The sequence below is a fragment of the Iodobacter violaceini genome (genome assembly GCF_011601265.1).
GTDB lineage: Bacteria > Pseudomonadota > Gammaproteobacteria > Burkholderiales > Chitinibacteraceae > Iodobacter > Iodobacter violaceini.
Genome location: NZ_JAAOLX010000008.1, coordinates 1 through 57,671, shown reverse-complemented (window position 1 = coordinate 57,671; position 57,671 = coordinate 1). Strand labels below are relative to the sequence as shown.

The window sequence follows — 57,671 nt, the reverse complement described above, 5'->3', positions numbered from 1 at the left end:
GTTGCAGTGTGCCACTGCTGAACACGGCGCCACTGACGGTGCTGATCGTACCTGTCATGCCATCGGTGTAGCTGAGCGTGCCGGTGCTGGCCTCGCTCCGTGCGGGCGTGCTGCTGCCGATGGTGTAAGCGCCATATTGATCGGTACGCAGATTGTTTAAACGGGTGCTCAGGGTGTTCCCGGCATTGGGGCCAATCTGATAAGACATGATGGAGGATGAGCCATCGAACAACTTTTGACCGTTAAATTCGGTGTCCCGGGCGATGCGGTCCAGCTCCTCAAGCAGCTGAGTCACTTCCGCATTCATCGCCCGCCGGTCCGATGCCGAGTTGCTGGCATTGGCCGATTGCACCGCCAATTCTCGTATGCGCTGCAAAATATCGATCTGCTGGGTGAGCGCGCCTTCGCCAGTTTGCGCCATCGAAATCGCATCGCTGGCATTTTGCCTTGCCTGCGTTAAGCCCCGGATTTTGGCGCTCATTCTTTCAGTGATTAACAGCCCTGCCGGATCATCTTTGGCGCTATTGATACGCAAGCCGGATGATAAGCGCTGAAGAGAGGTATTCAGCGCCGTCTGTGTTTTTTCCAGATTGCGCTGCACCATCAGCGCGGCCACATTGGTGTTGATAATTAGCAAGGCTAATCCTGAGCTTTTGGCTAAGCTTGCCTCAGGACTGGTGTATCGGTATTCAATCTGAAAGCTTTAGGCTGTCTGTCTGTTATCTTAAGCAGGCGCCTGGCAGCAGATCTTGCGGGGGGCCAGCAGGGCCGCAACCGTTGCATTGCCAGGAAGCTGCATTTGAAAAAGCCGCAGTAAATACTGACGATATTCAGCCACGTCTTCGATGTGGTGCAGCGTGCGGTGGCCATTTTTACTTTGAATAACGCAATCATTCGAAATGGTATTGCGTCCCTCAGCCGTTGCGATTGAGCAAACCGATTTTTGCGTAAAATGTGAAGCAGGGGAGGTTTGCTGATAAATGCACATTTCTGCAAAATCGGTAATGTCATATGCATTTAATGTGAATTGGTATTGCGGCTTATATTCATGATTACTTTTTTTCTGCATCACGGTATAGGTCTGATCGTTTTGCATGATTTGGTAAGCCGCATGATCATTTTTTTGCGGATGAATAAGCAGAGGCGTTTGAAATGAATCGCCAAAACCAACATCGGCAATATATTGCTGCTGATCCAGGGTAATCAGCAGAAGCAGATGATCGAATGCGGGCCCATAGCTTTTGCCATTAAAGACCTGGGCCGAAATCAGCTGAGTGCTAAAGCCAAGCGATGAAAGCAGGGCAAGAAACAGATAATTCAGCTCATAACAAAATCCGCCCCGCTTTTTTAATATGATTTTATCAAACAGGGCGGGAAGGCTTAAATCAATAGCAATACCCAGGTGAATATCCAGATTTTCAAAAGGAATATGCCGCATATGGGCTTGATGCAGGGCGGTGAGCGTGGGCAGGCCGGCGGCCGTGCTGCCGGAATAATTGATTCGTTCCAGATAAAGCCTGATTTCCTGATCGTTTAGCATTCGCTGTCCTCGGATGGGGTCTCTTTGCAGGGGGCGCGCTTTGGAGCGGATCAACCCGTATAAGCCAATATTCAGGCGGCACAAGGATTGTGCGGGCATTCCGTCAAACTGGCTGACTGCCCGGCCAGTCTATAAGTTCCCTTAAGTTGCAGTGCCAGGGTAAAACTGTGGCTTATGCCAGGCCGCGCTATGCGCAGCACCCACATCCGGGCTTTGATATGGAGTTTGAACAAGAGGCATCATCAGTCAAATACAGTGTAAGTGTACGCCCACCGGATTACAGTGTAAGTGTACGCCCACCGGATGACAGTCTGCTTAAAACCTGGCTTAATCAGGGGGACCTTTTTGCACTGCAGCAACATAAGTGTTTTCCACCGCCGTAAGTCGGGCAAAAAAGTCTGATAATGCAATGACTCACTACGGAGACTCCCATGCTTACGCCACCGATGATTATGCCTTTTTTCCCTCCGCATCGTATTTTGATGGGGCCGGGGCCTTCTGATATTTATCCTTCTGTGCTGGCGGCATTGTCCAAACCCACCGTGGGCCATTTAGACCCGCTGTTTGTGGGCATGATGGATGAGATTAAAACGCTGCTGCAATACGCATTTCAGACCCAAAACTCAGTCACTATGGCGGTTTCAGCGCCAGGCTCTGCCGGGATGGAAGCGTGTTTTGTGAATCTGGTTGAGCCGGGTGAAACCGTCATCGTTTGCCGCAACGGTGTATTTGGCGAGCGTATGCGCCAAAATGTCGAGCGTCTGGGTGCAATTGCCGTGCTGGTCGATAACGCCTGGGGCGAGCCGGTGAATCCAAATCAAGTTGAAGACGCACTTAAAGCGCATCCTGAAGCTAAATTCCTCGCCTTTGTGCATGCAGAAACTTCGACTGGTGCTTTGTCTGATGCCAAAACACTCTGTGCGCTGGCTAAAAAATACGATTGCCTGAGTATTGTGGATGCGGTGACTTCCCTGGGCGGTGTTGAGCTGCGTGTGGACGACTGGGGCATTGATGCTGTGTATTCAGGCAGCCAGAAGTGTTTATCCTGCGTGCCTGGCCTCTCGCCGTTGTCTTTTTCTGATTCGGCCGTGGCTAAATTAAAAGCGCGCAAAACACCGGTGCAAAGCTGGTTTTTAGATCAAAGCCTGGTGATGGGCTATTGGGGCGATGCAGCAGGTGGCGCAAAGCGCAGCTATCACCACACCGCGCCGGTGAATACACTGTATGCCTTGCATGAATCTTTGCGCTTGCTGGCCAATGAAGGCTTAGAAAAAGCATGGCAGCGCCATCGTGATATGCATCAGCTGCTGCGCTATGGGCTGGAATCTTTGGGGCTGAAGTTTGTGGTGGATGAAGCATTCCGCCTGCCTCAGCTCAATACCGTGCATATTCCTGCAGGCATTGATGACGCGGCGGTGCGCAAGGTGCTGCTGGAAGATTACAACCTTGAAATTGGCGCAGGCTTAGGTGCGCTGGCCGGTAAAGCATGGCGGTTTGGCCTGATGGGCTACGGCGCACGACGCGAAAATGTTGCCGTGTGTGTACATGCTTTGGCGACAGTGCTGCGCTAAGTCTTTTATGATTGGCGGGTGCAGGCGGGTTTTACTCCGCCAGCCAGAACGATGCCGACCCTAGATAGGGTCGGCATCGTTTTTCTTACTAAGCTTTTGGCGCTTCTGGCACCGCTTCAGATTCTGAATGCTTAGCATGCCAGTGCTTAGCCACATTCAGCCCCATAGCCATGGGGTTAAATACCGGATCTTGCTTAAGGCTGAGCTGTTGCTCGTAGTCTTTTAGTGTGGCCAGTGCCGGTTTTTGCAGCGCTAAAATGGCAATGATATTCAGCCAGGCCATTAGCCCAACCCCCATATCGCCCAAGCCCCATGCCAGCTCTGCTGTTCGGATGCAGCCGTAAAACGATACGGCGAGAATGGCTATTTTTAAAACAAAAAATAGTCCGGCAGAAGGGATTTTGCGCGCTAAAAAGGCGATATTGGTTTCGGCAATATAGTAGTAAGCCAAAATTGTGGTAAAAGCGAAAAAGAACAGGGCAATGCCGACAAACATGGAGCCAAAGCCGGGCAGGGCTTGTTCTACCGCAGCCTGAGTAAAATCGCTTCCTGCCGTCATGCCTGCCAGGCCTGTGAAAACAGCCTGCCCATCGGGAGCCACCACATTATATTTACCGGTAATTAAAATCATAAAGGCCGTGGCAGAGCAGACAAAAAGCGTATCGATATATACCGAAAACGCTTGCACCAAACCCTGTTGGGCGGGGTGTTTAACTTCTGCTGCAGCGGCTGCATGCGGCCCGGTGCCCTGGCCCGCTTCATTTGAATAAATACCGCGTTTTACTCCCCATTGAATCGCCAGCCCCAGCATGGCCCCCATTCCCGCTTCAGTGCCAAAAGCAGAGCGGACAATCAGCATAAAAACATCAGGTAATTGCTGAATATTAAGCAGAATCACCACAAAGGCAATCAGGATATAGCCCAGCGCCATAAAGGGCACCACCACTTGCGCTACATTGGCGATGCGTTTTACACCACCAAAAATAATCATGCCCAGTAACAGCACAACGATGGCGCCGGTTACGGATGGGCTAAGCCCAAAAGCCGTTTTTAAGCCTGCAGCAATTCCATTGGCCTGCACGCCAGGCATCAGTACCCCGCAGGCCATGACGGTGACACAGGCAAACAGCATGGAATACCATTTCCAGCCCAGTCCTTTTTCAATATAAAAAGCGGGGCCGCCCCGGTACTGGCCTTCGTGTTTTTCGTGATAAATCTGCCCGAGTACTGATTCGATATAAGCCGTGCTTGCGCCTAAGAACGCCACCACCCACATCCAGAAAATAGCGCCCGGCCCGCCAAAAGAGATAGCAGTGGCGACGCCTGCAATATTACCTGTGCCTACCCGGCCGGAAAGCGATAAAGACAGCGCCTGAAACGATGAAACACCGGCCGCAGAGGCTTTGCCTTTGAACATCAGCCGAATCATTTCGCGGATATGGCGAACTTGCATAAAGCGGGTGCGAATCGAAAAATACAGCCCCACGCCCAGGCACAAATAGATCAGGGCAGAGCTCCAGATCCAGCTGTTTATCGCATTCACCCATTCTTGCATGGTGTTCTCTCCTGACGCATTTGAAATGCGAAATAGGTCAAAGGGAGGACCATTGTTAAGCACAAAGTAACACTTTGATTACTGGGGCTTCCACCTAGGTAGTCAGCCATGCGTAATGCATATGTCAAACGAATAGGAAAAGTGGTTATTTCGTTAGTTCTTTAAATAATAATGATTCCCATTACTAATTTGAGTTTTGCGTGCTAGTCTCCGCACAGCTCATGGCGGGTTTTCCTTCTTGCTGCCAGGGCGTAGTCATGACCTTTTTTTCAAGCGACTTCGTATTTCAATACATGGGAGTGGTGTCTTATGGGGCAAAGAATAGTCAGAGTTGCAAAGAAGTTATCGGCAGATTTAATTGATGAACTGATTCATGATGATATTGCTGCCGTTCTTATCGAAGGGTATTACCCCACGCATTTATGCAATTTACTCAGTCATAATATATTGCACAGCCAGGATATAGATCCTTATACCCATGAAGTAATTGAAGAGGAAAAACTGCTGCAAAAGTATTTTGGTGTTGATCGTATCGGGATTCCGTTTAACAGCACTTACAATGCTGCTGATCCTGAAACCATCCATGAATACTATCGTAATGCCAGTGTGCAAATTGAACGGTTACGCGGGTATTGTGAGCATTTCTTATCGCCCATTGATAAATTGCGGCTGGAATTAGATGAGTTGTTTATTCCGGGGGCAACCGTTGCTCATTTTGAGCATAAAAAAATGCTGGCCGGTATTGTGCGCATCAGCAGGGCAGAGCAATCTTATTTAAGCGCATCAGAGCCGCATTTTGATGCACTACCCCCTGAATATGCCCAATTAGATGCCCAGCTTGCCGCCAATATTTATTTAAAAGTGCCGGATGCAGGTGGTGAATTGGAAATATGGGATATTCCTGCACTGCCTCCTTTGACCCAAGCCCCGGAGCAATGGCGGGCCCAATTACCTGATCCGGTAAAAATAAAACCCAATCTGGGTGATCTGATTATTTTTAATTGCCGTAAACCGCATGCCATTGGTGCGTTTTTGGGTGAAGACAGAATCACGACGCAAATGTTTATCGGCTATCAGCAGGAAAAATCACTCTTGCTTTGGAATTAGGGGCGACATGATGCAACAAGACTTTAAACAGGCGCTGGCCGGGGTCAGTGAATGGATGAATGCATATCAGCAGAATGTTGCTGATTATCCGGTTGTGGCCGCATTAAAAGGCGGCGAGATTTTGCAGCAGATTCCTGATTTTGCTCCCAAAGAAGCTGAGCATTTCTCTGAGATTTTTGCTGATTTCAAAAAAATCATTGTGCCAGGTATCAGCCATTGGCAGCATCCGCAATTTCTTGGGTATTTTCCTTCCAATACCAGCCCGCCTTCGGTATTGGCCGAAATGCTGGTGGCCAGCCTGGGGGTGCAGTGCATGAGCTGGCTGACCTCACCAGCCGCTACAGAGTTAGAAATCAGAATGATGGAATGGCTGCGTGATTTATGGGGCTTGCCTGAGGCGTTTTCGGGGGTGATTCAGGATTCCGCATCCAGCTCTACCCTGGTCGCACTTTTGGTGGCAAGAGAGCGGGCCACGCAGTTTTCCATTAACCAAGCAGGTGCAGCCGGGCATAAATTAAGCGCCTATTGCTCGTCTGAAGCGCATACCTCAATTGAGAAGGCGATCAAAATTGCCGGTATCGGCCAGCAAAATTTAAGAAAAATCCCTGTAGACGAGCAGCAATCCATACGGATTGATCTCTTGCAACAAGCTATTGCTGAGGATATCGAGCAAGGCTTTACGCCATTTTTTATGGTGGGGGCCTTGGGGACAACAGGCAGTACGGCCGTTGATGATCTGGCGGCGATGGCTAAAATCGCTAAGGCGCAGCAGATCTGGTTTCATATCGATGCCGCCTATGCCGGATCGGCGCTGATGTTGCCCGAGGTGCGGCAATTGGCTGCGGGTTATACCGAGGCCGACAGCATGGTGGTAAATCCGCATAAATGGCTGCTTTGCAATTTTGACTGCTCAGCGTTTTTTATCCGCGATAAAGAAAGCCTGCTGAAAACATTTACGCTGGGCCTGATCCCTGAATATCTGAAATCTCCCAACAGCACCGGTCAGACTAACTTTATGAATTGGGGCGTGGGCCTTGGGCGGCGATTCAGGGCTTTAAAACTTTGGTTTGTGCTGCGCTGGTACGGCACAAATGGTTTAAGGGATTTAATTACGCATCATATTGATTTAAGCGCCAGGCTGGAGCAGTGGGTAAGGCAAGAGCCTCATTTTGAAGTGCTTGCTCAGCGGCATTTTAATTTGCTCTGCTTTCGCTTAAAAGCCAGTGATGAGATCAATATGGAGCTGCTGCGCCGCATCAATGCCAGTGGCAAAGTGTTTATGACGCATACCAAAATCAACGATCAGCTGGCGCTGAGAATGGTGATTGGCCAAACTGAAGTCAATGAGCGGCATGTGCGGGAGGCCTGGCAGCTGATTAAAAACCTGGCAAAAGATTTAATATAAATAAGAAAAGGGGCTTTGAGTAAAACAAAGCCCCTTTTTATTGCTTTTTTGCTTCTTGCATCATGCGCTGATACTCGCCGCTCAGTTTTAATTTTTTAAGACCTTTATTAAATTTATCGGCAATTTCTGCGCCATTGGGTATTTTTTTAGAGATTAATAAATACACAGGTTCTTCGGCAAAGTTTTTGGGGAAGAAAGTGATTTTGTCCGCATCTTTAGGGGAGAGCGTGGTGGAAATAAGGTATTGTCCCAGTATTTTATCTGCAGTAAATAAATCAATTCGTCTGGCAATTAATTTCTTGATATTGATTTCATCGCTGGGGGCTTCATCGCATATAAATTGCTGTTTTTTTCTGGCTGTATCAAAGGCGGCACCATAGCTGTAGCCAATGCTTACGCCTACTTTGTAATTGTTTAAATTACTAAAATTCAGTTGCGTTATTTTTTTATCTTTTAAATGAAAAAAACCATACTGGACCACATCAACCGGATCGCTCAAAATAAAAAGCTGGCTGCGCTCTGGTGTTTTAACCCAATAAGGGGTGAGGTCTGCCTCGCCCTTTTTTACCATATCGTATGATCTTTTCCATGGGTAATAGGCGACAGATACCGTTACATTTTCCTGCCTGAATGCTTCTTTGATAATCTTGCTGATAAATCCTTCATCCTGCAGAGATTCGGACAGATAGGGCTGAAACTCGCCACTGGCGATACGAACACGCATCTCAGCGGATTGTGCGCTGGCAGCAGAGATTATGAAGAGAAAAATGGTGAGAAAATAACGCAAGGCCCGCCCCCTTTTGAATCAATATAGCAGTAATTTATGGTGGCATTGGTGTGTTTAAGTACCCTGCAGTGTGTAAACAGGCGATTGCTGATTGTTTATTGACAGAGTCATGCTGGTCTTTGCTCTGAGAAAACGCTGATGATCTGTACGGAAAAGGAAATAGTGGCAGGTCATTTTAAATGGTAAATGAATGCGTATTTCAATTAAGAAATGGTGATTTTTATTTAGCCATCTGTTTTTTAGTATTTTTAAAGCAATAGTCAGGAGTTGTTGACCGGGGTTTGATCCGGATCAGCTGCGGGGCCTGAAGTATGGCACTTTGCATCTTTGCGAAGAGAGGGGCGCGTCCATGATGGCTTTTTTGAGGCGTTTGTCATTTTTATCTTTACCGGCGATATATTTACGCTCAATATAGAACGATCGTTCTGCTTTGGTGTTGACCATGTCGGATTTTTATACTTCTCAGGGTGTCAGCTTGCCAGCAGCAAGCTGCATGCCTGTTTACCTGCCTTATAGCAGCACTCCGATTCCTGCTGGTTTTCCCAGCCCTGCAGAGGGATATCTGGAAGAGTACCTCAGCCTTGATCAGCATCTTATTCAGGATAAGGAGTCAACCGTTTTGCTGCGCTGTAAGGGCGATTCGATGATCGGTGCGCATATTTGTGCGGGAGACTGGCTGATTGTGGACCGGGGCCGACAGGCCGTATCGGGTGATATTGTTGTTGCCGCTCTGGATGGTGAATTCACTTTGAAAAGGCTTATCTTGCGCGGGCAGCAGGTAATCTTACAGCCGGAAAATCCCGGGTATCAGCCCATTTTTGTGCGGCCAGAGCAGGAGCTTTCGCTGTTTGGGGTGCTCACAGGTCTTGCGAGGCGTGTGTAATGCAGCGGCAAATTGCGCTTGTGGATTGCAATAATTTTTATGCGTCTTGCGAGCGGGTATTCCGGCCCGCTTTAAATCACAGGCCCATTGTGGTGCTGTCAAATAACGATGGCTGCGTGGTGGCCCGCAGCAATGAAAGCAAGGCATTGGGTATCCCTATGGGGGTGCCCTTGTTTCAGATCAGGGATGTAATTGCACAGCATGGCGTCGTGGTGCTTTCCAGTAATTACGCTTTATATGGCGATTTAAGCCGCCGGGTGATGTCTATCCTTGGGCGTTACTCTCCCCTGCAAGAAATCTATTCTATCGATGAAAGCTTTCTGGATTTAACGGGCTTTAGCAGAGTGACGGCGTATTGTCTTACGCTAAAAAAGGACATTAAGCAGCGCACGGGCATTCCAGTTTGTGTGGGGATAGCACCCAGTAAAACGCTGGCAAAGCTGTGCAATATGCTGGCAAAGAAAATGCAGCCCTGGGTTGAAAATGGGGTGTTTAATTTTTACGAGACCGAGCCTCAGGTCTGGGATGCTATTTTGCAAAAGCTGCCTGTGGGGGAGGTGTGGGGGATAGGGTACCGGCTTGCCCGCAAATTAGAATTTGATGGCATCACTACGGTTTACGATTTAAAAAAGGCGTCCCCCTCATTGCTGCGCCGCCGTCATGGCGTTTTAGTGGGGCAAACCATTGCTGAGCTCAATGGCGAAGTCTGTTTAGAGCTGGAAGATCTTCCGGCGGCAAGGCAGCATATTTTGGTCAGCCGTTCATTTGGTCGTAAAACATGTTTATTCAGCGAGGTGCAGGCCGCACTGGCACTGCATATTTCCGCTGCGGCCACTAAGCTCAGGCAACAGCAGTCTCTGGCCAGCCAGCTTACTTTATTTGTACGCAGCCAGCCTTCTGATTACAGCCAGCCTCCCGTACAGCGCTCTGTTGTGTTGCCTTTAAGTGCGCCGACAGATGACACCCTGCTCTTGCAAAAAGCAGCACTGGCAGGCTTGAAAACATTATTTACGGAGGGCGCCCTTTATCAAAAAGCAGGCGTTATGCTGGCGGGCCTTGCGGGGCAGCAACAGCCGGACTTGTTTGCTGACAGCCCCCTCCCTCAGCGGGCGAAGCTGATGGCAGCTTTGGATTTAATCAATCAACATTTTGGCAGGCATACCCTGCGCAGTGCCGCCGAGCTGATGAGCCACGCCAGCAACATGAATCAGCAGTGGCGCTCACCGCGTTATACCACCTGCTGGAATGAGTTACTGGAAGTTTGAAAGCTAAAGAAGAGAAGAATGTTGTTCCTGCAATCCGGCATTCGTACAAATTCCTTACATTTTGGTAACGTTGGGGGTAGGCTTAAAGCAGGCCCTGTGGTTTTACAAAATGCGATGGGCAGCTTGAAACAACACTTTTTTCATGGCCTCTGTAGGTGATTTTGTTTTGAATAATCATTTGTCTTTAAAAGTGGCTACTTACAATATTCATAAGGGGCTGTCGCTGTTTAATCAGCGGCTGGTTGTGCATGATGTTCGTGAGGCCTTGCAGGCTTTGTCGCCTGATTTGATTTTTTTGCAGGAAGTGCAAGGCGCGCACAGTCAGCGGATACAGCGTTTTTCTAACTGGCCTGTTGCGCCGCAGCATGAGTATTTGGCGGGTGATTTACATGTGGCTTATGGCTTAAATGCCCGTTATAAGCTGGGGCACCATGGCAATGCGCTGTTATCCCGGTTTCCTATTTTGCGCTGGCATAATCAGGATTTAACCCTGCATCGTTTTGAGCAGCGTGGCGTCTTGCATTGCGAGCTGGATGTGCCGGGCTGGCATCAGCCACTGCACGCGCTTTGTGTGCATCTTAATTTGCGGGCAATGGACAGGCGTAAACAAGTCAGAATGCTGATTGAACGGGTAATCAGTGATGTGCCTGAAGATGCGCCTCTTGTGCTGGCTGGCGACTTTAATGACTGGCGCGGCGAGGCCACCCTGCAGTTTGCCCGTGAGCTTGGCCTGATCGAGGCCTTTAATGCCTTGCATGGCACTTCTGCTAAAAGCTTTCCGGCCAGCTTACCCATCCTGTCTCTGGATCGGGTGTATTTACGGGGGTTTACGGTGCAAGTGGCCAATGTGCTGGGCGGAGTGCCCTGGTCTAATTTGTCGGATCATGCGCCGCTCTATACCGTATTACACCGTAATGAGGGTGGGCCTGGGGCGGCGGCTATTGAACTGTAAGTGATCCGCCGGGTCTGATTTATGGTTTGTTGTGTGGCTTTTGAACTGTGTGAAAAAAATGCGGCTAAATCCAGAATAAAAATCAAACCCCGTACTGCGAAGCATCTTGCGTTGCTTTGGTGCTGTACTGACAGTCTGATTCACGCTGGTTGTGCCGGGGTCTTGGGCGTTGCAATGGCGTGCGCTCTATCGCTGAATAATGAGAAACGCAAACGTTGTGTCAACGGCAGATGAGGCTGACTTATGTATGTGGCTGGAAATCGCTTTAAATTACTTTATAACGGGCAGGATTATTTTCCCGCGCTGATTGATGCGATTAATCTGGCACAACAAGAAGTTTTTTTAGAAAGCTATTTGTTCGAGGCCGATGAAGTAGGAACGGCGGTGATGGAGGCTTTAATCGCTGCAGCCTTGCGCGGTGTGCGGGTTAATTTACAGATTGATGGCTTTGGAGCCGGGCATTTGCCTTTGTCATGGCGGGAGAAGCTGGCGGAATCGGGCGTGAGGGTTTTGTTTTTCAGGCCGGAAGTAAAAATACTCTCGCCCGACAGGCAACGTTTACGCCGTTTGCACCGAAAGCTGGCCGTTATTGACGGTAATGTAGCGTTTATTGGCGGAATTAATATTTTGTCTGATTTTGAGCAAGGGCAGCCAGAATTAGCACCGCGCTATGATTATGCGGTACGCATGGTTGGCCCGCTGGTGGCTCAGGTGCATGAATCGGTGGATCATCTGTGGCGGCATACCGCATGGGTGCAGCTTAAACAAAACTGGGCAAAAACAAGTGTGACCAGACCCTCAGACAGGGCTCTTGGGCGCGCCCGTGGCTTGTTTTTATACAGGGATAATTTGCGCCACCGGCGTGATATAGAGCGTGAATATCTGCGCGCTATTTTGCGTGCCAAAAGCGAAATCATCCTCGCTAACGCATATTTCCTGCCCGGATATCGCTTGCGTCATGCGCTGATTCATGCGGCTAAGCGCGGTGTAAATGTTGTGCTGCTGGTGCAGGGCAGGGTAGATCACGCTTTGCTGCACTATGCCAGCCGGGGTTTTTATCAGCAGTTTTTAAGTGCGGGCATCGAAATCTACGAATACCAAAAAGGCTTTATGCATGCCAAAGTGGCGGCGATTGATGGCGTTTGGGCGACGGTAGGCTCAAGCAATATTGATCCTTTCAGCCTGCTTCTGGCACGGGAAGCCAATGTTTTTGTGCGTGAGAAGCAATTTGCCGGCGAGCTGCGTGCCGATCTGATGCGTGCATTGCAAGAGGACGCAGTACAAATTAAAAAAAGCGATGTTGAGCGGGATCGCTGGGTTTACCGGGTTTTACCCTGGCTTTGCCATGCTGTGGTGCGCCTGATGATGGGGGTGAGCGGCTATGGCGGACGCCGCTATCTGGAATAGCCCCGATGCTTACTCTGGCAGTGCCTGATAGTCTTTTGCGCTGATATTGATTTTTTTATGCAGCACGCGCTGTATTCCGCCCATATTCATATCACTGACTGAAAAATACAATTTGCTGCGCCCGCGCGCCTGAATCGGCATCGTTTGGCTGTGAACAGAGACGCCTGCAAAATCCAGATTGCCAGAATCAACAGACAGCGCCGGCTGGCCCTCTATGCGGCTGTTGGTGGCGGTAATCTGCGAGCGGTTGCTGATCACCGCCGCATCCGGGCTGCTGATCTGCACATTATCCAGCCACACGCTGGAATCGCTGATCAGCAAAGAGCGGGCGCTGAGATTATGCAAGTACACCTGTTTGCAGCCGTTCAGCTCAATACGGTCATAAGCACCGGTTAAGCGCTGATGATTACTTTTATTGCAAAGATGATTCCGGCTGCTGATGCTGGCTGCAGGCCAGGTGGTCTTTTCCGGAACAGGCGTCGTGAGCGCGTTGTTCAGGCGCTCGGCAAATTCATCCGGGCGCTCTGCCATAGGGACATGGCCTGTGTTGTCAAACAGGCTTAATCGGGCAACAGGCATGCGGCCGGCCAGTAAATAAGCGGTTCTGAGCGGCGCAACAGGATCGTTCATTCCCCAGAAAATATCGGTTGGGGTTTGGGTATGGCTGATTGCCTCTGTGAAATCTTCGTCCAGCAGGGAAAGCGCTGCATTAAAAGTGTGCATATTTTTAAAAAGATGCTCCCTGACCGGGGCGTTATGCAGCAGGCTGCCAGGATCGGGCAATACATCGTCTGCTGTTTCAATCAGGCTGGAGCGTAAGCGGTTTACTTTGCGTGTGGCAAAATTAATGAGCATATTGGGTAAATTGCTTTCTGCCCGCTCAAAATTAAGTTTGCTTAAATAATCTAAATAAACCGTTTTTTGCAAAATACCTGCTGCATCAATCAGTACCAGATGGCTGACTTTTTCCGGGTGATTATAGGTATAGCGTAAGCTGATTGCCGCGCCTAAAGAATGTCCAATTAAAATGACGCGCTGATCAGCTGTGTATTGCTGAATTAAAGCATCAATCAGCTGGCCATAATGGGCGGGCGAAAGCCGCTCCACATTATTGCCCGATAAACCAAATCCTGGCAGATCAAAAGCCACCACATGATAATGACGGGCTAGCCGGGGGATTTGAGTCAGCCAGTCCCGGCTGGCCTGGTTTCCAAGGCCATGCACCAGCACAATGCTTTGGTTCTGCGGGTTTCCGGCTTGCATGACAAAGACTTTGCCGTTAAAAAATGGCGCATCCTGCAAATGGTAACGCCATTCAGGCGGGTAATCTGCCGGTGCCGGAATATCCAGCGGCGTACCAGAAAGAAAGGCTGTTTCTGCATATAAAGGGTTGCTGATCAATAAAGTCAGTACAAGGCAGGCAGCGAATTTCAGCATGGAGTCAGAGAGGTGTATATAGCTTGAGGTTGAAGCAAAAACAAGCGGTGGCTGAGGTCAGCCACCGCTTGTTTTTATTTGAAATTTTTATTTGAAAGTATTGAGGTCTGCTGATTCAGTTTCTGCAAATTCTGGTTTTAACAAGGCCACATCCCGTACATTTTTTTGCACGGCAACCGACGCAAACAGGCTCAGCAAATACGACATTGCATAAAAGCCTTTTTCGCTGGAGGTGAGCGTTGCATTCCATAACCCTGCAGCAAGCAATAGCAGGGCGGCACCAATAGAAACCCAGCAAAGCCCGAAATAAAGCCCGGTGACAGGGATATCTTCTAAGCGGTCGCGTACCGATTTTTGTAATGAAATAGCGGCAAACAAGCCATATAACAGCAGGGTGAAATAATAGCCTTTTTCATTGAGTGCCATAGTGGCATTCCAGAGGCCGATTGAATACGTCAGCGTTCCGATAAATAGGGCGAGCCATGATGCACCAATAAAGGCACCTGACGGGCCACTGTGTTTTGCTTTCATATTTGTCCTTTGCTTACTTTAAATGACCAAGCCATTCTGAATGCTCATCATCAAAATAAAGCGGGATTGGGGTTTTTATCTATGATTTTAAAAATATAAATACGCAAATCACATTACTAAATTGATTGCTGTCAGAAAAAGTCAGCTGAAGATTAAATTAATCGCTGAGCAATAGCAAGTAAAATGGAATTAAAAAGCTGAGCGGAGGCGGGTAAAAGCCGCGCGATTAATTATTCACAGGGCGACCTGGCTTTTGTTGGGTCAGGGATAAAGCTTAGGGGGGAATCTTTCAGTAGTGCATGGGGCTTGTACACACAGATTACAAAGAAACAGATTGATCAGATGGGCTGCTGTAATGGTATTGCTGCATGGCGATCCGTGTATTGACTAATAAAAAGTTTAATTCAGAAATTTGATCTGCTTTACATTGTCCATGGGTATTTTCAATATCAGCAAGCTGTGCGGCAATCGATTCAGCACCAATTTGTAATGCAATCCCTTTGCCTGTATGCGCAATAAGACGGTTATGCTGAAGATTATTTTCTGTAAGCTCATGCAATAGCTCTTCAATACGGATCAGGCCTTTTTGACAAAGCGTTGAAAAACGCTCTGTGCTGAAATCAAGCAGTGAGCGGGCAGCCGGGTTAAATAACTGTAATGGGCGGGCTGTGGGGCTGGTGGGCTGGGCCTGCTCATTTAAATGGTGGTAAACCCTGAAAATTGAATTTACTAAATCGCGGGCCTGAAATGGTTTGCTCAGCCATGCTTTTAATCCAACCCGCTGCATTTCTTCTTCACTGGGGGGTAAACCTGCGCTCACCATTAAAGTGGGTAAGAAAAACCCATTGTCCTGCATTAAAGCGATGGTTTGTAAGCCATCAGGCTCCGGCATATTTCTGTCTATAATCAGAGCATTAATCAGCGGATTTCTGTGCAGTAAATCCAGAGCAATCGAGCCGTTTTCTGCTTCAATAATATGCGCCCCGGCATCACACAGAATATAACGCATTAATTCACGATTAATCGCCTGATCTTCTACCAGCAAAATATGTAAATGTGATAAATCAGCTTTGTTAAATTCCGGCATTGCCGGTGTGTTTTTTCCTTGCTTCACCTGTACGGTGACGGTGAATTCACTGCCAGCACCACGGCTGCTGATAAAGGATAAATCACCGCCCATATGGCGGGCGTATTCTTTGCTCAGAACTAATCCTAAACCTGTGCCTCCTTTCTTTAAACCACTTTGGGTTTGAACAAAAGGCTTAAAAATAAGATCCGATTCGCTTTTATCAATGCCCATTCCCTGATCTTTAACCACCGCTTTTAAATGAAAAGGCCCGTCGTTTACTTGTTCAATAGAAATAAACACACTGACTTTTCCTGAATCTGAAAACTTAATGGCATTGCTAAGCAGATTCAGCAAGATCTGTCGCCATTTCCCACCGTCAAAATATAAACACTCCGGAATAGGATCTGCGGTTTCGATTGATAGTATTAGTCCTTTTTTTTGTGCTAATGGTTGAAATATGGCTTCAATTTCTACGATTAAAGCGCGCAGGCTCAGATTTTCTTCGTTATAGGAGATATGGCCTGCCTCGACTTTACTCATATCCAGAACATTGCCCAACAGGCTTTGTAAATGGCGGCTGGAATGAATGATGTGATCCAGGTATTTGCTTTCTGATTCGGGCAATACATCTGCGTTTTTGATCAGCTCGGTGTAGCCCAGAATAGTGGTAAGAGGGGTACGCATTTCATGGCTGATGCTGGCTAAAAATAAACTTTTTGTCTCGCTGGCCGCCAGCGCTTTTTGCTCTGCATCTTTTAATTGCGCCAGATTTTTTTCATTACGCCAGATGGTTTTTAAAGCGAGCAGGGCAAAACCAAGCATCAGACAAAACAGCAGGGTATTCAGCAGTACTCTGGATTGAATCATTGAAGAAAATTTATTCTTATTATTTTCTAACAGCTCATTATTTCTTTCATCTAAGGCGCTCACTACTTTTCTTAAGTGTGGGGCTGTTTTATTCATTGAAAATTGCAGTGCATTAATATTTATTTTTTCTTCTTTGTTAAATATGGTTTTGTATTTTTCAACCCACTCTACCAAAGGAGGGAGGTTTTCCTGAAATAGCCTGTTGTTTTCAGATAAGCTTGCGTATGTACCGTTGTGATATTTTTCGATGCGTTCAGCAAAAATATGAAATTGTAATTTTATATTCTGTAAATGAGATGCATCCGGCAGCTCTTCGTAATCCTGAATGGCTTTTTCAATAAAGCTGAATTCTTTGTTGGCTGACCGTATTTCTTTTAATGTTTTACGTTGCGCAGGGGAGTTAAATTCTGTGACTAATAATTGTGCCTGACGCTCAAAATTCAGGATAAGCAAAAAAACAGCAAATAAGATAATGGCAATACAGGCGCAAGATGTACGAAATTTAAGGTTGTTCAACGTCATGCCCCAGCATACTGACAAGCCCTCATCGTAAATGCTTTTTTGAATGCTGACAGCATTGTCGTGGCAAAGACAAAAATCTGTTGCATATGCGTTGTATTTTAATAAGGTTCATTGATGCTGTGTGTAAGTGTTGCGTTTGTAAGGCGGCAACTCAGCACTTTTTCAATGACTGGCTTTATCGCTTCTCTGCCCGTTATATTTCTTGCAGCAATTGTTTTTCTCCCCTAAGCGCCTTAGGGTTATCTTGTATATAACTTACACGAATTAATTGATCTTTGTTAAGGATTCGATAAATAAAGAGGACTAAAATTTTGGCATACGGTTGAAACAGATTGTTTCAGGAGTAATCAATATTCAGAAAATACCCAAAATGATGTGCAAAAAAAGATTGAAAGAATGAGATGGCCGGCAATGCCTTTGAAATCATAATGATAATGAGCGTTGGGTAAAAGCAGAAGCCGGGTTTCCTGATGGATAGGAGGTGCCTCGTGTTTTCAGAAAAGTTTGAACTGGTGGTTTCACTGGTGGTGATTGTGGTTTGGATGGTGATTACCTGCCATCTGTTTTTCCCTCTCGCCTTACCTGCATCCGCCTCAGCTGCGGTTCAGCTGATATCCGGGTCGGGCTTTTAAGCCCGTTTGCCTTGCATAAAAAAAGCCAGCATCAGCTGGCTTTTTTTATTGTTAAATTGCCGGGGCACGGCTCAGGCAGGTTTGATAGCGGCCATCTACGCGCTTGGCAAACCATTCTGTGGTGAGTTTTCTGGTGATTTTAGGGCTGTGCAAATCAATTTGCGGCATAACTTCGCGGCTTGGGTTGCCTGCTAAGTTAAATACCCGCTGGTAAAGTGCGGTCTGGCTGAATCCTGTGACTTTTTCTAATAAAAGATCACGGCGAATTTCTTCATTACTCAGATTTAAGCGTCTGCCCAGCTTTTGCAAAGCTTTTTCTGTGCCACTGCTCTGGCTCATGGCATAGCCTCTTTCATAGCGCAGTAAATCACCATCCAGATCCATTGAATCCCCTGCTAATTTATTCACCGCGGCCTGAAAAGCGGCATTGCGGCTGGCGTAGCGGCCGGCATTAAAATCGGCAAAGCGATAAATCATTTTGCTGTAAGGCGCCGGGTACTGCAGCAGAATGGCGGTGCCAAAATACACGCCGCCCTTGCGGGTAAATACTTCGTTTCTGACGCTGCTGCGGCGTGCATAGGGGTAGGGCCAGGCGCGCACATGGCCTTCGGCAAACTCTACGCTGACTTGCATAGGGCCGCCCGTGCGGATGGGATTACTCATATTAAAAGGCAGATTCAGGCGTTTTGCGTCGCTGGCCAGATCTTCAAACACAGCGTTCATTTGCGCTTCGGTTTGCAGCTTATCGATGCGTTCTTTATAGCTGCGCCCGTCGGGGGAGCTTTTTAGCAGGGCGGTTTGCACGGCGATTAAAGGAATGTGGTACTTGCCCGCTTTTTCTTCAACCTGCTTCCAGACGATTTTGCCCAGCCCCGGCACCGTCGGATCGCCTTGCCAGCTGGATTCCTGCTCAATCACCGCCATAACGGCGCAAAAATATTCCGGGGTATAAGGAATTTTCAGCGCGGTAAAGGCATCCACTAAGTCGTTTTTCCAGCCATTACGCTCGCTGATTTTAGCGGGGAGCAATTTGGCAACCAGCGTTTGGGCTTCAAGCGTGCTGATCTGTTTAACCACCGGTACAGGCGGGGCAACAATCACAGGGGGCGGGGCCACAGGAGCTGGCGCGGGGGGCGGTGCTGTTATTGGCGCTGAGGCAACCGGCTCGCTGACGGGGGCGGGGGTGATGACGGGCGCAGGGCTAATGGGCGCGCTGGCACAAGCTGCAAGCAGGGTGCAAAGCAAGACGGGGGAGAGTTTACGGGGCAGCACGGTTGAGGCCAATTCATACAAAAGGGCGAGCTTAGGACAAAAGCCCTTCGCCCGCCAATATTTTTAGCCTTCAGGATAAAATTTTTTGCTGATGCGATCGCAGTAAGCGATCAGATTGGGCTTGCTGAGCGCATATTCGTGCGCAGCAGAATCAAAAAGCGGGCAAAGTGCGCTGCGCATAAAGGCATAAACCGTTGCATCGGCTGCGCACAGTGTGTCGCCCATTAAATAAGTTTTATCGGCCAGAAAATCAGCCAGCGCATCCAGGTCTTTTTTTGCCAGCTGAATAATATCGGTTTCTTTATGCAGTGCAATGCCCTGAATGCGTAATTTGGTATTCATTTTCCGCCGTACTTTCCAGATGACAAAGCCACGGATCAAAGCTGGAATACGTTTGAAAATTTTCCTGGGGCCCTTATTAAAGTTGGCATCAATGGCCCAGCGGTCTCTGAGCGAGATATAGTAAAGATGCTCTTCCAGCATTTTTTCAAATGCCCATGCAATACCGCGTTCGGCCGGGCTGAGTGCAGCATCAAAGTTAATCTGCTGGCTTTGTTCCAGGTAAAAACGAATCAGCGTGGAATCATCAATAACCCTGTCTTCTGTTTGCAGATAGGGCATCTTTCCTTTTGGGGCTTTGGCATAGCCCCCGGTCTGGCACCGGTAATCGCAGCCCGCCATTTTGAGCAGCAGCTCCGTTTTTGTTACGAAGGGGCTCATATCAGGCAAGCCAAAAGCCGGGCCAAAGGTGTAAAGAGTCATCATCACGTCAGCACCAATCAAAAGATGGGAAAGCTATTTTGCCAGTGTTCTGATGACAATTGTCAACTTCACTCTGTTTGCTGCTTCCCTTTGCTGATCAGCGCCAGGAGCTTTTCCTGCAGATGATCCGGCTCACGCTTGCCATCATGGAACATAATCACCGGGCTGAAGATAGGGGCTTCGCCAATGGAGAGCTGGGCAACGTTATCCGGGCTGATGGTGTAACGGCCCAGTGTCTGGGCCAGAGGCCAATCCAGATCAGGGAAGACCACATAGGCCAGCTCGGAGCACACAATGCGCTCGTGCGTCATCACATCAAAATTAAAATCGTATTCTTTACCCAGCTGTTGCACCGCTGTGAGTGCGGCAGCGCGCTGGTAATCTTTATCGGTGTGGCGCTGATCGCGCAGCACAAGCAGATCATCAATATTCATAAAGTGATCAAGGGTGCTCAGGGTGACACCCGAACGCAGCGCTTCAACAATCCGCTTGCCCTGGCGTACCTGCTCCTGCCACTGGCCGGGAATCAGATCCCATGCGCCGATTTCTTTCAGCTCGGCCTCGCTGCCCAGCCACAGCGCCATATGGCCGTAATGGCCGGGAATCATTTTATCGGTCAGGCGGAAAGGGGTTTTCTCAAGCAGGATATCAAGTGGCTTCATTTCTGCTTCAAGCTGAGATAAGGCGTTTTTATCCAGGCTGCGCAGCTTGCCGCTGCGGGTTTGTACCAGCCCCACCATCTGGCCAAAGCCAAGGCTTAAGCCAAAGCTGAGCGTATTCATCGCTACTTTTTTTTGCTGGTTAAAGTCTTCCAGCATAAAGCCGGTAATTTGCAGCGGGTTGATCCAGGCGGTTTTGCGCTGATTAACATACCAGATGGTGCTTTGGCTGAGCGTATACAGATATTGCTCGGTGGCATTGGGGGTAAGGCCGCTTTCGCGCTGGATTTTAAAATACTGGTCGACTAAATCACTGGCAAGGCGCAATTGAGCATGCACATCGCCAGAGCGGTACTGGTGGATCAACTGATCAATCTGTACGGTGTTTCTGACATCGTAATTCAGCAAATAGCGGATTTCAGAATTCTGCGCATAGGGCTCAATGGCAATCTGGTAGCTGTCCATCAGCACCAGTGCGGCCGCCAGCCCGCGTTCGATATCCAGCAGGGTGTTTTTGCCCACTTCATCATAGGGATTCAGCGAGGGGGCCCATCTGCGCGCGGTATTGCAAAGCTCGGGCAGGCCTGCGGTACTTGGCCTCTGAATATTCAGGCGTATTGGCGAGGTGAGCGAAAAGCAGGGTGCCACGCGCTCTACCTCGGGCATTAAAAGTGCGCGTGCAGCCAGATAGCGTTGAATAATGCTGCGCAATTGCTCGCTTTGCTGGCGGTTTAATTTAGGCGTGTCGCTGCTGCTGATGATCTGGTGCAGCTCGGCAAAGCGATAAGCCTCAGAGCGGATGCTGATCAGCTCGTTGATATGGCTTTGAAAATCCTGCAGGTTGCTGGCCGCATGGGCAGGCAGGCTCAGCAACATCGAGACCAGCAGCGGCTGAAACCAGCGGGTGGCGCGTTGGGTGAAAGATTCAGACAGGAGAGTGCGCGGTTTCATATTTTCTCGATTGCAAAATAAACAGGCAGGCAATGCTGGCAAAAAGGTGCTTAAGCGTATGGCCGGAAAGAATCTGGTGCAGCGCATTAAATAAAACCTGATCTTGCAGCTCGGTGATTTTGGCTAAAATATAGCAAAGGCTTGCAAAAAGCATCAGCCAGAAAGCAGGGCGCCTGCCGCTGATTTGCCATTGCCACAAAGGCAGCAGAATCAAGGGCAAAGCCTGCAGCAATAAATAGGGGCGCAAATCTTGTGTGAATACCCAGTGCCCCACAGAACCCACCGCCCAGAAGGCCAGCGGCACAGCAAACCACTGGCTTTTCAGCTGGCCGTGTAATTGGCTGGCCAGCGCAGCTAAAAAGCCTGCGCAAGCCAGTGCAATCGGTAATCGATCCCAAATCAGCCGCGTGTCATCCGGGGCAAGGTGATACCAGGCCGAGCCCAGCGCGGTAAGAATCAGGCTGAAAAATCCTAAAAGCCAGCCTGCACGGCTGATGCCCCTTTGAGGCCAGCTGAGCTTTAATCCCCATATCCCAATGATGGCAAAGCCGAGGTTAGACAGCACATCTGATAAATTTGGCAGGCCAAAGCCAGCGCGCTGATCCGCAAAATCATGGTAATGCGCATGCTGAGCAATGGGGCCATGCCAGAGCATCAGCAGTGCCAGCAGGGCGATGATGCATAAAGCAGGCTTAAAACGGGCCAGCGTTGTATGGGTTTGATACTGCATTGAATTTATGACCTGGGGCATTTGATTTGAGGGCGCCATTGGTAGTTGTTCTGGACTTTTTCTAAGGTAACGGTCGTGGTTTTAGATAACGGATTGTTTATGGTGCAACGATGGCGGGCCTGAAGTTGATTGTTATCGCTCCAGCGAGGCTCAATGTATTCGGCCGTAATGGAATGATTGTTTTCAGCGACAGACAAACCATTCCAAAGCACTTTTCCCTCTGCATTAAAGATTTTCCACTCTTCCCCATCAAAACCACTGGGCTGTTGGATGGAAAAATATAAAGATAAATCATTCGTAACACGCACGCTCTTGCCTGCTGCAATGATTTTTCCTGTGCGCTCATTTAGCAGCTCGCCAGAAAACATGCCCTCATCCTCTACCAAGATCAGATGCTGCCGGGTTTGTGCATTGTAAGTACAGTAATGCCATGCCCGGCCGGAAAGCGGCTCATCAAAAGGGGGCTTATCTTTAAATAAATGCTTTCCTGCCTGCCAGTTAACTTGCAGGGTATGTGGTTTGATTCTTTTTGCTCCGCTTGGGGCCAGGGCTAAGACGCGCGGGTTTTGAGAATCGTCCTGATCGCAAGAGATTTCAATGTCTTTGGCCATCACCGGGCCGGATAGAATACACATTAAAATCACTGTGAATTTGAACGGATGCTTCATTTTTGCCAGTCCGATATAAAGTTAGGGAGGCTTAGTCTGCAATGGCTTTTATCCAGACCCCGTCTGCATGTGCCGTGTTCATGCTACTTGCCCGGCAGATAGCCTTTAAGGCTATGGATAAACAAAACTGCCCACCAGCGTTAAGTCTCCTGTTTTACGCATAGGCACATTAAACAGCTGTTGTTTCTCATGCAGGGTATTTTCGTTGTTGATGATGGAAAGCTGGGCGATGGTCATGGCGGGTTTTTCGCTGTAGCCGCCGTAGTAATTCACATACACCAGATAGCGGCCCTTGGGCGGGCTGGGGTTGGCGTAGATTTCCGGGCCATAGCCGGAGGTGACGTCCACATCAAGCGCACCGCCATTTTTGCTGACGCGGTTGCCATAATAAGTGTGCTCGCCATCCGGGCTGATGACGTGTAAATCCAAGTCGGTGCTGTTGGTATTCCATGACAGCACCACGCGCAATTTGGTTTGCGGGCGGTCTTTATTGCTATCAAAAAACTGTGTGGCCGCGCGCTCTTTACCATCCGGGCTTTGAATTTCTACACTGTTTGCGCCTCGGCCAAAAGAATAGGGGCGGGAGAAACTGCCATCCGCATCAACGCGCAGCGGCATCGGTACGCCGTTGACGATTAATCGATAAGGCGGATTGTCTTCCCCTTTGGGAGGCTCCTTAGGCGTTTTGCCAATATGCCCGCGAATCAGGGCCATCTTGCCCTGGTTTTCAGGCGTATTCACCAGCGTGGCCGGATACTGTACGTTTTGCGTATAACGCTCAGGCTTACCCGTTGTATTGCGCCAGCCGCCAGCAGGGGCGTCGATTTGCAAACCTGCGGCAGCGGCAAAGGGGCTCAAAAGACAGAGAAACAGGGCTAAAGGCTTCATGGTATGGGTCCGGATAGTGCGTATTAGGGCGGAAATGATGGTCTGTCATCAGGGCTAAGGCATACAAGCAAAACCTAAATCTTTAAACCCACGCCTTGAGCCACGGAGGGCACAGAGAGCACGGAGTTTCACGGAGAAAACCAATCCCAATAAACACGTCATCCCCAGGTGAATCTATTGGAGATCCAGCAATGCCTCTGGATTCCCGGCATATACACACGGGAATGACGCCGTTTTGTTTCAAGATAGTGCGCTGCACTTGGGCCGTAGGATGACAAGACTTTGCTTTTCTCCGTGTAACTCCGTGTCCTCCTTTTCCTCCGTGGTTAAAGATTTGGGTTGTGTAGTCCAGTCCAGTCACTGCACTCCCACCAGGCGTCTTGCCATGGCTTCGATAAACACCTCGTCGTGGCCGCGCGGGTGGTGGCTGAAGGCGAGGTGCAGGTATTCGTGGGCGAGGGTGATTTCATCATTTTCGCCGGCAAGGCCGTGGATATAAATCCGTTTTAGCTGGTGATCTGCAAAGGGAAGGCCACTTTTTAACTGGCAAACGGTATAGCCCGATGGCGGGGCATAGCCGGTTTCCAGTGCCAGTGTGCTATGCCAGCCACGCGCCAGTTGGCCCAGCTTTTGCTGGATTTCTGGTAATGGCTGGCAGGGTGTGCTGGCTGTGGCGTGGTTGCTGGCGAGCAGTAGCATGAAAAGACAAATCCCCCTCAGTCCCCCTTTTTCAAAGGGGGAGGCGTAGTGCTTACTGCCGCCGTTTTGCGCTGAGCAAACATCTCCCTTGTGCGCTGCATAGCTCGCTTCCTCCTTTTGAAAAAAAGGTGGGGGCGCTGACCAAAATACAAAAAAAGAGCTTTTTAGTGCCTTCGGCACGTTGATTTTGGAGCGGTTAGCCACCGCGGGGCCTTCCTTTCTTGCTTCGCCAGGAAACGAAGCCAAAGAAGGCGACCCCACGAAACACGAAAGCCCCTGCGCTGCGGACAATCGGGTCGGCGGCGGGCGGGATTGGCTCGTGCCTCGCTCCCTGGCCGAAACCCCGCCCCGCTTGTTCCTCGCTCCGGCGTGTTTCAAGGGGGCTTTAAAAAGCCCTTTGCAAAGAGCGGGGTTGGTGTGCTTTTCGTTGTTTGCTAATGAAAAAATAATTTGGTTCGCGTCTATGGGGGCCAGGAGGTATTTCGTGCGCTTAGCGAATTTCCACAACACGGGCTGCTCCTTCTTCTATGGCGGCTTCGTCTGGCTGATACATTCTGAAGTAGCGTGCTGCGGGCAGGGTAAAGCGGCCTGCCTGGGTGAAGCGGATAATTTGCCGCTGCACGACTTTGCCATCCAGGACCGCCACAGGCTGGGCGTAGCCTAAGGCGCGCTGCTGCATGGGCTGGACGGCGAGGGTATTTTGCTCGTTTCCTTCGGCATCCTCATATTTATCCTGGCCCGGCAGATTGTCGATATTTAAGCCCCAGTGCTGCTCTTCAACCATCGCGCCCGGTGGCAGCGCCGCTTCAATCAGACCGTAACGATAGGTTTTTTTCGATTGCAGAACGATTTCATCAATATACAGCTTGTCGGTCGCCAGCTTGCTGGTCCACGGCACGGGTTTGGCGGTAAAGCCTGCTTCTCCTTTAGGCTCTAATACATAAAGCTGACGGGTAATGCTCACTGGCAGGGCACTTGCTGCCTTGCTGGCACTATCGTATTTCAGCGTGGCGTTGAGCAGTGCCGGTGCTTTAGTCACCTGAACCGGCAATGTTTCTATGGCTTTGCCGCTTAAACGCCACTCAATGCCGCCGCTGCTGCCCGCGTTTTTGCGCCATGCACCCTGCGGCGCAAGGGGGCTGGCCTTGGCGGTTTTCCACTCATCTTGCAACCACAGCAGGGCGAGGGAGCGTTCTAGTGTTGGCGTGTTCTGGCTGAGTGTGGCCAGCAGCTGTGCGGTGTCAGCTGGCTCGCCGCTGCTCCATGCTGCCAGTGCCTGCAGCCATGGCTCATTGGATTTTTTAAGGCTGAGCGTTGCTGCCTTGGCCGATGCTTTGATGGCGTCCGGCAGCGCAAGCTTATGCTGGCTGGCCAGCTTGCTGACCAGCACCAGCGCGGCTTGTTGGCCTTGCGCCGAATCGGGCGCGTTCATGATATTGGCCTTGGCCGTATTGGCCGAAGGGCTGGTTTTTGCCAGCTGATCAACAAGACCGGAAAGCTGGGTGCGAATTGCCTCGCCCGTGTCGGCAGCCATCCATAAAGTCAGCGCCTGATGCAGCGGCGGCATGGATTTCACTTGATTGGCATACAGCGTTTGGAAGGTTTTGCTGTTGGCCAGCCTTGGGCTTAAACCCAGCGCACGGCTGGCTTGCGATTCGGCAAGGCGTGCATAGCTGGTCAGCATCGGGTCGCCTGCGGTGCTGTCGCCCCACCAGCTAAAGACTGCGCCGCTGCCGCTCATTTTAAGTAAACGTAAACGTGCGTTTTCGATGCGCTGGCGCAAGGCCGCACGCATAGGCGCGGGTGCGTCGCTGAGCTTTTGGTAAGCAAGGCTTAAGGGCAGCAGGCGGCTGGCGGTTTGCTCTGCGCAGCCATAGGGGTAGTCAATCAAATCATCGATTACGCTGCGAAATGCTGCGTCGCCACTGTCTAAAAGCTGCAGGCGCACGGCTTGTGCATCGGCAGGCAGGCTGATGTCGGCCTTACCCTCTTTAAGCTGAATGCTCTGGCTGATCGTGTGCATTTCTTGCGCCGCTTGCAGGCTAAGATCCGTAATCAGCCGGTCGATCAGCTTGCCGCCCTGTTTTAATTCGATGATCAGCTGGCCATTTTGCAGCGGGCCAGTCTCCAGTGGAATATAACTGGTGCCCTTGCTAAGGTTAAGCGTTTGCTCTTTTTGCACGCTGTTCCCTGCGCGCATCACCAATTGATACTGGGCTTTTTCGGCCTGCTGAGTCACGGCGATTTGCAAGCCGGGTGTGTCGCCCTCGCGGAAGGTTTTAGCTGCTGCCCATTGCACATAGGCGGCTTTATTTGAGTTGATATAGTGGGTTTTTTGCCCGACTACACCGTCGTTATCAATCGCTCTGGCCGTAATACGCCAGCGGCTGAGCGCGTCGGGCATGCGGAACTGGATTTTAAGCTTGCCATTGGCGTCGGTTTTCAGCGCGCCATTCCAGTAGGCGGTATCCATATTGTCGCGCCGCGGGCGAACCAGCATTTTTTGCGAGCGCGAGCTATAGCGCATTTCGTCCTCACCCCCAGCGCGCGGCGACCATGCCATATCGTAGCCATAGAAATTTAAGCTGGCGCTGGTGCGCACCGCATTGCGGCGGGCGTGGTAGAAAAAGTCATAAATATCTGGGGTGATTTCAGGCTGCAGCAAGTAAATCATTTCATCGACCACACCAAGGCTAAGCTGGGCTGCTGCGCCTTTGCCTGCCACGCTGCTGTTTAGCTCCAGCGTCACCATCTCGCCGGGTTGATATTCCTTTTTATCGCTCTTAATGGCGATGTCGATTTTGGGCTGGATCACCGCCAGGCCACGGTTCTGGAAGGTATGGCTGCCGTGCTTGATATACAGCACCGAGAAAGTCATATTCGGGCGATAGTCTTTAACAATAGGCAGGCTGATTTTCCATTGACGGGCGTTGATTTTATTCAGCTTAAGCCAATCGCCGCCTTGAGCCAGCGTGGCTTTTTCCTGCACGTTTTCCAGCTCTAAGGTGAGCAGGGCATCGTTTACATCTTCAGGGAAACTCAGCACCCCTTCGGCGGTTTCGCCCACCGCATAGTTTTCGCGATCAAAAAGCAGCGAGATCGAGCCAGGCGCCACATTCAGCCCCTTGCCGCTGACAATAAAGCTGCTTTGCCCAAGCGATTTACCTGCAGCATCCAGCAAATTAATCTGGTAATTACCGGCCTGCTTAAACTGAATATCAAACTGCTGGGCATTGCCCGTGAGTGCACCGCTTTGTGTGCTGCGATCTTCCAGGCGCTGAGCATGCCAGCTGGCGGGTTTATTCTGTCCCGGCCAATCGCTGATCAGCTTAAAGCGGGCGGTTTCATTAGGTGCAGAAAACTGCTTGTCCGGCACGATGCGGTAGCGGCTGGCGGCGCTGTCGATCAGCACTTCGCGGCTGGCCGTTACAGGGTAAGCGCCAGACTGGCTGCCGATCACACGCAAGACATAGCGGCTGGGGTCTGTCGCGGCAGGCAGGCTAAAGCGGGCATTGCCGCTGGCATCCAGCTTGAGCGTGTCTTGTTTTACTTTAAGGGGGAATAAGCCTTGATATTGAACTTCGGCATTTACCATGGATACCCGCTGGCTGCGCAGCACCAGCTCTACGCTGGCACCCGCCACAGGGCGGCCATCGGGATAGCGCATGCTGACTTTGCCGCTGACTTCTTCGCCGGTTTTAAGCGCGGCCTTGTCTATGTCAATGCTGATATCGTAATGCGGCTTGGTGTATTCAGATACGCGAAACGGCGCGGCATAGGGCGTGTTCTGATAAACCAGCCTCAGCTCATAGCCACCTGCCACGGCATTATCAGGCAGGGTAAAGCGGCTGATTGCGCCATCACTGCTGATTTTGATTTCCTGACGCGATAATTCGGTGCCCGCAGGATCGCGCAGCATCAGTTGCACGGTTTCAGATTTAAGCCGGCTGCTTTCGCGGGCGCTTTCAAACTGGCGGCCAGCCAGCGATACATTCACTTCATCGCCAGGGCGGTAGAGCGGCCGGTCGGTGACGATATACAGCTTGCTGTTGTTTACCTCGGCAGGGTAGTAGAAATTCTCTGAAATCATTGCGCCGCCCTTGCTGTCTGTGCCGTAAACATAGCTTTGCTCGGGTGCGGTTTTTTTAAAGACGGTGATGCCTTCTTTATCGGTGTCGCCCGATTTTAAAGTGCCATTGCCGTCGCTCCATACCAGCTCGCTGTCGGCTACGGCTGCGCCGCTTTGTTTATGCGCCGTCCATGCCAGCATTTGCTCGCTGGATACCTTGGTAACCAGCGCGGTATCAGAGACAAACAGCAGGGTGGCTGCACGGTAGCTGCCCAGATAGCCTTCGATAATATATAAGCCCGGAGCCAGCTTGCCCAAAGGCACGCGAACATTGCCAGGCGTGACGCCGCGCTCGCTGCTGCTGCCTTCTAAACGGCCGGCTTTATTCGCGGCTTCTGGTTTGGCCAGATGCAGCGGATAGCGAAACTCGTTCACCAGCTCAAAACCTTTAAGCGGCTGATACTGTCGCACTGCGGTATAGCGGGTGGTGGTGGGCGGCGGGGTTTTGAGTGCAGGTGCAGCTTGGGTGACGGCGCCACGGGCAGGCGCAGAAAACACCCGCTGCCATGCTTTACGAGAGCGGGCATACCATTGGTCCCACAGATAGCGCAGTGCATTGGCCGCGCCTTCACCCTGATAGTTGCCCTTCAAATCGAGCTTATGCGGATCTTTTTGTTGCTTCAGAAAATCCAGCGGCTTAGGCACGCGATAAACCAGAATATCGACACCGCCATAGCTTTGCGCATCGTAAGTGGATGCTTCCAGCCGCACAGTGGCTTCGTCTGTGCTGGCAAAGCCAGAATCAGACAATAAATAAAACGTATTGCCGCGTACGGCGTAATCGGCAGCAAAGCCGGGGGCACTCAACAGGCTGCAGATTAAGAGGCAAAGGGCAAGAAAGCCAGGCGATAGATGCCGATAAAATTGGGATTGTCGTTGCGTGGCTGCCATCGCGTGTCTTTCCATTGCATTAATTGATCGATTCTTACGGCTCTTAAACCCGAGTCTTTTGGGTGGACCGTACCGGTGTGGTAGGCAATATAACGACCAGTCCAGACCATCACATGCTGATCGTCACCCTGGTCAAAAAAAAGTAAATCACCTGCCTCTGCCTGATTAATATCTTTGCCTATCAGGCGGGCATTGTTTTGCACCAGCCCGAAGGCGGGTACATAGGCGGCACGTTTGCCGTCAGATTGCTTCCAGTTGTGCCGTAAGGCATCGCGGCTGGCCGGACTTAAATCCACTTCTGGCGGTAAGCCTGTCCGGCTGATGCCATTACTTTGCAGCCATGCCGCGTCGTGCTTTTGCAAGGCTTCTGCCACCGCAAAACGCACCAGCCCCGCGCAATCTCTGTGCTGCCAGCGCGGGTTTGGGCCCTGGCGAAGCTGCTCATTCACAATCCGCACAAACCAGCCCCGAAAAGCCTGCGTTTGCGCCGGGTTGAGCACGGGGTCAGCGGCAAGGCTGGTGGTGCTGAGCAAAATAAGGCCAGTGCAGAGATATTTACTTAAAAACACAGAAGCTTGGTTTCCTTGTGCTGGGGGTGATATTCGCTGTTGTTTGGAGCATTTGCCAAATGTGGCGGTTTTCATTTTATTTACGCTAAACAAATTCAAAAAGATCTTGTTTTAGTGCCTTCGGCACGTTGATTTTGGTGCGGGAGTCCCCCGCGTGGGACTCACTTTCTTGAACGGCCAGAAATCCTAGTACGCAAAGAAGGCCGCCCCGGCCAGCACGAAACTGCGGACAGCTGCGTCTGCGGAACTCGCTTCGCTCAAACAGGCATCAAAGAAACCCCGCCTGCTTGTTCCTCGCTTCGGCGTGCTTCAAGGGGAGATTTAAGCCCCTTGCTACGAGCAGCTATCTATCCCCGCAGTCATCGTAGGGTGGGTTAGGCCGCTCTTGATGCTCATTAGGGCGCTGATTTATTTTGGCCGTAACCCACCCTAAGGATTGCCTTTTTCAGTGAAACTCCGTGTTCTCTGTGCCCTCCGTGTTTCAAGATTTGGGTTTGTCATTTCCCCATAAATCACTTTGGACTCTTCCACTCCAGTCTCTCCCAGTGCTGATCTTTGCGCTGATCCGCGCTGGGGCTAAGTTGCAGGCCGGTGTTGGAGAACTCGCCTATCGCTGTGATATGCGGGATCAGATAGGTAACGGCAGCGTTTTGCAGCAGGGGCTGTGTTTTGCCTGGCAGCGTGGCCATCGTGGCGGTGGTCAGTAGTTTGGAGAGCGCTTCCGGGGCGATATAGCCTTGTTTCGGGCCTTCCATTCTGTCTGCCAGTGCGGCGTAGCGTTTTTGCTGTACGGCCATGGCGGTGCTGACGAGTTTGCTGTCTGGCGAGAACACGATGGATGATCCGGATTGCGCCATGCTGACGTCAAAATAGCGGCCCAGCGTGAGCTTGTCGACATCAGGCGCGGCGTCTTTGGCGTCTTTACTCAGGTTGCCATCGTCAGCGCTCACTGCGCGCTGCAAGAGCAGGCCATCATCTTTTTTGCTTTTTCTGACCGGCAGACGCGATGCTTCTTCGTCACGCAGGCTGGCTTCACTTGCGCCAATCAGCCAGTCAAACAGCTTGGGGGCGTGTCTGGCAAATTGCTTGGGTTCGCGGGTTTGGGCCAGCAGCAGCGGGGCGTAGATGGATGAATCCGGATACCAGCACACGCCAGCGGCAGGCTCCAGCTGCGCCAGCCATTCGGCGGGGATATTGGCTTTTTTGCTGACGGGCTTGAGTGTTTTCCAGTCCACAGGGGCGGACAGACAAAGTGCCGCGCCATCGGGGGCAGATTGCCAGAGCGCCATACCATCCCAGCGGGTCTGCTGGTTAAGCAGTACATGGCTGAACCAGCCGTTTTCTTTGCTGACATCCATGCGCAAGGCTTTTACATTGGCAAAGAGGCTTTGATAGCCAAATGAAAGATATTTCATATTCGCGACCACCGCATGGCCGCTGCTGGCGGCTTGTATGCCGTAATGCTGGAGTAAAGGATTGGCCTTGTCATCCAGCAGGCCGCCTAAAATTTTAGTCCAGGCGGCGGCCTGTTTGCCTTCCAGCCAGCTTTTATCAGAAAGCACGACCAGCTTATTATTTTGGCTGAAAAACCAGATGGCGTCGTCATTGCCATATTGCAATTTATACAGTGGCACCTTGCCTATGCTGCCATCTGCGCTGAGCTGATTGTCGCTTAATGAAGCCTTAGCCACCCATTGCAGCAGGCTGGCAAAATTGTTTTTTGTGATTCGCAGCACCCAGTGCCCGGGCCGGCCATCGTCGCTTTTCCACATCGCCATTTCGGCAGGTTCGGAAAGCAGTGCATTCATAAAACGGTCTTGCAGATTCAGCTCGTGCTCAAAAGCAATCCGCCTGAGCGAGCCTTCCAGGCCAAGTTTGTCCGGGTGGTGTTCGTAATAATCCACCGCGTCTTCAGTGAGTACTTTTTTAAACAGCGGCACTTGCATCAGCGCGGCAGGCAGCTGCGCTAAATCAGGGGTCGCCAGCACAATATCAGGTGCAGCCAGGCCGGCAGCCAGCGCAATAATCGGCGTATCCAGCTTAGGCGGGATTTCTTTGCCGGGTTTAAATACCCAAAAAGCCGCTGCAGCAGAAATGCCACCAAGCGCCAGGAGCCATTTTATGTGGGTTTTGTTCATAGTAGGGGTGAAGAGGTCCGGTGTGCGCTGAGTTATTGTAAGCTATGCGGTGGATAATTATTATAAGGTGAAATATGTGTGTCAGTATTTTTTTGTAAAAAATACCCTGTGGTCTGATACAAGCGGCATATGGCACTGAAAACCGCTTTGAGGCGGGCAAGAGTAAGCTTAGTTCGATGTTCTCCGGCTGGCTCACCTATGATGACTGATCACTGCTGCTAAGGGGATGGAAATGAAGCCGCTGATCACACTGATGATGTTATGGATGCTGCCCCCGGTTTGCTATGCCGAGCCCTCTGAAGTGAATATGGTTTTATGCCACGAAGAAGAAGACTCTTACCCTTGGGTATTAAAAAACCGGCGTGGGCTTGATCTGATGTTATTAGACAAGGTGGGCGTGAAATTAAATATAAAATTTAAAATGTTGCCCTTGCCCTGGGTGCGTTGCCTGCATGAATTAAAAAACAATCATGTGGATGGTGCATTTAAGCTGAGTTTCAGCACGGATCGTCTGGCGCTGGGCCAGTATCCCATGCTGGAAGATAAGCCTGATATTGCACTAAGGCTGCATTCAGACAGCTACAGCCTTTATAAAATTAAAGGCAGTGCAATGAAATGGAATGGTGAAAAAATCAGTCATTTAAATGGAGGCGTTATTGGCGCTCAAACCGGATTCACGATTATTAGCCAATTAAAAGAGTTGGGTGTGGCTGTAGATGATCAGTCACGCAGTGCAGAAGTGAATTTTAAGAAATTAATAGCCGGCCGGTTTGCCGCCGTCGCTTTGCATACGAATGAAGGAGATATGGAGCTGAGTTTAAATGCAGATTTTTCAAAACAGATTGAAAGAGTTTTGCCGCCTTTAATTGAAAAAAATTATTATCTGGTGTTGTCTCATCATTTTTATCAAAACAACACCAGTTTGTCGCAGCAGATATGGCTCACGCTGGCTAAAGTGCGGGAATCTTCTGAATTTAAAAGAATGGTTTCGCAATTTCGCTAAGCAATGAATTGAATGCCAGATGCCATTGGGGCCGGTTAAAAACCGGCGCAGAATTCAGCGGCTTTGCCTGAAGCGATTTACCTGATCTGTATGCAAATTAAATACATTGCCGTTTATAGTCAGACCTGATTGTCACTTTGCGCCTTCGCCTGTTTAATCCCTGTTTCTGCCAGCCATGGGCTTTGTGCAAGGCTTTGCTGATTGGCCAGCAGCGTTAAATATTCGCGCGCACGGGTGATGGCTACATAAAAATGCCTGCGCTCATTGGCCGAATCTGCACTCTCTCTCAGTACCCAATCCCCCAGCTGAGGCAAGATCACATGAGCCCATTCGCGGCCCTTGGCTTGCTGCACGCTGCTGACCACCACGCGCTGCTTATTAAATTGCTGATAGCGCTGGCGGCGCTTCAGCCCGTCTTTGCTGTAGGCGTCCGTGCCTGCCTTGCCCAGTTCGGCGATCAGTGTTTTGAATAGTTGCAGGCGTGCTTTGGCCGAGCGGGCGGTAGGGGCGGTAAGGGCGACGAGAGGCTTTAAGTTAAGCTGCTCTGTGAGCTCTTCAAGTCGCCGGGCTAAAGGCACTTTTTCTTCTTTGATTCTGACAAAGGCCAGATGCTCCATCGGCGCGGGGATCAGTCCTTTTAAAATAGCGTAGGCATCGGGCAGCCAGTCCAGGCGGTAAAGGGGTTTGTTTTCATGATCGGTACTGATCAGCTCTTTTTGAAAGTTGCTGATTTGCTCTTCGCTGATTTCCCATGCCGGCGATTGGATCAGTGCTAAAAACGCATCGACATCGCTGCTGTCATGCACGATGGGTGTGTTGCTGGCCAGGTAGCAGATGGCCTGGCAAAGCAGGGCGGCCTGACGCAAAAAGTAGGGTCGGCTGCCTTCCATACGGTAGGCGATGCCCGCATTAAACAGCGCGTCTTCGATAGGCTTGGAGGCGTCGGCTTCACGCACGAGGATGGCGCATTCGCTGAGGCTGCGACCGGTGGCCTGCCAGTCTTCCAGAAGTGCGCTGGTGTCGGCTTCCTGCTCAACTTTGCGCAGCTTGGGACGCGTGTAATGGCTGGCTTTGGAGCGCACTTCAATCGGGCTGCCCAGCGGCTTAATCAGACGGCTGGCGATCTGATCAAGGGGGCGGCCAAAGCGAAATGAGCGGGATAAACCAAAGGGTGTGGATTGCGCTTCCCATGCTTTAAATGCCGAAAATGTGGTCAGGCCGCGCCATTCGTAAATATCCTGCGCATCATCCCCCACCACCAGCATGCGTACGCCAGCTGCTTGCATATGGCGCAAAATTTGTTCGTGTACTGGCTTAGTATCGTGAAATTCGTCCACCAGTACCCAGCGAATGCCAAGCTGCTTCAGATCTTTGGCAATCATTTCCGGCTCCCGCAATAAATCAAATGCGGCATCACCGGGGGCCAGAAATTCTAAGCGTTCACGGGCATTTTCAAAGCGTTTAAACAGGCGGTAACGCTGACGGCTAAGGCCGAGGCGCATCAGCGCATCGTCCACATCTAATTCATCTTCTTCCTCGTCCAGCTCACCCCACAGTGTGAAAGGGGGGGTATTAAATGACAGACTTACTTTTGCATCGTCGATAAACTGATGCAGCATGGCCAAAGACTGGCTGTCGCGGGGAATGCGCACTTCGTCCTCGGGCAGACTATCGTTCAGGATGTCGATGGCTTCGTTCATGGCCTGGTCAATTAAATTGGCCAGCACGTCGGGCCGCTGCCGTCTTGGCCTGAGCCTGGATCGGCCGGAATGCTGAGCAAACACCCGCAGGGCATAGCCATCAAAGGTGTAAGATTGCGGCGGTGGCAATTCTGGAAAATGGCTGCGGCAGCGTTTGATAAAGGTATCCCGCCCGCTATTGGAAAAGGTAAGCACCAGCGGGCTATGGCCCTGGCTGTGCAGTTTTTTATAAGCGGCAACCAGTGTGGTGGTTTTACCTGTGCCTGCACGGGCGCAAATGAGTCCGCAGGGGGGGTGAGGGTGTTCCAGCCAATTAAAAATGGCCTGATGTTCACTGTCCCATTCCAACTCGTGCATGATGTTCTTCTGTAAGTGCTGCGTAAAATACGCGGGATTTTAAAATTGTATTTGCCAGGCGCAAGTGTTTTTACACTGCCCTGCATGATAAATCAGGATGGATATGCGTAATTGGATTAAATGCAGTCTTGCTTCTGTGGCGTTCTGTGCGCCATGGGCTCAGGCAGACAACTTGTCGGTTCTTGCCGGTGGGATGAAGAGTACTCAAAGTGACGAGACATCTTACGCATGGACGTTGTCTTATATGCATGATCTGAATGAAGACCTGGCCGTGAGTTTTTCCTGGCTGAATGAAGGCCATGTGGATGATCATCATCGTGACGGGCATACCTTTCAATTGTGGGGGAAAACCAAACCACATCCCAATGTAACGCTGGCTGCAGGTTTAGGTCCCTATCGTTATTTTGATACCACGCGGCGAACGTCTGAAAGCCGTGGGTATTTAAACGAGCATGGCTGGGGGGGGATTTTTAGCTTACAGGCAACCTGGCAGGGTGAAAGTAACTGGCAGTATCAGCTGCGCTTGAATCATATTGAAACACCACACAGCATAGATACCAATTCAATTATGCTGGGTATGGGGTATCAGCTTTCACCTATGGCTTTTGATGATATCAGTTGGCCTGGCGCCAGGGGCAGGCAGGAGGTGGTGCTTTATCTGGGGCAGACCATTGTAAACAGCTTTGGTTCAGAGCTGGCTGATGCGGCTGCTTTGGAATATCGCTATGCTTTTGCCCCCGGAGTAAAGGCTTCGGCTGAGTTTATCCAGGAAGGTGAAACGAATCGTTTGCGCCGCAGTGGTATTGCTTTGCAGGCTTGGTATGAGCCCAGCTTTTTTGACGATAAATTCAGTGTAGGTCTGGGGGTAGGGCCTTATTTTTCCCTGGGTAAACGCTACCGGAATAATCGCCCTGATGAAGAGAAAAAAGCAGTTTCGGGTCTGATTACGCTCGCAACAAGCTACCGGTTTAGTGATCACTGGCGCGCCCGTGTGGCGTGGAACCGCACGGTGACTTCATATGACAAAGATACCGATGTGATTTTACTGGGGCTGGGTTATTCGTTTTAAGTAAACAGCAGCTGCAAGGTTGCTGTCTGACTAGGGCAGATAAGGTGTGGGGTTGATTGCTGTGCCCTTAAAGCGCAGTTCAAAATGCAGCATCACCTTATCGCTGTCGCTATTACCCATTTGGGCGACATTTTGTCCCTGCTTAACGCTCTCGCCATCTTTAACCATAATTTGCTGGTTATGGGCGTAAACGGTCAGGTAGTCTTGATTGTGCTTAATAATTAATAGCTTGCCATAGCCGCGCGCCTGCGAGGCATAAATGACTTTTCCACTGGCGGCCGCGTAAATTGCTGATCCGGCGGTTCCGCCAATATTTATCCCCTTATTTGTTTTGCCATTAAAGCCTTGCAAAACGGGGCCTTTATTGGGCCAGGCCAGCTCTATGGCAGGTGCCTTTGCGGGGGCTGGTGCTGCAGGCGGGGGCGCAGGTTTGGGTTTGGCCGGGGTGCTGGTCTGGGGAGCGGGGCTGCCCGGGCCCACTTTAAGAATTTGTCCGGTTTGAATCGTGTTATCGCTCAGCTGGTTTAAGCGCTGAAGCTCACTGACGCTGCGTCCGGTGCTCCTGGCGATGCTATAGAGCGTATCCCCGGATTTAACCTGGTATAAGCCATCGCCAAGCGGGGCTGTGCCGCAGGCACTGACGAGCAGAAGGAGCAACAGAGCGCGGCAGGAAGAAAAGGATGGGCAGATAAGCATGCATCTATTTTAACATCCTGTGTAAGGACTGCTGAGGGTATTAATTGGAATACACAAAAGGCTGCTTAATGCTTAATTGTTCAGCTGGCCAGCCGGGCATCCGGCGCTTGCTGCGGATGCCCGATTTAAAATCAGTATTTCTCAGACTGTTTATACATTCATGGCCATCGTAGCCATGTTGTCAGCCTGACCTGGCTCTAGCTTAAACGATAGCGGCTGACTTCTTTTTGCATGGTGTCTGCAAGCGTGCGTAATTCTTTTGCTGATGCAGCTTCGTGCAGTGCTGCGGCATGGGCTTCTTCTGCCATGCATGCAGTGCGCTCAACCTGCAAGGCCATGGCGTGGCTGGCCGCGCTTTGCTCATTGATGGCAAGCGAGATATCGCTGACTTGCTCTACGACCGAGTGTGCTGCACTGCGAATTTCACGCATGGCATTGCCCGCTTCGCTCACGAGTGAGACGCCCTGATCAACCCGGCCAACGACATCCAGCATGCGCTCCGCTGCACGATTTGCACCCTGATGGATGCGGTCTGCCGAATCCACAATCAGCCGGGTAGATCGGGTTGTGCGCTCCGCCAGCTTGCGTACTTCATCGGCCACCACGGCAAAGCCACGGCCTTCTTCACCCGCGCGGGCCGCTTCAATGGCCGCGTTCAGGGCCAGTAAGCTGGTTTGATCGGCAATTTCCTTAATGATCTGCACCATGTTCTGGATTTCTTTATTGCTTTCCTGCAGTTCACCAAGCTCCCGTGACGCCTCATCCACCTGGGCGGCGATGCCATAAATTTGTTCAACGGTATTGTCGATGATGGTAATGCCCATCTCGGCCTGAGCGTGAGCTGTCTGGCTGACGTTATGCGTGACATGGCTGCGCCCGGCAATCAGGCTGATGCTGCTGCTGACCTCTTCAACGGTGGAGGCCATAGATGATGCCGTTTCACTGGCCGTTTCTGCATTAACAGACTGCTGTACTGCCATTTGCGCAAGCATAGTTGCGGCCTGATTGACATCCTTGCTGTTTTTTTGAATTTGCTGGAAAGATCCCTGGATATGAATGAATACCTGATTAATGGTTTTGACCATTCCGCCAATTTCATCATGGCTGTTTTGCGGAATACGCAAGGAAAGATTTAAATGGCTGGCAATGTTTTGCATGGTATTAACGGTATCTTGCAGTGGCCTGCGGATTTGCAAATAAATATAACTGCCAAAACCCAGTAATAAAATGCAACTGATAATCACAATGCTCAAAAAAATGATTTTGGCTCTTTGCTGCTGAGCGTTAAAAGATTCACGCGCTTGCGCGATGGCCATAGCATTTTCATCGGCTAGTTTTTTTAATTCAGCGTTCACTTGCATGCCCGCGCTTGCGCCATATTGCTGCACATAGGCCTGGGCTTCTTCTTCCTTATTTTCTTTTGAAAGCTTCAGTACTTCAGTCAAAATCGGGAAATAGGCATTTAGTGCGGTGCTGAGTGCCGTGGTATTGTTCGCCCAGTGATTCGATTTTAATTTTTGAACGGATTCATCTATTTCCTGTGTTAATTTCTGAATACGGGGTTCACGTTTCTTTTTACTTTCGGTATCTTGAGCCATTACGTGCTGATAAAGCTGAACCCGCCGCTCTTTAAATGAAAGGCTGATTTGATTCAGTGTGTTAATAGCAGGAATATTCTGCCCGGTGATGGTTTGTATGGATACATTGGCATCATTTAATTGTTGCCAGGCGATACTGGCAATGAGTAATGAGGCGCTGAGGGCCAGCGCAATAAGAATAATAAGTCTTTTAGAAATCGTCATACCGGTCTTTTATGTTTTATGCCAAACGAGGGGGCGGATCATAGCCCTAAGTACATAAAAATGGCATATAAATAACAATGATTATTGTTATCGGTATGATTTGTATAGGTATTTTAACTTACGCGCAATCTAAAAAGACAGCACCTCTGTAATGAGGTGCCATGGGGATTTTTCTTGATTTTTGCGCCTCACTTTCTCAGGCATTTTGTTTCCTGAAAGAGTAAAGCACGCAAGATGGATATTAAATCGTTAAACTGTTTTTGCAGTGTAATAACATTTAGCGCACATGGCTAAATATCTTGAATTGCCCCCAATCACAATTTGTTCGCCCGATATTTCACGGAAGCCTTGTGCATTAATTCGCGCGTTCATGGTGGCTTTTTTGCCGCAAAGGCAGATGGTTTTCATTTCTTCCAAATCATCGGCCAGAGCCAGTAAAAAGGCTGAACCAGGGAAGGGCATGCCTAAGAAATCTGCGCGCAGGCCGTAGCAAATCACAGGCAGGTTATGCTGATGCGCCAGAACGTGTAATTGCCTGACTTGATCGGGGCTTAAGAATTGTGCTTCATCAATTAAAATACAGGCGACTTTTCTATTTTCGAATAGTTGGCTGAAGTTGGTTTCGGCACTGAATATTTCTGCCTGGCGCGTGACCCCAAGGCGGGACGCCACCGTGCCAACGCTGTGCCGGTCATCAATTGCGGCGGTGAAGAGCGCAATATTCATATCGCGCTCTTCATAATTATGGGCAACTTGCAGCATGGCCGTTGATTTACCCGCATTCATTGCGGAGTAGCGAAAATAGAGTTTGGCCATGGGCGGGGTCTCGGCAAAAAGGCCGCATTCTACGCCGTAAAAAGCGTGCTTGCGAGCAGGCTTTGCGATGTTTTAGCCGCAGGCCTGCACAGCTTACGGCTGCTTAAATACAATCAAACAGCAGCAAACGCCGCCCTGACTTCGGCAAAAGGATAATCTGCCAGCTTGCCAAAGTAAGCCATCTTGCTGGCACGGTATTTGGTCAGAATGGGCAGCGTTATACCGCAGAGAAAGCAGCTTAAGATATGCGCGCTCAGTGGTTTGCCCGCTTTATTTTGCAGATCAGCACACATGGCTTCCAGATCTAAATCATTAACTGGTACCAGTGCTGGCGGCGCCGGGAGAGTGGCAGGTTTGCCATGGCATACGCTGCAATGGCCACAGGTAGCTGGCGCGTTTTCGTCGCCAAAATAGACTGCAAGCGAGTGGCTAAGGCATTCTGTGCTTTCAAAAAGAGACAGCATCTGTGTTAGCCGGCCAATCTCTTTTTGTTCCTTGTCACTAAACTGGCGATAAAGCTGTGCAGATAAGCGCTCAGTATCAATGGCGGCGAGCACCTGATAAACATCAGTCATTTGCTTGGTTTCAAGGCGCAGATAGCCGCTTTCATCAAGGTATTCCAGTGCGGTAACGGCACGCTGGCGCTGATCAGGAAACTCTGCAAGGAAAGAGTCAAAATCAAAGCTGTACCATGTGCGTGCCAACCTTGAGTGCCTGAGCAAAGAGGCAATAAATTCGCGGCGCTCTTCTTTAAAACTGCCCAGTAAATCGGCTTCACTCATTTGCAGTACAAAGCGGTATTCACTGTAATAGCTGTAAAGCGGCTGAATGATGCCCAGCATATTTAAATAGACCAGCAGGGTTTTTAAAGGCAGCTGGCGAATATTGCTTTGCGAAGATAAATCGTAAAGCGTCATTTCCCATTGGCTGCTGTCTGTGTTTTCAGCGATATTTTGTAAAACTCTGGCAATGGATGCCTGCTCTGGTGTATCGCCATATACAAAGTTTTGCAGCAGATTTAATCCATCCTGGCTGCCCAGCAGGGTGCAAAGTGATTTTTCGCCATCCCGCCCGGCGCGGCCAATTTCCTGGCTGTAGTTTTCTACTGATTTAGGCAGGTCGTAATGTATTACCTGGCGGATATCGCTTTTATCAATGCCCATGCCAAAGGCAATGGTGGCCACAATCACTTGTGACCCGCCCCGCATAAAGTCATCCTGAATTTGCTGGCGAACCACATTATCCAGCCCGGCATGATAGGCCGTGGCTTTATATCCTTTATTTTGCAGCATGGCGGCCACAACTTCGGCCGTGTTTTGCTGCGTTACATACACCACACAGGGGGCGTTGGGCGTTTTGCCCAGCACATGGATCAGCGTGGCGTCTTTATGAGCGCTTTCGGTGGGGCGGATATGCAGGTGTAAATTGGCGCGATAAAAGCCAGTAACAGTGACGTGCTGGTCGCTGATGGCAAATTTGGCGGCCATGTCTTTAATCACCGCCGGTGTGGCTGTGGCCGTGAGCAACAATGCCTGCGGGATTTTTAATTCGCGCTTGTAATCGGGTAGTTTTAAGTAATCCGGGCGAAAGTTATGGCCCCATTCGGAAATACAGTGTGCCTCGTCGATCACCATCAGTGATACAGGGATTTGGGCGATGAAACGCCGGAACCGCTCATTTTTTAAACGCTCAACGGACACCATTAAAATCTTTAGTTTGCCTTCCTGCGCATCTTTCATGACTTGCTGTGTTTCTTCGCGGCTTTGGCTGGAATCAATAGCAGCCGATACGATGCCCTTGCCTTGCAAAAATGCCAGCTGATCGCGGATCAGGGCCAAGAGGGGGGAGATCACCAGGGTAAGATGGGGCATCTGTAAGGCTGCAAGCTGGTAACACAACGATTTCCCCGATCCGGTAGGAAAAATCGCCATTGCCGAATGTCCGTCTGTCAGTGCTTCAACGACTTCACGTTGACCATTGCGAAACTGGCTAAAACCGAAATAATCTTGAAGTTGTTCAGAAAGCGGTACGGCGTTGGGCATAAGACTTTGATTCCAGAGTGCAAGATAACAAGTTGAAACATTTCAGTGTGGCGGGGCCGAATATTAACAGAGGTGTAAGATTTTTGCCGAGTTATCGATGGGCATCGTGGCTTTTGTGTTGGCTGGTTCAGGATAAATACAAAGGCTGCTTATTAAGCCTTCAGGTTTTAGCCTGGCGGTATGCTGCAACTTTGTTGAACCTGCATCGGATTAAAGCCGGTCATATTTTACTGTTACTTTTATTAAGCAGGTGTATGCTTAAGCTATTGATTTGTATTGAATGGGCGCAGCAATGACTACCATTTCCTCATCGGTCACAACAAATTATTCTTCATCGGTTCAGCCGGTTTCTCAGGGCAGCGTCGCTGCTGAGCCGCTCAGAGTGCAGCCGCAGGAAACACGCGACAAGATCAAGCCCGTTGCTGAGCAGGTGTATATCTCTAAACAGGCACAGCAGCTTTATGACACTTATACACGCAGTACAAATAATGCAAACGAGCGCTACAGCACGGATTCATCGGCCGATCAGTCTGGTGGTGCAAATGCCGGGCAAGTGGCGGATGCTTTGAAAACGGTACAAAACCGGCAAACTGCACGTGCTTTGTTTGAATATAAACAGCAGCAGTCAATAGAATCAGCGCCGAAACCAGAGCCGCAGGAGCCTGCAAAGCCAAGTACATCCATTCAGGCCATTGCCTGATACTTAATTGCCTTACAAAAAACCAGCGTAAGCTGGTTTTTTTATGCACAAAACAAACAGGCGTGAATAGATTAAACAGGCAAGGCGCGTTGCTCTGCCCGCCTGATCATGCCTTTTAGCAATAATGCCTGCACAATGGTCGCCATATTCGAGCTGGCCCAGTAAACGCCAATAGCTGCAGGCAGGGTACTGAGCGCGATGATGGAAACAATCACCGGAATCATCATAACGAGCATGCTGCTGGTATCACTGGCTGCGCCGGGCATAAGGATCAGGCCGAAAAACATCAGTACACCCACTAAAATATTTAACACAAAATCAGGCTTGGCTAAGCTGGCGAGCCATAGAAACTTTGATGTAAAGCCCGTGCCGCTTAAAGCATGGAAAAACCCCATGCCAAATGCACTGCGCGAGGCCATATTGCCGAGCATTGCCTTAGTAAAAAATGAAATGCCATGTTCACGATATAGCGCCATGGTTTGCTTTATGAGCTCGCCTGGATTGCTCTTATGCTGCTCACTTAGCCTGGCCTGCATGGGTTTGAGCTTAGCCATAGCCAGCTTGTTTTTATGCATTTGATGCGCCGAGGCGAGCGACAGCGGCATCAGGGCGGCACGCACGCAGAACGTCATCAGCATAATGGAGAGTGCTTCAGAAATGCCCAGGGGGGATGTCAGCATGCTGATATTTTCTGCAAGTAAATTCGTCCAGAGGGCCCAAAGGTCCATTCCTATCTCCATTATGTTTAAGTGGCTGGTTTTAATTGCGGCTGAATAAGGCGAGTCTGATTCCGAAAGTAATAAAAATCGCCCCGATGGCTCGGTCTGTCCAACAAGCAAAAGTATGGCTGATTCGAATGCGCTGGCTGATTTTGGCCGATGTGATGGCTAAAAAGTGACACCACAACATGCCATTGGCATTGAATATGCAGCCAAGTAAGATAAATGCAAGAGCTTTGGAAGGGGAATGATCAGAAATAAATTGCGGCACAAAGGCCAGGAAAAATATGGCTACTTTGGGGTTGAGTAAATTACAGAAAAAACCTTGTAGGAAAACCGCCCGGTAAGCCAGTGCTTCTACTGGCTGACTGATCACTGGCGTAGCTGACCTGTTTAATAAAAGTTTGCCACCCATATAGATTAAATAGGCAGCACCGATGTATTTCACAATTGTAAATGCCATCGCTGATGTGGCTAATAGCGCAGACAAGCCCAGCGCTGCAGCAAAAATATGCACCAAAGTGCCGCTGCCTATTCCCAGTGCCGCGGCCGAGCCAGATCGCCAGCCCTGCGCTGCGCTGCGTGAAACAATCAATAGAGAATCCGGCCCCGGAGCCATATTCAGTAAAAGGCCGGAAACAATAAACAGGCCCAGGTCGTGAATGCCAAACATCTGCGCGCCTTAATTAAAAAAATTAAGGCGCGCATATTAGCATTTTGCTTGCAGCTGGTGGCCGTGTTGTAAGGGCTGGTGCTTGTCAGGGGGGGATTATTGGGTATCTAATCCGTTTTTTTAAGTACTCTGATCGCTTCCAGCGCCATCTCCAGCCGCACTGCTCTTGTACCCGCCACCACCACATAATTTGCGCCGCTGGCTTTTAAATCTGCTTCGTAAAGATCAAACAGATCATCTCTGTCGTTGGGGTTTTCGCGCAGGGGGTCTGGCTCCCATGGAATATCCGGGCGGGTGAGCAGGTGGAGTGCGTAGTCATGCGGACGATAGAGCGCGGTGAGTGCGTCAGGGCAGTGGCCATAGCGCACCTCTGCCCATATTTTACACACCAGTGCCGTAGTATCGCAGACCAATAGCGGGGCATCACTGGGGGCTTCGGCGGCAAGCTGGCCCCGGGCAATGGCGATGATGTCGCTGAGCTGATAATCATTGCTGCCTTTTTGGGCAAAGTACTCGCGCACGTATTCGGCCACCCACGGCGCACTGAGCGCCGTGGACAGATCTTGTGCGAGTGTGGATTTGCCGCTGGATTCCGGGCCGACAATGGCGATTCTCATATGCTGGCTGCCGCTTGCCTGATTTCTTTGCGCCAGCTTATCCAGCCAGAGACAGCCAGAGCGGTCAGAATTACATAAAGCACGGCGGTGAGGTGCAGTCCTTTATAGGCGTAAACACCCGATGCAATCAGATCAAGAGCTATCCAATACGGCCAGTTTTCGATTTTCTTGCGCGCCTGCATCCACTGGGCAATCAGGCCAAACACAAAGATACCCGAATCAAGCAGGGGCAAGTCGGTAGGTAAGAACTGCACTTGAAAACGGGCCACCAAAAGCGTGAGCAGCAAGCCGCCACCATTGATCAGCAGCCATTCGCGGCGGCTCAGTTTGCTGATGGGCAGGGAGTGATCCGCTGCGCTGCGTTTCCACATCCACCAGCCATAAATTGCCAGTGCGGCATATATAAATTGCAGCAGGCTTTCGCCAAAAAGCCTGGCATCAAAAAATAGCCATACATACAGTAAGCTGGCGATCAGCTGCAGGGGCCAGGTCAGCACATGGCTGCGTGTTGCCAGCCAGATTCCAAGCAAAGAGGCGATAAAACCAATGATTTCTAGCGTAGACACAGACAATAGGCTCCAGATTTAAGCGCGCTAAGGCTATATTGCTAAGAAGAAAAAGGAAAGCGTCGTTATGAAAGAATTTGGAGGGGGCCGGTTTAAAGTCGTTAAAGAGCTGGGGCAAGGTGCGCAGGGCTTGGTGTTTCTTGCGAATGATACGCAGTTGGACAGACTGGTTGCGATTAAAGTGTTGCACAGCCATTCTGCTAAAAGTATTGATGAAGCTAAAATAGTCAGCCGCTTGCAGCACCCCAATATTGTTGCGCTTTACGATACCCTGATTAGTAATGGTCATCCCTGTCTGGTGTTTGAGTATGTTAATGGCCGGACACTGGCTCAGCTTCTGGCTGAAGAGGGGGCTATGCAGCCTGTGCGGGCTGTGGAAATTATCTGTGGTGTGCTGGAAGGCCTGGCCTATGCCCATGCCGAAGGGCTGATTCACCGTGATATCAAGCCGCACAATGTAATGCTCGACGAGCTGAACCGCCCAAGACTGATGGATTTTGGGATTGCCGCCAGGCGTGGTAATAAAGAGCCGGGCGAGATGATTGGTACTGCGGGCTATATGGCGCCGGAGATGATGCAGAATTTGCCGGTGGATGCCGAAGCCGATGTGTTTGCGGTGGGGATGACGCTGTACCAGATGCTGACGGGCAGACCGGCCGCCGAAGGGGAATCGGTTTATACCATTTTGCACCGCGTGGCCAACGAGCCGTTTGTGCCGCCATCCAGCCTGAAAGACAGCGTGGATGAAAAGCTGGATCACCTGGTGATGGTGGCCCTGTTTAAAAATCCGCAAGAGCGCTATCACGATGCTAGGGAGATGCTGCTGGCGCTGCGTGAATGGCAGGGCGGGCAAAATCAGCAGGAAGGCGGCGAGGGCAGTGGCAACAGCACGCTGGATTTTCTGCTCAGGCGTATGCGCCACACCGCTGATTTCCCTGCCTTATCGCAAGCCGTAACGGCCATCAATAAAATTAACGAGGGCGATGCAGAGCGCTTACAGGTTTTATCTGAAGTGATTTTGCAGGACTTTTCGCTGACCAATAAATTGCTCAGGATTGTGAACTCTGCCAGCTTTGGGCATTTTGGCGGCACCATCAGCACTATTTCCAGGGCGATTGTAATTCTGGGCTTTGATGCCATTCGTAATTTAGCGATTACGCTGCTGCTGTTTGAGCATATGCACAATAAGGCACAGGCCATTACGCTGAAGGATGCGGTGCTGAGCGCTTTTTTTGGCGGCGTGTTATCGCGGGAGCTGGGTAAAAAAAGCGGCGCGCGCGATGTGGAAGAAGCCCTTATTTGCGGCATGTTTACGGCGCTGGGTAAGCTGCTGACGGTTTATTATTTTCACGAAGAAAATATTGAAATTAATAAACGTGTGCAGGCAGGTGGCAATGAAGAAAACGCTTCGGTGCAGGTGCTGGGTTTAAGTTTCAGAGAGCTGGGCATGGGCGTGGCACAAAGCTGGAATTTTCCTGAACGTATGCTGGTCAGTATGCGTCATCTGCCGGACGGGCCGGTAAAGCCACCGCAAAATCAAACCGACCGGCTGCGCTTATTTGCCAATGTTGGCGCGGCACTTGTGCCTTTAATTCATTTACCCCCTTCTGCCGCAGAGCGCGGCCTGCAAGAAGTTGAAAAAAGGATCAGGCCCGCCTATGCCTGGAGTGCGCGTGAACTGGGCGATTTACTGAAGGATTCGGCATCGGCTTATCTTGGGTATTTAGGAATACTGGGGGTAGATACACAGCAAAGTGATTTCGCCAATCAGCTGCGCGTATTAACGGGTGTGCTGACTAATAAAATGAATGCGCCGCAGCAGGCAGATACTTTAGAAAGAGCGCAATTACATACCGGCCAGTTTGATTCAAATGCAGAAACGCTGATGCCGGATGAATCCATACGGCCCGCGGCGGAATCTTTATCGGCGGGGGTGCAGGATATTACAAATACGCTGGTAACGAGTTTTAAATTAAATGATTTACTCAGAATGATTTTAGAAACCATGTATCGGAGTATGGGTTTTGAGCATGTTTTGATTGCGACGCGTGATCCTAAAAAAAATCAGATTGTGGGGCGCTTTGGTTTTGGTACGGATATCAATGAAATTATTCCGCGTTTTCAGATTGATTTAGATAAGGCAGTGGATGTTTTTCAGGTGGCGCTGGAAAGAAACGCAGATATTTTTATTGAAGATATCAATGTGGATTCAATCAAAACCCGCATTCCGGGCTGGTATCGCAGTGCGCTGACATCGCAAACCTTTATTATTTTTCCTCTCGTGCTGGAGAAACGCACAATTGGCCTGCTCTATGCCGACAAAACCAAGGCGGGAAACTTAAAAATAGCGGGTAAGGAGTTAAACCTGCTCAAAACGCTCAGAAACCAGGCCTTGCTTGCGATCAGGCAAAAGCAGATGGGCTTATAACAGGTAATATCAAATTTTGATTAGAATTTTTTTATGGAATGAAATGTATAAATATCTATTGTTTATAAGTATTGTTTTTATATCCGGGTGTTGCAGCTATCAAACAACGGTTAACGAAACACGCTGGGTATCTGAGCGTGCAAGTGAGCCTTTAGCAAGAGCAGAGCAGCGATGCCAGAGCGAGTCACTGCAGCTTGCTGTGCAAGAAGAGAAAAAACATTCTTTAAAAACACAGGAACAACTTTGTGCCGAGATAAACAGCAAGGAACAAATGACTTTTGTTTCCCGCTCAGGAAAGGTCCTGGATAATCAAAGCCCTCAATTAATTGCATTTCGATCAAGGCTTTATGAAAATTGTCTGGGCGAAGAGCGGGAGCAATTAAATCAACGTTCAAAAAAATATGCTGAAGGGCTCTTTTTTGATCGGTGCATGACTGAGCGTGGTTTTTCTCAAGAGACTTTTCAAGTTCAGCGTTGTCATGGCGGGCTGAATTTTATGTGATTAAGAAGTCTTTACAGGCTTCGTTTATATTTTTTGAATGGTTTTTATCAATCTGTAAGCGTGATATGTTCCAAGGGGAACACGCTTTGTGTTCCCTTTGATGTTGTTTAAGCAATCAACTTACCCGTAAACCGGTCCCGGTTTTTCCAATAAGCGCACTCAGGGCATTTTTCGCCAGCGGGGTAGTCGCTGCCTTCTTCGTGCGGACAACCTAAGATGCGCTCGGGTGAGATTACAGAGAACGCATCGTGACGGGCGATGAAGGCCAGGACTTCTGCGATAACGGCTCCATTTTTGCGAATATCACCTTCCTCATCCAGCCAGCGTTCCAGCGCAGTTACTTTGCCGCCTTCTTCCTGAAGAATGCCCACAGAAACTTTGCTGGCCCGCTGATTGTCAGGCCCATAAAAAGTAACTGTTGCGATGGGATAGCCTTGAAAGCCGCGTTTGGCTTTTTTCCTTAGCTTGTCCTGATACCAGGTCGCTTTGAGTGACATGTTCAAGCCTTATTTTTACTAAGCCGGGCAGTTTACGTAGCTTAGGGTGGTTTGAATATGCATGCCACTCAGCGATCTCAGGCCGTAAGCACTTCGCCTCTTGAGCTGACCGGGCGGATTTCGGTGGCCTGAGACCAGACCACCTGCCAGATGTGATCCCGCAGCTCATAAAAATCGGTATGCCAGTATTGGGCGGGTGGAACCTTATAGCCGCCAAAAACCACAGAAAGATTTGAGCGGTAGCGGATGATGGCCGCGGTGCCTGCTACGCGCACGTCGATTGAATCGGGTTCCCAGTTCAGATATTTGATCTGCCCTGCTGCAATTGCGCCTAAGTACTGGGCTTTACTCAGTGTGTCGCCAATCGGCGTGATTAGTTGAAAATCCGGTGCGTGCAAGGCGCTGGCCGCTTCGATATTGCCCTGAACCAGCGCAGATAGTCGGGCATGCTCTGTTTTACGGATATGGTCGGCAACGGTATGTGTCGTCATGGCTGGGGCTCGTGAGTTGGAGACGATAGCTTAGATCTGTAAATGTTGCGTGCTGATGTCATTGTAATAAAGAAGAGGGCGCTGTAAACCCATGGCCTGTGCCGGGCTTGCGGCATTCCTGCTTATCTGCTCCCCAACCTCTGGAGTGGGTGTAAGCTTTGCACTTGGCTTGGGAGAATAATGATGCAAAATTTTAGTTTCTACGCGCCCACACGTATTCATTTTGGGCAGGGGCAGGTGTCGCAGCTGGCCGTGGAGATTCCTGCAGGCAGCCGGGTACTGCTGGTTTATGGCGGCGGAAGCATTAAGAAGAACGGCGTTTATCAGCAGGTGACCGCGGCTTTGCACCAGCACGAAATGATTGAATTTTCAGGTGTTGAAGCTAACCCGGAGTACGAAACGCTGATGCCGGCGGTTGCTCAGGCCAAAGCAGCTGAAGTGGATTGGGTACTGGCCGTGGGCGGTGGCTCGGTGATTGACGGGGCAAAGTTTATTGCGGCTGCAGCATTGCTGGATAAGGAGATTGATCCCTGGCTGATTGTGGGTAATCGCACGCCAATCAAGCGAGCCTTGCCAATTGCTGTGGTGCTGACCTTACCCGCAACAGGGGCAGAGAGTAACTTTGCATCGGTAATTTCCCGCCGTGCTACGCAAGATAAAATGTCGTTTAAAAACGCCATGGTATTCCCGCGTTGTGCCGTGCTTGATCCGGTGCTGACGCAAAGCTTGCCACCGCGCCAGATCAGCAATGGCGTGGTCGATGCCTTTATCCATACCACCGAGCAATACCTGACTTACCCGGCCGAAGCGCGCCTGCAAGATCGATTGGCTGAGGGGATTTTATCGACCTTGATCGAAGTAGGGCCAACGACGCTGGCAAATCCTGAAGATATCGACGCACGGGCAAATTATATGTGGTGCGCAAATCAGGCGTTGTTTGGCCTGGCAGGCGTTGGGCAGCCGCAGGATTGGGTTAGCCATGCCATCGGCCACGAGCTGACTACACTCTACAATATGGATCATGCCCAGACGCTGGCAGTGGTGCTGCCGGGCTTACTGCGTTATTGCTTTGACGATAAATTACTCAAGCTTGCCCAGTACGGCCGCCGCGTGTGGGGATTTACAGGTAGTGACAGCGAAGTGGCCAATGCCGCAATTAATGCCACGGTCGATTTTTTTGAACGTATGGGTTTACCCACTCACCTGGCTGCATACGGGCTGAATGCGGATGAAGTGGCGCGGGCCATTGGTGATTTGCTGCCTAAGCACAAGGCTTTTCCGCTTGGGGAGCGTGGCAAGCTGACTTTGGACGATTGCATGGCGATTGTGCGGGCGGCGGGCTAGGGCGTGGAGCTTTGTGGCTGTATAGCATTAAACCTTAAACTGCGGTGAATATTGAGGCGGCTAAGGCAGTAAAACAGATATTGATTGCCTTAGTCGCCTCGTTTTATGCTGTAATTTATAAAAATAAACAGGCTGTTTTTTAAAAAATATTTAATTCGTTTTTTTTAAACGGGCCGCTTTTGTTAATGCGGGCTTACTTGGGCGCTGATTCAGAGGGTGCCACTAGTGGCATTGATGCATGCCCGGCCTCGGGTTGCGGATTGCTTACCGCGCTGACCCCGGTGCCTTTTTCAAACAGAGCCGTAAAGCCTGCAAGCCCCTGATAGCCCATGATGATTATGCCGATCAGTAAAATCGTCCCAAAGTTAACGGCCAAATTGCCGCCTACATCGCCCATCCATCCCCAGAAACCCTTTTTGCCATTTAATTCTGAAGCGACGGCATCCAGTTTGGTTTCGATGATCTGCTTTGCGTTGCTGACTTCTCTGCTGGTATCTGATGCCGCTCTTTTGATTTCCTCAACCGTGACTGATTGGCGGAGCAGGGTTTCAGCCTGCTGTAGTTTGGTGGCTAAAGCAATTTCAAGAAACTGATCTGCAAGTGCTTCGGCTCTGTCGGTAAAACCCTGCAATGTTTCAGGAAGAAGCGTGTAGGTATGAAAGCTTCGCAGCTCATCTTCGCTGGGGGGCCGGTTTAAGTCGGTGTTGATTGTTTCAATAAACGCAATTTTTTGTTGTTTGTAGAGCACATAAGCTAAGGCCCCAACAACATCATCGGGGCCTTGTACGAGTTCTTTGTATACACCGCTGTATTGTCCGCTCACTTTGCTCCCTCAGTCCGCAGGCGTGCTTGCCGGAACGCGGAGTTAATTTCGCTGCGCGAGAACGAAGTCTCACGGATGATTTTACGGCTGGTGGCAGACAGGCCCTCAGCCCCCGCTTTCCTATCAGGGGCCATCATTCTTGCATTTACTTGCCGAACGTCTGCACGACTAAAAAATTTCATTGTGATTTCCTCCCCGGCAACCAAGCATTAAATCATGAATAAATTTATTAAACCATAGCTCAGATTGTACTCTGTTGCAGAGGGGCTTTAGCGTGATAAAAAGCGAATGCCTGCTCTTGCTGTGCTTTAAAAGCATGGAAGCGCCTTGATCGATTTGTTTTACGGCAGAGGCTGGCCCTTAAACCACGATCAAGGCTTTGAAAAATGTCCTGATTTACTTAGCTAAAAAGAGTTTTCTGGCGGCAAGGGCTGTATCGCTAAAGTCTGAAAATACGCCGTCTACGCCAAGGGCAAAGTAAGCTTCGTATTCCGCTTCCGGATTGCCTTTGAAATCTGATGCTAATAATTTAGCTTCATTGCGGAAAGTAAACGGGTGCACAAACAACCCCGCTTTGTGCGCATCCTGTACCACACTGGATGGGGGCAGCAGGCTGGCATCGCGCTGATCAATTTCTTTATCGCCGTTTACATCTATTTTATTGCCTGCTGTATCGGTTTTAAATTTCCAGCTCATCAGATAAGGCTTCCACGGGCCGATACCATCTGCAAATTGCTTGATTTCTTTGAGGCCTGCCGGGGTCAGCATATCGGCAAAGCTGCGTGGATCACCGTTCACTACAAAATCGTAAGGCTTGCCCGAATCAATGCTGCCGTCAGCGCGCACCTCGTTGCCATCAACTAAAAACACCAGCTTAACCGGAGTAAGCTTACGCAGGGCTTTTAGATTGCTGGTTTCAAAAGACTGAATAAAAACCGGGGCATCTTTGTGATTCAGATTGTATTTTTTAAGCGCTGTAATCAGTTTTTCTTCCAGCGGCAGGCCCAGCTGCTGATGTAGTGTGGGGTGTTTGGTCTCCGGGTAAATGCCAATTTCACGACCCGTTTCTTTTGATTTTGCGGCGCGTAAGGCCAGCACCTCATCAAAAGTCACAATTTCAAACTGGCCGTTATAGGCGGCAGAACGATCCGCACGCGGCTGAATCGCTCTCAGTGTTTTGATTTCGGCCAGCGTAAAGTCAAATACAAACCAGCCTTCCTCTTCTGCGCCGTCAATTTTAAATTTACGTTTTCGCGCAGCAAATTCGGGGTGCGATGCAATATCGCTGGTGTCTTTAATATTAGGTTCGTGACGAACGATCAGCACCCCATCTTTAGTTGAGACCAAATCGGGCTCAATATAATCAGCGCCCATTTCAATGGCTTTGCTGTATCCGGCCAGAGTGTGGTCTGGCAAGTACCCGGCTGCGCCACGATGCCCGAGCACGAGGGGGGCTTTACCCGTTAATGTTGGTGCAGCGAAGGCTTGCCCGGCCCCGCTTGCTGCGATCATGATGGCTACAACAGACCATTTCTTCATTGCTTATCCCTATTAAAAAACAATAAATCAACAAAAAACAACGCAAAGCAACAGTGTTGTGTTTTTTGTGAAAGGAGGCTATTGCTTAAATCCACAATGAGGGAGGTCTGTACCTGCGGGGAAATGTCAGGTTTAAGCTTTGTTTTTATAAGCGGACAGCGTTTTGAGTAAGGGCTTTAGCCTTGAAGAATTTCTGGCAAAACTATTCAGGCTAAAGCGGTGCAGCACAGGCGGGCGTTGTTTAGTGCGTTAAAAAGTGTTTTCTGGCGGCAACAGCCGTATCGCTGAAATCAGAAAACACGCCATCCACGCCAAGCGCAAAATAGGCAAGGTATTCTGCTTCAGGCCTGCCTTTGTAATCAGACGCTAAAAGGCCTGCTTCATTTCGGAAAGTAAAAGGGTGAACCAGCAGCCCGGCTTTATGCGCCTCATGCACCAGATTTGAGGGCGGCAAGAGCACCGCATCGCGCTGATCAGTTTCTTTATCACCATTTAAATCAATGATTTTGCCATCGGCTCCGGTTTTGTATTTCCAGCCGATTAAATAAGCTTTCCACGGACCAATGCCATCTGCAAACTGCCTGATTTCATGCAGCCCTGCTGGCGTCATCATATCGGCGTAGCTGCGCGGGTCGCCGCTGATTACATAATCATAAGGCCGGTTTGCAGCAATGCTGCCGTCCGGGCGCACATCGTGGCCATCAACTAAAAACACCAGCTTTACCGGGGTCAGTTTGCGTAATATTTTAAGGCTGTGCGTCTCAAAGGATTGAATAAAAACAGGCGCATCCTTATGGTTTAAGCCGTGCTTAGCCAGCGCAGCAACAAGCTTCTCTTCCAGGGGTAAGCCCAGCTGCTGGTGCAGGGTGGAATGCTTGGTTTCCGGATAGATGCCAATTTCACGCCCTGTTTCTTTAGATTTTTCCTCACGCAAGGTGAGTAACTCATCAAAGGTTACAATCTGAAATTGCCCGTTATACGCCTGAGGCCGGTCAGCGCGGGGCTGAATGGCCCTCAGTGTTTTAATTTCTGCCAGCGTCAAATCAAAAGTAAACCAGCCTTCTTTTTCGATGCCGTCAATTTTAAATTTTCGCTTTCGTGCTGCAAATTCGGGGCGGGAGGCAATATCGCTGCTGTCTTTAAGCGTGGTTTCGTGCCGCACAATCAATACGCCATCTTTAGTTGAGACTAAATCTGGCTCAATATAATCCGCGCCCATTTCAATGGCCTTGCGATAGCTTGCCAGCGTATGGTCAGGCAAATAGCCGGAAGCACCACGATGCCCAATCACCAAAGGCGCTTTTCCCGTAAGGGTGGGGGCTGCGTTTGCCAAGGTGGTCGCTGCGAGCAGGGTGGCGAGTATGAAATACTTTTTCATTAAATATCCAATCTTTAAAAGCGCAGAAGTAAGCTTGCTGTAGTTTTTGTAAAAGAATTTTAAGGCTTCAAGCGGGGCTGAGGGTAGGGCAATTTTACTGCACCAGTCATATTGTGCGCTGTGATGCCTGTATTTGTGGTGGACTTACTGGCCAGATAGCGGGCTTTGTATCGCATCAATGGCCGGCTGCATCCCCGGATTATCCCAGCTTGCTTTCGCATTTATGACAATTGCGACTTCGCGCTCTGATGACCAGGATCAAGCAAGCTTTAAGCAAATGGCCCTACATTGATTGCTTCTGATTTGACTCGCCAAGCATGGCGTAAGCGAACAAAGTATGCGGGTATTTAAAGCGGATGTGGTGATTGTGGGGGCTGGAGGAGCGGGTTTGCGGGCGGCCATTGCCGCGGCTGAGGCCGATCCGGCTCAAACCGTGGTGCTGTTGTCTAAGGTTTATCCAATGCGCAGCCACACAGTGGCTGCAGAGGGCGGATCGGCTGGGGTGGTGCAGGCGCATGACAGCCTGGAGCACCATTTTAATGACACGGTGTCTGGCGGTGACTGGCTGTGCGAGCAGGATGTAGTTGACTATTTTGTGGGCGAATGCACGCGTGAAATGGTGCAGCTGGAGCATTGGGGCTGCCCGTGGAGCCGTAAGGAAGACGGCCATATCAATGTGCGCCCCTTTGGCGGCATGAAAATCGAGCGTACATGGTTTGCTGCGGATAAAACCGGCTTTCATATGCTGCACACGCTATTCCAAACCTCAATGAAATACCCTTCAATTAAGCGCTTTGATGAGTATTTTTTGGTTGATCTGATTGTGGCCGATGGCTGCGTGCAGGGTATCCTGGCGATTGAAATTGCCAGCGGCGAATTTATCCTGATCGAGGCAGGCGCGGTGGTGATGGCTACCGGCGGTGCCGGGCGGGTGTTCCGCGAAAATACCAATGGCGGGATTGTCACTGGTGACGGCATGGCGGTGGCTTACCGTCACGGCGTGCCGCTGCGCGATATGGAATTCGTGCAATACCACCCCACCTGTATGCCCGGCACGGGCCTGCTGTTTACTGAGGCCTGCCGTGGTGAAGGCGGCTTACTGGTCAATAAAGATGGCTATCGCTATCTGCAAGATTATGGCCTGGGGCCTGCCGAAGATAAGCCACGCAATAAGGCGATGGAGCTTGGTCCGCGAGACAGGCTCTCGCAAGCGTTTTGGCATGAAATGCAAAAGAACCGCACCATTGAAGGCCGCTACGGCGCAGTAGTGCATTTAGATTTACGCCACCTCGGCGCAAAAACACTGCACGAGCGGCTACCGCAAATTTGCGAGCTGGCCCGCGAATTTATGGACATCGACCCGGTAACCCAGCCGATTCCTGTACGCCCTGCGGTGCATTACACCATGGGCGGCATTCCTGTTGATATCCACTGTGCGGCATCTTTGCCTGGGCTGTTTGCCGCGGGCGAATGCTCCAGCGTGGGGATTCATGGTGCAAATCGTCTGGGTTCAAATTCCCTTGCTGAGTTGTCGGTGTTTGGCAAAGTGGCGGGCGAATCAGCCACGCGCTATGCCAAAAATGCAGGGCCAAAAAACAGCGATGCACTATTGAAATTAGCCGAAGCTGCGGCCTTGCCCGCACTGCAAATCCGTCAGCAGGCGGGCAGCGAGCGTGCGGCCGATATTCGCAGAGAAATGGCGCAAACCATGGAAGACGGTTGCGGTATTTATCGCCTGGAAGCCAGCATGCAAGCCACTTGCCACAAATTAGCCGGGCTGAAACAGCGCTATAAAAATATCCGTGTTGAAGATAAATCCACCGTTTGGAATAGCGAATGGCTGCTGGCCATCGAGCTGGGCTATCAGTTGGATGTGGCCGAAGCCATGGCGCACTCAGCACTGCACCGGCGTGAATCGCGTGGCGCGCATCAGCGCCTCGATGGCTTTGAAGAGCGAGACGATGTGAATTTCCTTAAGCATTCCCTGGCGCATTATCAGGGCAACGCAGCACCAACACTTACTTACGGTGATGTAAAAATCACCCGCTCAGCACCCAAAGTGCGTGCCTATGGCGCGGCAGGGGACGCCGCCGAAAAGTTGGAGAAAAACGCATGAATACCAAGGTAAACGTATCCATCCTTCGCTACCGCCCGGAGCAAGACGAGCATCCGGTCTGGCAGGACTATGCGGTCCCTTATGCTGACGATTTATCCCTGTTGGCTGCACTGAACTATATCAAGGGCGAGCTGGATGGCACATTAAGCTTTCGCTGGTCTTGCAGGCAAGCCATTTGCGGCAGCTGCGGCATGATGGTGGATGGTAAGCCCGCCTTGGCGTGTAAAACCTTTCTGAGGGATTACCCAAAGGGCGTAAAAATCGAAGCGCTGGCGCATTTCCCGATCGAGCGAGATTTGGTGGTGGTGATGGACAGCTTTATTGAAAAGCTGGAAAGCGTGAAGCCCTACCTTATCCCAAAAGAAGCCAAGTCTTTGCAGGAAGGCGAATACTTACAAACGCCTGCCGAAATGGATGTGTACTCGCAATTTGCAGGCTGTATTAACTGCATGCTGTGCTACGCCGCCTGCCCGCAGGTGGGGCTGAACCCCGACTTTATCGGCCCCGGCGCAATTGCACTTTTACAGCGCTATAACCTTGACTCCAGAGATGGCGGGGCGGATGAACGCAAGGCTTTGATTAACTCGCAAGTCGGCGTATTTAACTGCACCGCCGTGGGTTATTGCTCCGAAGTTTGCCCCAAAATGGTCGATCCGGCCAATGCGGTGAATATCAATAAGATGGCGAGCGCGCGCGACTTTTTCTTTCGCTTTTTACCCTCGCCCGATCAAAAAGAGGGCTGCAAATGAATGCCAGAAAACCCTATATCCGCCCCATGGCCGGCTGGTGGCAGCGCAACCCTTTTTTTATTGAGTATATGGTGCACGAAGGCACGGCTTTGTTTGTGCTGGCTTACGCTCTGGAGCTGCTCGCCGGGCTGATTTGCCTTACACAAGGCGAGGCGGCATGGAATAGCTACCGGGCCTTTGTGGCCAGCGGGCCGATGCTGAGCATCAATCTGCTCATCTTTGCCGCGATGCTTTACCACGGCTACACATGGTTCAAAATCATGCCACGTACCTTGCCTCCGATGAAAATCGGCGGGCAAAAAGTCGCCGCAGCCACCATCACAGCGGCAGGTATTGCTGCTGCTGTGGGGGCGAGTGCGCTGGTGTTTGCAGTGTTGTGGTTTATGCAAAGGGGATTGTGATGAAAGCCAATTTAAAACGCTCTAATGAGCCGATCTTTTGGCTGCTTTTTGGTGCAGGCGGCATGTTAGCTGCGCTGATTGGCGCCATGCTGGTCTTGATCACCAGCTTTGCCGCTCCTTTGGGCCTGCTGCCTGGCGGGCTGTTTTCTTACGCCAATATGCAGGACTTTGCCCGGCACCTTGTGGGCAAGGCTTTGATTCTGGCGGTTATCGTGCTGTTTTTATGGCATGCGGTGCATCGTATTTTTCATAGCCTGCATGATGTCGGCATTCACGCAGGCCCCGTGGCGCGGCTGCTTTGCTACGGTATTGCCTTTGTCGGCTCGGCAGTTACGCTTTGGGCGATATTGGCTATCGGTTTTTGATGGCAGGGTGGTGTTGCAGATGTGCTCTTTTGTGGCGGGAAATGCGGCCTTCTTCTGATGGTTTTTTGGGTGAATAATGCCATCTGTGAGCAAGATTACCTGTAAAAGTTGTTTTTGTTTGGCGCTAAATCTGGTGCCTTTTTTATCAATAGGGTGAGCTATTTATTTTTAGGGTAAGGCATAAATAATACATGTGCATGTAGGGGTAAAGTTTCGTGTAATATTGTGAACTTCGCGTAAGCCCTTGATTCATTATGAACCTAAATGATTTGCTCGCCTCCTTCGCCGCTGCTTTCTCACAAAACCAGCGGCTTATTTCTCTGCAACTTGGCGATGGCGCAGCATGGGGTGAGCAGCTTTTACCTCAGCGGGTGGATGGCAGCGAAGGGATT

50 protein-coding genes (1 of these 50 running past the window's edge) are annotated in these 57,671 nt (G+C 50.3%); 18 read left to right on the top strand and 32 right to left on the bottom strand.

Going from position 1 to position 57,671, the window contains the following annotated elements:
- Together HA050_RS15535 and HA050_RS15530 are read right to left on the bottom strand one after the other, a co-directional pair.
- Window positions 1-637 carry the 5' end (the start) of a flagellin N-terminal helical domain-containing protein gene (locus HA050_RS15535; RefSeq protein ID WP_166828056.1) on the bottom strand. Its footprint begins 980 nt before the window's first position, so the window shows 637 of its 1,617 coding nt (coding positions 1-637); the start codon lies at window positions 635-637; its stop codon lies off the left edge, out of view.
- 87 nt (window positions 638-724) lie between these two features.
- Window positions 725-1,540, bottom strand: a complete 816-nt coding sequence (locus HA050_RS15530; RefSeq protein WP_166828053.1) for an arylamine N-acetyltransferase family protein — start codon at window positions 1,538-1,540, stop codon at window positions 725-727.
- A gap of 431 nt (window positions 1,541-1,971) precedes the next feature.
- Between HA050_RS15530 and HA050_RS15525 the strand changes: the two genes are divergently transcribed.
- Window positions 1,972-3,111: a pyridoxal-phosphate-dependent aminotransferase family protein gene (locus HA050_RS15525; RefSeq protein ID WP_166828050.1), complete on the top strand. Its 1,140-nt coding sequence runs from the start codon at window positions 1,972-1,974 to the stop codon at window positions 3,109-3,111.
- An 88-nt stretch (window positions 3,112-3,199) separates the two neighbouring features.
- Here the strand turns inward: HA050_RS15525 and HA050_RS15520 are convergent, their stop codons facing one another.
- Window positions 3,200-4,666: an alanine/glycine:cation symporter family protein gene (locus HA050_RS15520; protein ID WP_166828047.1), complete on the bottom strand. Its 1,467-nt coding sequence runs from the start codon at window positions 4,664-4,666 to the stop codon at window positions 3,200-3,202.
- Between the two features lie 309 nt (window positions 4,667-4,975).
- Between HA050_RS15520 and HA050_RS15515 the strand changes: the two genes are divergently transcribed.
- Both HA050_RS15515 and HA050_RS15510 read left to right on the top strand, forming a co-directional pair.
- Entirely contained in the window at window positions 4,976-5,773 is a 798-nt protein-coding gene (locus HA050_RS15515) for a 2OG-Fe(II) oxygenase (RefSeq protein ID WP_166828044.1), read from the top strand.
- A gap of 7 nt (window positions 5,774-5,780) precedes the next feature.
- Window positions 5,781-7,178, top strand: coding sequence for a pyridoxal phosphate-dependent decarboxylase family protein (locus tag HA050_RS15510; protein ID WP_166828041.1), 1,398 nt, complete (start codon window positions 5,781-5,783; stop codon window positions 7,176-7,178).
- 37 nt (window positions 7,179-7,215) lie between these two features.
- Here HA050_RS15510 and HA050_RS15505 read toward each other — a convergent pair whose 3' ends face one another.
- Window positions 7,216-7,902 carry a substrate-binding periplasmic protein gene (locus tag HA050_RS15505; protein ID WP_205836461.1) on the bottom strand — a complete coding sequence of 229 codons (687 nt, stop codon included), beginning with the start codon at window positions 7,900-7,902 and terminating at the stop codon, window positions 7,216-7,218.
- 505 nt (window positions 7,903-8,407) lie between these two features.
- On the opposite strand from HA050_RS15505, the gene HA050_RS15500 reads away from it, so the two are divergent.
- The 4 genes from HA050_RS15500 (at window position 8,408) to clsB (ending at window position 12,472) form a co-directional block, all read left to right on the top strand.
- Complete coding sequence (locus HA050_RS15500; RefSeq protein WP_205836460.1) at window positions 8,408-8,848, top strand: LexA family protein; 441 nt, start codon at window positions 8,408-8,410, stop codon at window positions 8,846-8,848.
- Complete coding sequence (locus HA050_RS15495; RefSeq protein ID WP_166828035.1) at window positions 8,848-10,113, top strand: Y-family DNA polymerase; 1,266 nt, start codon at window positions 8,848-8,850, stop codon at window positions 10,111-10,113. The genes HA050_RS15500 and HA050_RS15495 overlap by 1 nt, the downstream gene beginning before the upstream one ends.
- A gap of 142 nt (window positions 10,114-10,255) precedes the next feature.
- On the top strand, window positions 10,256-11,065 hold the full coding sequence (locus tag HA050_RS15490; protein ID WP_166828032.1) for an endonuclease/exonuclease/phosphatase family protein: 810 nt from the start codon (window positions 10,256-10,258) through the stop codon (window positions 11,063-11,065).
- Between the two features lie 243 nt (window positions 11,066-11,308).
- On the top strand, window positions 11,309-12,472 hold the full coding sequence (gene clsB, locus HA050_RS15485) for a cardiolipin synthase ClsB (protein ID WP_166828029.1): 1,164 nt from the start codon (window positions 11,309-11,311) through the stop codon (window positions 12,470-12,472).
- 9 nt (window positions 12,473-12,481) lie between these two features.
- On the opposite strand, the gene HA050_RS15480 is transcribed toward clsB, so the two are convergent.
- From HA050_RS15480 to HA050_RS15470, 3 genes are all read right to left on the bottom strand, one after another.
- Complete coding sequence (locus tag HA050_RS15480) at window positions 12,482-13,909, bottom strand: alpha/beta fold hydrolase (protein ID WP_166828026.1); 1,428 nt, start codon at window positions 13,907-13,909, stop codon at window positions 12,482-12,484.
- An 87-nt stretch (window positions 13,910-13,996) separates the two neighbouring features.
- Entirely contained in the window at window positions 13,997-14,440 is a 444-nt protein-coding gene (gene yiaA / locus HA050_RS15475; RefSeq protein WP_099397744.1) for an inner membrane protein YiaA, read from the bottom strand.
- Window positions 14,441-14,759: 319 nt separating this feature from the next.
- Complete coding sequence (locus tag HA050_RS15470; RefSeq protein ID WP_166828023.1) at window positions 14,760-16,892, bottom strand: ATP-binding protein; 2,133 nt, start codon at window positions 16,890-16,892, stop codon at window positions 14,760-14,762.
- Window positions 16,893-17,386: 494 nt separating this feature from the next.
- Between HA050_RS15470 and HA050_RS15465 the strand changes: the two genes are divergently transcribed.
- The gene (locus HA050_RS15465) at window positions 17,387-17,530 is read left to right on the top strand and encodes a hypothetical protein (protein WP_166828020.1); all 144 of its coding nucleotides are present in this window, start codon (window positions 17,387-17,389) and stop codon (window positions 17,528-17,530) included.
- Between the two features lie 51 nt (window positions 17,531-17,581).
- Here HA050_RS15465 and HA050_RS15460 read toward each other — a convergent pair whose 3' ends face one another.
- From HA050_RS15460 to HA050_RS15415, 10 genes are all read right to left on the bottom strand, one after another.
- Entirely contained in the window at window positions 17,582-18,802 is a 1,221-nt protein-coding gene (locus tag HA050_RS15460) for a DUF1615 family protein (RefSeq protein ID WP_308418908.1), read from the bottom strand.
- Window positions 18,803-18,865: 63 nt separating this feature from the next.
- Window positions 18,866-19,567: a glutathione S-transferase family protein gene (locus HA050_RS15455; protein WP_166828017.1), complete on the bottom strand. Its 702-nt coding sequence runs from the start codon at window positions 19,565-19,567 to the stop codon at window positions 18,866-18,868.
- Window positions 19,568-19,632: 65 nt separating this feature from the next.
- Window positions 19,633-21,174, bottom strand: a complete 1,542-nt coding sequence (locus HA050_RS15450; RefSeq protein WP_166828014.1) for a YiiX/YebB-like N1pC/P60 family cysteine hydrolase — start codon at window positions 21,172-21,174, stop codon at window positions 19,633-19,635.
- Window positions 21,149-21,904 (bottom strand): hypothetical protein, encoded by a 756-nt coding sequence (locus HA050_RS15445; protein ID WP_166828012.1) that lies wholly within the window; start codon window positions 21,902-21,904, stop codon window positions 21,149-21,151. Before HA050_RS15445 ends, HA050_RS15450 begins: the two co-directional genes overlap by 26 nt.
- 5 nt (window positions 21,905-21,909) lie before the next feature.
- Window positions 21,910-22,572, bottom strand: a complete 663-nt coding sequence (locus tag HA050_RS15440) for a hypothetical protein (protein ID WP_166828010.1) — start codon at window positions 22,570-22,572, stop codon at window positions 21,910-21,912.
- A gap of 111 nt (window positions 22,573-22,683) precedes the next feature.
- Window positions 22,684-23,460 carry a YfaP family protein gene (locus HA050_RS15435; protein WP_166828007.1) on the bottom strand — a complete coding sequence of 259 codons (777 nt, stop codon included), beginning with the start codon at window positions 23,458-23,460 and terminating at the stop codon, window positions 22,684-22,686.
- Window positions 23,461-23,817: 357 nt separating this feature from the next.
- Window positions 23,818-24,159, bottom strand: a complete 342-nt coding sequence (locus HA050_RS15430) for a DUF2300 domain-containing protein (RefSeq protein ID WP_166828004.1) — start codon at window positions 24,157-24,159, stop codon at window positions 23,818-23,820.
- 490 nt (window positions 24,160-24,649) lie between these two features.
- A complete protein-coding gene (locus HA050_RS15425; RefSeq protein WP_166828002.1) occupies window positions 24,650-29,095 on the bottom strand; it encodes an alpha-2-macroglobulin family protein in 4,446 nt (1,481 codons plus the stop codon).
- An 11-nt stretch (window positions 29,096-29,106) separates the two neighbouring features.
- On the bottom strand, window positions 29,107-29,748 hold the full coding sequence (locus tag HA050_RS15420; RefSeq protein WP_205836459.1) for a DUF1175 family protein: 642 nt from the start codon (window positions 29,746-29,748) through the stop codon (window positions 29,107-29,109).
- Window positions 29,749-30,260: 512 nt separating this feature from the next.
- Window positions 30,261-31,886 carry a DUF2138 domain-containing protein gene (locus tag HA050_RS15415; protein ID WP_166827997.1) on the bottom strand — a complete coding sequence of 542 codons (1,626 nt, stop codon included), beginning with the start codon at window positions 31,884-31,886 and terminating at the stop codon, window positions 30,261-30,263.
- A gap of 232 nt (window positions 31,887-32,118) precedes the next feature.
- Between HA050_RS15415 and HA050_RS15410 the strand changes: the two genes are divergently transcribed.
- Window positions 32,119-32,889: a substrate-binding periplasmic protein gene (locus tag HA050_RS15410; RefSeq protein WP_166827994.1), complete on the top strand. Its 771-nt coding sequence runs from the start codon at window positions 32,119-32,121 to the stop codon at window positions 32,887-32,889.
- Window positions 32,890-33,008: 119 nt separating this feature from the next.
- On the opposite strand, the gene HA050_RS15405 is transcribed toward HA050_RS15410, so the two are convergent.
- Entirely contained in the window at window positions 33,009-34,946 is a 1,938-nt protein-coding gene (locus HA050_RS15405) for a UvrD-helicase domain-containing protein (RefSeq protein ID WP_166827992.1), read from the bottom strand.
- A 103-nt stretch (window positions 34,947-35,049) separates the two neighbouring features.
- Between HA050_RS15405 and HA050_RS15400 the strand changes: the two genes are divergently transcribed.
- Window positions 35,050-36,015: a porin family protein gene (locus HA050_RS15400; protein ID WP_166827990.1), complete on the top strand. Its 966-nt coding sequence runs from the start codon at window positions 35,050-35,052 to the stop codon at window positions 36,013-36,015.
- 30 nt (window positions 36,016-36,045) lie between these two features.
- Here HA050_RS15400 and HA050_RS15395 read toward each other — a convergent pair whose 3' ends face one another.
- From HA050_RS15395 to HA050_RS15380, 4 genes are all read right to left on the bottom strand, one after another.
- Window positions 36,046-36,672: a peptidoglycan DD-metalloendopeptidase family protein gene (locus tag HA050_RS15395; RefSeq protein ID WP_240929093.1), complete on the bottom strand. Its 627-nt coding sequence runs from the start codon at window positions 36,670-36,672 to the stop codon at window positions 36,046-36,048.
- Between the two features lie 236 nt (window positions 36,673-36,908).
- Window positions 36,909-38,513, bottom strand: a complete 1,605-nt coding sequence (locus HA050_RS15390) for a methyl-accepting chemotaxis protein (protein ID WP_166827985.1) — start codon at window positions 38,511-38,513, stop codon at window positions 36,909-36,911.
- Between the two features lie 249 nt (window positions 38,514-38,762).
- Window positions 38,763-39,329 carry a thymidine kinase gene (locus HA050_RS15385; protein WP_166827982.1) on the bottom strand — a complete coding sequence of 189 codons (567 nt, stop codon included), beginning with the start codon at window positions 39,327-39,329 and terminating at the stop codon, window positions 38,763-38,765.
- A gap of 113 nt (window positions 39,330-39,442) precedes the next feature.
- Window positions 39,443-41,371 carry a RecQ family ATP-dependent DNA helicase gene (locus tag HA050_RS15380; RefSeq protein WP_166827980.1) on the bottom strand — a complete coding sequence of 643 codons (1,929 nt, stop codon included), beginning with the start codon at window positions 41,369-41,371 and terminating at the stop codon, window positions 39,443-39,445.
- A gap of 292 nt (window positions 41,372-41,663) precedes the next feature.
- Here HA050_RS15380 and HA050_RS15375 point away from each other — a divergent pair, with 292 nt between their 5' ends.
- Complete coding sequence (locus HA050_RS15375; protein ID WP_166827977.1) at window positions 41,664-42,071, top strand: hypothetical protein; 408 nt, start codon at window positions 41,664-41,666, stop codon at window positions 42,069-42,071.
- A gap of 71 nt (window positions 42,072-42,142) precedes the next feature.
- Here HA050_RS15375 and yidC read toward each other — a convergent pair whose 3' ends face one another.
- The 4 genes from yidC to pnuC form a co-directional block, all read right to left on the bottom strand.
- Window positions 42,143-42,799: a membrane protein insertase YidC gene (yidC, locus tag HA050_RS15370; protein WP_166827975.1), complete on the bottom strand. Its 657-nt coding sequence runs from the start codon at window positions 42,797-42,799 to the stop codon at window positions 42,143-42,145.
- A gap of 31 nt (window positions 42,800-42,830) precedes the next feature.
- Window positions 42,831-43,463 (bottom strand): LysE family translocator, encoded by a 633-nt coding sequence (locus tag HA050_RS15365; RefSeq protein WP_166827972.1) that lies wholly within the window; start codon window positions 43,461-43,463, stop codon window positions 42,831-42,833.
- Between the two features lie 107 nt (window positions 43,464-43,570).
- Window positions 43,571-44,080 (bottom strand): AAA family ATPase, encoded by a 510-nt coding sequence (locus HA050_RS15360; protein ID WP_166827970.1) that lies wholly within the window; start codon window positions 44,078-44,080, stop codon window positions 43,571-43,573.
- Window positions 44,077-44,646 (bottom strand): nicotinamide riboside transporter PnuC, encoded by a 570-nt coding sequence (gene pnuC, locus HA050_RS15355; protein ID WP_166827967.1) that lies wholly within the window; start codon window positions 44,644-44,646, stop codon window positions 44,077-44,079. The genes HA050_RS15360 and pnuC overlap by 4 nt, the downstream gene beginning before the upstream one ends.
- A gap of 67 nt (window positions 44,647-44,713) precedes the next feature.
- On the opposite strand from pnuC, the gene HA050_RS15350 reads away from it, so the two are divergent.
- Together HA050_RS15350 and HA050_RS15345 are read left to right on the top strand one after the other, a co-directional pair.
- Complete coding sequence (locus tag HA050_RS15350; protein WP_166827965.1) at window positions 44,714-47,074, top strand: serine/threonine protein kinase; 2,361 nt, start codon at window positions 44,714-44,716, stop codon at window positions 47,072-47,074.
- A 43-nt stretch (window positions 47,075-47,117) separates the two neighbouring features.
- Window positions 47,118-47,576, top strand: a complete 459-nt coding sequence (locus tag HA050_RS15345; protein ID WP_166827962.1) for a hypothetical protein — start codon at window positions 47,118-47,120, stop codon at window positions 47,574-47,576.
- 107 nt (window positions 47,577-47,683) lie between these two features.
- Here HA050_RS15345 and HA050_RS15340 read toward each other — a convergent pair whose 3' ends face one another.
- Together HA050_RS15340 and HA050_RS15335 are read right to left on the bottom strand one after the other, a co-directional pair.
- Window positions 47,684-48,073, bottom strand: coding sequence for a hypothetical protein (locus tag HA050_RS15340; protein WP_166827960.1), 390 nt, complete (start codon window positions 48,071-48,073; stop codon window positions 47,684-47,686).
- Between the two features lie 77 nt (window positions 48,074-48,150).
- Entirely contained in the window at window positions 48,151-48,564 is a 414-nt protein-coding gene (locus tag HA050_RS15335) for a nuclear transport factor 2 family protein (RefSeq protein ID WP_166827958.1), read from the bottom strand.
- 180 nt (window positions 48,565-48,744) lie between these two features.
- Here HA050_RS15335 and HA050_RS15330 point away from each other — a divergent pair, with 180 nt between their 5' ends.
- Window positions 48,745-49,908 carry an iron-containing alcohol dehydrogenase gene (locus HA050_RS15330; RefSeq protein WP_240929092.1) on the top strand — a complete coding sequence of 388 codons (1,164 nt, stop codon included), beginning with the start codon at window positions 48,745-48,747 and terminating at the stop codon, window positions 49,906-49,908.
- Window positions 49,909-50,101: 193 nt separating this feature from the next.
- On the opposite strand, the gene HA050_RS15325 is transcribed toward HA050_RS15330, so the two are convergent.
- From HA050_RS15325 to HA050_RS15310, 4 genes are all read right to left on the bottom strand, one after another.
- The gene (locus HA050_RS15325) at window positions 50,102-50,731 is read right to left on the bottom strand and encodes a hypothetical protein (protein WP_166827953.1); all 630 of its coding nucleotides are present in this window, start codon (window positions 50,729-50,731) and stop codon (window positions 50,102-50,104) included.
- Entirely contained in the window at window positions 50,728-50,913 is a 186-nt protein-coding gene (locus tag HA050_RS15320; RefSeq protein WP_099399540.1) for a hypothetical protein, read from the bottom strand. Before HA050_RS15320 ends, HA050_RS15325 begins: the two co-directional genes overlap by 4 nt.
- Before the next feature lie 214 nt (window positions 50,914-51,127).
- The gene (locus HA050_RS15315) at window positions 51,128-52,270 is read right to left on the bottom strand and encodes a glycerophosphodiester phosphodiesterase (protein ID WP_166827950.1); all 1,143 of its coding nucleotides are present in this window, start codon (window positions 52,268-52,270) and stop codon (window positions 51,128-51,130) included.
- 241 nt (window positions 52,271-52,511) lie between these two features.
- Window positions 52,512-53,648 (bottom strand): glycerophosphodiester phosphodiesterase, encoded by a 1,137-nt coding sequence (locus HA050_RS15310; protein ID WP_166827948.1) that lies wholly within the window; start codon window positions 53,646-53,648, stop codon window positions 52,512-52,514.
- Window positions 53,649-53,985: 337 nt separating this feature from the next.
- On the opposite strand from HA050_RS15310, the gene frdA reads away from it, so the two are divergent.
- From frdA to frdD, 4 genes are read left to right on the top strand one after another with little or no spacing between them, the layout of a single operon-like run.
- Window positions 53,986-55,764 (top strand): fumarate reductase (quinol) flavoprotein subunit, encoded by a 1,779-nt coding sequence (gene frdA, locus HA050_RS15305; RefSeq protein WP_166827945.1) that lies wholly within the window; start codon window positions 53,986-53,988, stop codon window positions 55,762-55,764.
- Window positions 55,761-56,513, top strand: a complete 753-nt coding sequence (locus tag HA050_RS15300; protein ID WP_166827943.1) for a succinate dehydrogenase/fumarate reductase iron-sulfur subunit — start codon at window positions 55,761-55,763, stop codon at window positions 56,511-56,513. The genes frdA and HA050_RS15300 overlap by 4 nt, the downstream gene beginning before the upstream one ends.
- Window positions 56,510-56,914, top strand: a complete 405-nt coding sequence (locus HA050_RS15295) for a fumarate reductase subunit C (protein WP_166827941.1) — start codon at window positions 56,510-56,512, stop codon at window positions 56,912-56,914. The genes HA050_RS15300 and HA050_RS15295 overlap by 4 nt, the downstream gene beginning before the upstream one ends.
- The gene (gene frdD / locus HA050_RS15290; protein ID WP_166827938.1) at window positions 56,914-57,279 is read left to right on the top strand and encodes a fumarate reductase subunit FrdD; all 366 of its coding nucleotides are present in this window, start codon (window positions 56,914-56,916) and stop codon (window positions 57,277-57,279) included. Before HA050_RS15295 ends, frdD begins: the two co-directional genes overlap by 1 nt.
- Window positions 57,280-57,671: the final 392 nt, after the last annotated feature.

Excerpts from the sequence above, each read along its gene's own strand:
- HA050_RS15415 (WP_166827997.1), bottom strand. The coding sequence starts at position 31,886 with ATGAACAAAACCCACATAAAATGGCTCCTGGCGCTTGGTGGCATTTCT.
- HA050_RS15435 (WP_166828007.1), bottom strand. The coding sequence starts at position 23,460 with ATGAAGCCTTTAGCCCTGTTTCTCTGTCTTTTGAGCCCCTTTGCCGCT.
- HA050_RS15335 (WP_166827958.1), bottom strand. The coding sequence starts at position 48,564 with ATGACGACACATACCGTTGCCGACCATATCCGTAAAACAGAGCATGCC.
- HA050_RS15525 (WP_166828050.1), top strand. The coding sequence starts at position 1,972 with ATGCTTACGCCACCGATGATTATGCCTTTTTTCCCTCCGCATCGTATT.
- HA050_RS15440 (WP_166828010.1), bottom strand. The coding sequence starts at position 22,572 with ATGAAGCATCCGTTCAAATTCACAGTGATTTTAATGTGTATTCTATCC.
- HA050_RS15400 (WP_166827990.1), top strand. The coding sequence starts at position 35,050 with ATGCGTAATTGGATTAAATGCAGTCTTGCTTCTGTGGCGTTCTGTGCG.
- yiaA (WP_099397744.1), bottom strand. The coding sequence starts at position 14,440 with ATGAAAGCAAAACACAGTGGCCCGTCAGGTGCCTTTATTGGTGCATCA.
- HA050_RS15490 (WP_166828032.1), top strand. The coding sequence starts at position 10,256 with ATGGCCTCTGTAGGTGATTTTGTTTTGAATAATCATTTGTCTTTAAAA.
- HA050_RS15380 (WP_166827980.1), bottom strand. The coding sequence starts at position 41,371 with ATGCCCAACGCCGTACCGCTTTCTGAACAACTTCAAGATTATTTCGGT.
- HA050_RS15385 (WP_166827982.1), bottom strand. The coding sequence starts at position 39,329 with ATGGCCAAACTCTATTTTCGCTACTCCGCAATGAATGCGGGTAAATCA.
- HA050_RS15345 (WP_166827962.1), top strand. The coding sequence starts at position 47,118 with ATGTATAAATATCTATTGTTTATAAGTATTGTTTTTATATCCGGGTGT.
- HA050_RS15500 (WP_205836460.1), top strand. The coding sequence starts at position 8,408 with ATGTCGGATTTTTATACTTCTCAGGGTGTCAGCTTGCCAGCAGCAAGC.
- HA050_RS15505 (WP_205836461.1), bottom strand. The coding sequence starts at position 7,902 with ATGCGTGTTCGTATCGCCAGTGGCGAGTTTCAGCCCTATCTGTCCGAA.
- HA050_RS15390 (WP_166827985.1), bottom strand. The coding sequence starts at position 38,513 with ATGACGATTTCTAAAAGACTTATTATTCTTATTGCGCTGGCCCTCAGC.
- HA050_RS15300 (WP_166827943.1), top strand. The coding sequence starts at position 55,761 with ATGAATACCAAGGTAAACGTATCCATCCTTCGCTACCGCCCGGAGCAA.
- HA050_RS15375 (WP_166827977.1), top strand. The coding sequence starts at position 41,664 with ATGACTACCATTTCCTCATCGGTCACAACAAATTATTCTTCATCGGTT.
- HA050_RS15410 (WP_166827994.1), top strand. The coding sequence starts at position 32,119 with ATGAAGCCGCTGATCACACTGATGATGTTATGGATGCTGCCCCCGGTT.
- HA050_RS15360 (WP_166827970.1), bottom strand. The coding sequence starts at position 44,080 with ATGAGAATCGCCATTGTCGGCCCGGAATCCAGCGGCAAATCCACACTC.
- HA050_RS15340 (WP_166827960.1), bottom strand. The coding sequence starts at position 48,073 with ATGTCACTCAAAGCGACCTGGTATCAGGACAAGCTAAGGAAAAAAGCC.
- HA050_RS15515 (WP_166828044.1), top strand. The coding sequence starts at position 4,976 with ATGGGGCAAAGAATAGTCAGAGTTGCAAAGAAGTTATCGGCAGATTTA.
- HA050_RS15455 (WP_166828017.1), bottom strand. The coding sequence starts at position 19,567 with ATGATGACTCTTTACACCTTTGGCCCGGCTTTTGGCTTGCCTGATATG.
- HA050_RS15350 (WP_166827965.1), top strand. The coding sequence starts at position 44,714 with ATGAAAGAATTTGGAGGGGGCCGGTTTAAAGTCGTTAAAGAGCTGGGG.
- frdA (WP_166827945.1), top strand. The coding sequence starts at position 53,986 with ATGCGGGTATTTAAAGCGGATGTGGTGATTGTGGGGGCTGGAGGAGCG.
- HA050_RS15520 (WP_166828047.1), bottom strand. The coding sequence starts at position 4,666 with ATGCAAGAATGGGTGAATGCGATAAACAGCTGGATCTGGAGCTCTGCC.
- HA050_RS15530 (WP_166828053.1), bottom strand. The coding sequence starts at position 1,540 with ATGCTAAACGATCAGGAAATCAGGCTTTATCTGGAACGAATCAATTAT.
- yidC (WP_166827975.1), bottom strand. The coding sequence starts at position 42,799 with ATGGACCTTTGGGCCCTCTGGACGAATTTACTTGCAGAAAATATCAGC.
- HA050_RS15445 (WP_166828012.1), bottom strand. The coding sequence starts at position 21,904 with ATGCAGTATCAAACCCATACAACGCTGGCCCGTTTTAAGCCTGCTTTA.
- HA050_RS15320 (WP_099399540.1), bottom strand. The coding sequence starts at position 50,913 with ATGAAATTTTTTAGTCGTGCAGACGTTCGGCAAGTAAATGCAAGAATG.
- HA050_RS15510 (WP_166828041.1), top strand. The coding sequence starts at position 5,781 with ATGATGCAACAAGACTTTAAACAGGCGCTGGCCGGGGTCAGTGAATGG.
- HA050_RS15430 (WP_166828004.1), bottom strand. The coding sequence starts at position 24,159 with ATGCTACTGCTCGCCAGCAACCACGCCACAGCCAGCACACCCTGCCAG.
- clsB (WP_166828029.1), top strand. The coding sequence starts at position 11,309 with ATGTATGTGGCTGGAAATCGCTTTAAATTACTTTATAACGGGCAGGAT.
- HA050_RS15405 (WP_166827992.1), bottom strand. The coding sequence starts at position 34,946 with ATGCACGAGTTGGAATGGGACAGTGAACATCAGGCCATTTTTAATTGG.
- HA050_RS15365 (WP_166827972.1), bottom strand. The coding sequence starts at position 43,463 with ATGTTTGGCATTCACGACCTGGGCCTGTTTATTGTTTCCGGCCTTTTA.
- HA050_RS15495 (WP_166828035.1), top strand. The coding sequence starts at position 8,848 with ATGCAGCGGCAAATTGCGCTTGTGGATTGCAATAATTTTTATGCGTCT.
- HA050_RS15480 (WP_166828026.1), bottom strand. The coding sequence starts at position 13,909 with ATGCTGAAATTCGCTGCCTGCCTTGTACTGACTTTATTGATCAGCAAC.
- HA050_RS15450 (WP_166828014.1), bottom strand. The coding sequence starts at position 21,174 with ATGAAACCGCGCACTCTCCTGTCTGAATCTTTCACCCAACGCGCCACC.
- HA050_RS15315 (WP_166827950.1), bottom strand. The coding sequence starts at position 52,270 with ATGAAGAAATGGTCTGTTGTAGCCATCATGATCGCAGCAAGCGGGGCC.
- HA050_RS15295 (WP_166827941.1), top strand. The coding sequence starts at position 56,510 with ATGAATGCCAGAAAACCCTATATCCGCCCCATGGCCGGCTGGTGGCAG.
- HA050_RS15310 (WP_166827948.1), bottom strand. The coding sequence starts at position 53,648 with ATGAAAAAGTATTTCATACTCGCCACCCTGCTCGCAGCGACCACCTTG.
- frdD (WP_166827938.1), top strand. The coding sequence starts at position 56,914 with ATGAAAGCCAATTTAAAACGCTCTAATGAGCCGATCTTTTGGCTGCTT.
- HA050_RS15330 (WP_240929092.1), top strand. The coding sequence starts at position 48,745 with ATGATGCAAAATTTTAGTTTCTACGCGCCCACACGTATTCATTTTGGG.